At 73.5% G+C, this 54,172-nt stretch carries 50 protein-coding genes (1 of these 50 cut by a window edge); 22 read left to right on the forward strand and 28 right to left on the reverse strand.

Going from position 1 to position 54,172, the window contains the following annotated elements:
* The first annotated feature begins 291 nt into the window (after positions 1-291).
* Positions 292-1,170 carry a glycosyltransferase family 2 protein gene (locus tag ACGF0D_RS14525; RefSeq protein ID WP_392915992.1) on the forward strand — a complete coding sequence of 293 codons (879 nt, stop codon included), beginning with the start codon at positions 292-294 and terminating at the stop codon, positions 1,168-1,170.
* Between the two features lie 155 nt (positions 1,171-1,325).
* Here the strand turns inward: ACGF0D_RS14525 and ACGF0D_RS14530 are convergent, their stop codons facing one another.
* The 11 genes from ACGF0D_RS14530 to ACGF0D_RS14580 form a co-directional block, all read right to left on the reverse strand.
* Positions 1,326-2,057 (reverse strand): hypothetical protein, encoded by a 732-nt coding sequence (locus ACGF0D_RS14530; RefSeq protein WP_392869185.1) that lies wholly within the window; start codon positions 2,055-2,057, stop codon positions 1,326-1,328.
* Positions 2,058-2,078: 21 nt separating this feature from the next.
* The gene (locus ACGF0D_RS14535; protein ID WP_392915994.1) at positions 2,079-2,765 is read right to left on the reverse strand and encodes a pentapeptide repeat-containing protein; all 687 of its coding nucleotides are present in this window, start codon (positions 2,763-2,765) and stop codon (positions 2,079-2,081) included.
* Positions 2,766-2,857: 92 nt separating this feature from the next.
* Positions 2,858-3,091: a multiple cyclophane-containing RiPP AmcA gene (amcA, locus tag ACGF0D_RS14540; RefSeq protein ID WP_392869181.1), complete on the reverse strand. Its 234-nt coding sequence runs from the start codon at positions 3,089-3,091 to the stop codon at positions 2,858-2,860.
* Complete coding sequence (gene amcB, locus ACGF0D_RS14545) at positions 3,088-4,263, reverse strand: cyclophane-forming radical SAM peptide maturase AmcB (RefSeq protein WP_392915997.1); 1,176 nt, start codon at positions 4,261-4,263, stop codon at positions 3,088-3,090. Before amcB ends, amcA begins: the two co-directional genes overlap by 4 nt.
* Positions 4,264-4,375: 112 nt before the next feature.
* Positions 4,376-4,927 (reverse strand): hypothetical protein, encoded by a 552-nt coding sequence (locus ACGF0D_RS14550; RefSeq protein WP_392915999.1) that lies wholly within the window; start codon positions 4,925-4,927, stop codon positions 4,376-4,378.
* A gap of 13 nt (positions 4,928-4,940) precedes the next feature.
* Positions 4,941-5,375 carry an ATP-binding protein gene (locus ACGF0D_RS14555; protein WP_392916002.1) on the reverse strand — a complete coding sequence of 145 codons (435 nt, stop codon included), beginning with the start codon at positions 5,373-5,375 and terminating at the stop codon, positions 4,941-4,943.
* Positions 5,376-5,478: 103 nt separating this feature from the next.
* Complete coding sequence (locus tag ACGF0D_RS14560; protein ID WP_392916005.1) at positions 5,479-6,678, reverse strand: helix-turn-helix domain-containing protein; 1,200 nt, start codon at positions 6,676-6,678, stop codon at positions 5,479-5,481.
* A 45-nt stretch (positions 6,679-6,723) separates the two neighbouring features.
* Positions 6,724-7,446, reverse strand: coding sequence for an HAD family hydrolase (locus tag ACGF0D_RS14565; RefSeq protein WP_392916007.1), 723 nt, complete (start codon positions 7,444-7,446; stop codon positions 6,724-6,726).
* A 360-nt stretch (positions 7,447-7,806) separates the two neighbouring features.
* Positions 7,807-8,550 (reverse strand): alpha/beta hydrolase, encoded by a 744-nt coding sequence (locus ACGF0D_RS14570; RefSeq protein ID WP_392869170.1) that lies wholly within the window; start codon positions 8,548-8,550, stop codon positions 7,807-7,809.
* Between the two features lie 239 nt (positions 8,551-8,789).
* On the reverse strand, positions 8,790-11,300 hold the full coding sequence (gene hrpB / locus ACGF0D_RS14575; RefSeq protein WP_392916010.1) for an ATP-dependent helicase HrpB: 2,511 nt from the start codon (positions 11,298-11,300) through the stop codon (positions 8,790-8,792).
* Between the two features lie 8 nt (positions 11,301-11,308).
* Complete coding sequence (locus tag ACGF0D_RS14580; protein WP_392916012.1) at positions 11,309-12,187, reverse strand: class I SAM-dependent methyltransferase; 879 nt, start codon at positions 12,185-12,187, stop codon at positions 11,309-11,311.
* 413 nt (positions 12,188-12,600) lie between these two features.
* Here ACGF0D_RS14580 and rpsA point away from each other — a divergent pair, with 413 nt between their 5' ends.
* Together rpsA and ACGF0D_RS14590 are read left to right on the forward strand one after the other, a co-directional pair.
* Positions 12,601-14,091 carry a 30S ribosomal protein S1 gene (gene rpsA / locus ACGF0D_RS14585; protein ID WP_049653883.1) on the forward strand — a complete coding sequence of 497 codons (1,491 nt, stop codon included), beginning with the start codon at positions 12,601-12,603 and terminating at the stop codon, positions 14,089-14,091.
* Between the two features lie 209 nt (positions 14,092-14,300).
* Positions 14,301-16,556, forward strand: a complete 2,256-nt coding sequence (locus ACGF0D_RS14590) for an MMPL family transporter (protein ID WP_392916015.1) — start codon at positions 14,301-14,303, stop codon at positions 16,554-16,556.
* Here the strand turns inward: ACGF0D_RS14590 and ACGF0D_RS14595 are convergent.
* Entirely contained in the window at positions 16,539-16,982 is a 444-nt protein-coding gene (locus ACGF0D_RS14595) for a MarR family winged helix-turn-helix transcriptional regulator (protein ID WP_392916018.1), read from the reverse strand. The genes ACGF0D_RS14590 and ACGF0D_RS14595 overlap by 18 nt on opposite strands.
* Positions 16,983-17,044: 62 nt before the next feature.
* Here ACGF0D_RS14595 and ACGF0D_RS14600 point away from each other — a divergent pair, with 62 nt between their 5' ends.
* Together ACGF0D_RS14600 and coaE are read left to right on the forward strand one after the other, a co-directional pair.
* Positions 17,045-17,689 carry an MBL fold metallo-hydrolase gene (locus ACGF0D_RS14600; RefSeq protein WP_392916020.1) on the forward strand — a complete coding sequence of 215 codons (645 nt, stop codon included), beginning with the start codon at positions 17,045-17,047 and terminating at the stop codon, positions 17,687-17,689.
* A 59-nt stretch (positions 17,690-17,748) separates the two neighbouring features.
* Positions 17,749-18,348, forward strand: coding sequence for a dephospho-CoA kinase (coaE, locus tag ACGF0D_RS14605; RefSeq protein ID WP_392869158.1), 600 nt, complete (start codon positions 17,749-17,751; stop codon positions 18,346-18,348).
* Positions 18,349-18,445: 97 nt separating this feature from the next.
* Here the strand turns inward: coaE and ACGF0D_RS14610 are convergent, their stop codons facing one another.
* Positions 18,446-19,735 (reverse strand): sensor histidine kinase, encoded by a 1,290-nt coding sequence (locus ACGF0D_RS14610; protein ID WP_392916023.1) that lies wholly within the window; start codon positions 19,733-19,735, stop codon positions 18,446-18,448.
* Between the two features lie 102 nt (positions 19,736-19,837).
* Here ACGF0D_RS14610 and ACGF0D_RS14615 point away from each other — a divergent pair, with 102 nt between their 5' ends.
* A complete protein-coding gene (locus ACGF0D_RS14615) occupies positions 19,838-20,392 on the forward strand; it encodes a GNAT family N-acetyltransferase (RefSeq protein WP_392916026.1) in 555 nt (184 codons plus the stop codon).
* A gap of 70 nt (positions 20,393-20,462) precedes the next feature.
* Here the strand turns inward: ACGF0D_RS14615 and ACGF0D_RS14620 are convergent, their stop codons facing one another.
* Entirely contained in the window at positions 20,463-21,194 is a 732-nt protein-coding gene (locus tag ACGF0D_RS14620) for a hypothetical protein (protein ID WP_392916029.1), read from the reverse strand.
* A gap of 70 nt (positions 21,195-21,264) precedes the next feature.
* Here ACGF0D_RS14620 and ACGF0D_RS14625 point away from each other — a divergent pair, with 70 nt between their 5' ends.
* Positions 21,265-22,233 carry a LysR family transcriptional regulator gene (locus ACGF0D_RS14625; protein WP_392916032.1) on the forward strand — a complete coding sequence of 323 codons (969 nt, stop codon included), beginning with the start codon at positions 21,265-21,267 and terminating at the stop codon, positions 22,231-22,233.
* Positions 22,230-22,790, forward strand: coding sequence for a GNAT family N-acetyltransferase (locus ACGF0D_RS14630; protein ID WP_392916035.1), 561 nt, complete (start codon positions 22,230-22,232; stop codon positions 22,788-22,790). Before ACGF0D_RS14625 ends, ACGF0D_RS14630 begins: the two co-directional genes overlap by 4 nt.
* 225 nt (positions 22,791-23,015) lie before the next feature.
* Here the strand turns inward: ACGF0D_RS14630 and ACGF0D_RS14635 are convergent, their stop codons facing one another.
* The gene (locus tag ACGF0D_RS14635) at positions 23,016-23,783 is read right to left on the reverse strand and encodes a hypothetical protein (protein WP_392869146.1); all 768 of its coding nucleotides are present in this window, start codon (positions 23,781-23,783) and stop codon (positions 23,016-23,018) included.
* Positions 23,784-24,216: 433 nt separating this feature from the next.
* A complete protein-coding gene (locus ACGF0D_RS14640) occupies positions 24,217-24,600 on the reverse strand; it encodes a hypothetical protein (protein WP_392869144.1) in 384 nt (127 codons plus the stop codon).
* 99 nt (positions 24,601-24,699) lie between these two features.
* On the opposite strand from ACGF0D_RS14640, the gene ACGF0D_RS14645 reads away from it, so the two are divergent.
* Positions 24,700-25,191, forward strand: coding sequence for a MarR family transcriptional regulator (locus tag ACGF0D_RS14645; RefSeq protein ID WP_392916038.1), 492 nt, complete (start codon positions 24,700-24,702; stop codon positions 25,189-25,191).
* 152 nt (positions 25,192-25,343) lie between these two features.
* Here ACGF0D_RS14645 and ACGF0D_RS14650 read toward each other — a convergent pair whose 3' ends face one another.
* The gene (locus ACGF0D_RS14650; protein WP_392916040.1) at positions 25,344-26,129 is read right to left on the reverse strand and encodes a class I SAM-dependent methyltransferase; all 786 of its coding nucleotides are present in this window, start codon (positions 26,127-26,129) and stop codon (positions 25,344-25,346) included.
* Positions 26,130-26,513: 384 nt separating this feature from the next.
* Between ACGF0D_RS14650 and ACGF0D_RS14655 the strand changes: the two genes are divergently transcribed.
* The 4 genes from ACGF0D_RS14655 to ACGF0D_RS14670 all read left to right on the forward strand — a co-directional run bounded on the left by ACGF0D_RS14655 (position 26,514) and on the right by ACGF0D_RS14670 (position 28,891).
* Complete coding sequence (locus tag ACGF0D_RS14655; RefSeq protein WP_392869139.1) at positions 26,514-26,954, forward strand: hypothetical protein; 441 nt, start codon at positions 26,514-26,516, stop codon at positions 26,952-26,954.
* Between the two features lie 63 nt (positions 26,955-27,017).
* Positions 27,018-27,590, forward strand: a complete 573-nt coding sequence (locus ACGF0D_RS14660) for a GNAT family N-acetyltransferase (protein WP_392916043.1) — start codon at positions 27,018-27,020, stop codon at positions 27,588-27,590.
* Complete coding sequence (locus tag ACGF0D_RS14665; protein WP_392869135.1) at positions 27,587-28,207, forward strand: formylglycine-generating enzyme family protein; 621 nt, start codon at positions 27,587-27,589, stop codon at positions 28,205-28,207. The genes ACGF0D_RS14660 and ACGF0D_RS14665 overlap by 4 nt, the downstream gene beginning before the upstream one ends.
* A 150-nt stretch (positions 28,208-28,357) precedes the next feature.
* A complete protein-coding gene (locus ACGF0D_RS14670; protein WP_392916046.1) occupies positions 28,358-28,891 on the forward strand; it encodes a GNAT family N-acetyltransferase in 534 nt (177 codons plus the stop codon).
* Positions 28,892-29,134: 243 nt separating this feature from the next.
* Here the strand turns inward: ACGF0D_RS14670 and soxR are convergent, their stop codons facing one another.
* Complete coding sequence (gene soxR / locus ACGF0D_RS14675) at positions 29,135-29,692, reverse strand: redox-sensitive transcriptional activator SoxR (RefSeq protein WP_392869131.1); 558 nt, start codon at positions 29,690-29,692, stop codon at positions 29,135-29,137.
* Between the two features lie 57 nt (positions 29,693-29,749).
* Here soxR and ACGF0D_RS14680 point away from each other — a divergent pair, with 57 nt between their 5' ends.
* Together ACGF0D_RS14680 and ACGF0D_RS14685 are read left to right on the forward strand one after the other, a co-directional pair.
* Positions 29,750-30,463, forward strand: coding sequence for a thiamine pyrophosphate-dependent enzyme (locus tag ACGF0D_RS14680; protein WP_392916049.1), 714 nt, complete (start codon positions 29,750-29,752; stop codon positions 30,461-30,463).
* 65 nt (positions 30,464-30,528) lie between these two features.
* Positions 30,529-31,422 (forward strand): transketolase family protein, encoded by an 894-nt coding sequence (locus ACGF0D_RS14685; protein WP_392916052.1) that lies wholly within the window; start codon positions 30,529-30,531, stop codon positions 31,420-31,422.
* A 37-nt stretch (positions 31,423-31,459) separates the two neighbouring features.
* Here ACGF0D_RS14685 and treZ read toward each other — a convergent pair whose 3' ends face one another.
* The 3 genes from treZ to glgX all read right to left on the reverse strand — a co-directional run bounded on the left by treZ (position 31,460) and on the right by glgX (position 37,918).
* A complete protein-coding gene (treZ, locus tag ACGF0D_RS14690; protein WP_392916055.1) occupies positions 31,460-33,193 on the reverse strand; it encodes a malto-oligosyltrehalose trehalohydrolase in 1,734 nt (577 codons plus the stop codon).
* Positions 33,193-35,628 (reverse strand): malto-oligosyltrehalose synthase, encoded by a 2,436-nt coding sequence (gene treY / locus ACGF0D_RS14695; RefSeq protein WP_392916057.1) that lies wholly within the window; start codon positions 35,626-35,628, stop codon positions 33,193-33,195. Before treY ends, treZ begins: the two co-directional genes overlap by 1 nt.
* 166 nt (positions 35,629-35,794) lie before the next feature.
* Positions 35,795-37,918: a glycogen debranching protein GlgX gene (glgX, locus tag ACGF0D_RS14700; protein WP_392869121.1), complete on the reverse strand. Its 2,124-nt coding sequence runs from the start codon at positions 37,916-37,918 to the stop codon at positions 35,795-35,797.
* Positions 37,919-38,397: 479 nt separating this feature from the next.
* Here glgX and ACGF0D_RS14705 point away from each other — a divergent pair, with 479 nt between their 5' ends.
* The gene (locus ACGF0D_RS14705) at positions 38,398-39,588 is read left to right on the forward strand and encodes an SAV2148 family HEPN domain-containing protein (RefSeq protein WP_392916233.1); all 1,191 of its coding nucleotides are present in this window, start codon (positions 38,398-38,400) and stop codon (positions 39,586-39,588) included.
* A gap of 192 nt (positions 39,589-39,780) precedes the next feature.
* On the opposite strand, the gene ACGF0D_RS14710 is transcribed toward ACGF0D_RS14705, so the two are convergent.
* Both ACGF0D_RS14710 and ACGF0D_RS14715 read right to left on the reverse strand, forming a co-directional pair.
* Positions 39,781-40,203, reverse strand: coding sequence for a type II toxin-antitoxin system VapC family toxin (locus tag ACGF0D_RS14710; RefSeq protein ID WP_392916059.1), 423 nt, complete (start codon positions 40,201-40,203; stop codon positions 39,781-39,783).
* Positions 40,200-40,475, reverse strand: a complete 276-nt coding sequence (locus tag ACGF0D_RS14715; RefSeq protein ID WP_392916062.1) for a hypothetical protein — start codon at positions 40,473-40,475, stop codon at positions 40,200-40,202. Before ACGF0D_RS14715 ends, ACGF0D_RS14710 begins: the two co-directional genes overlap by 4 nt.
* 137 nt (positions 40,476-40,612) lie before the next feature.
* Between ACGF0D_RS14715 and ACGF0D_RS14720 the strand changes: the two genes are divergently transcribed.
* Complete coding sequence (locus ACGF0D_RS14720; protein WP_392869119.1) at positions 40,613-41,314, forward strand: exonuclease domain-containing protein; 702 nt, start codon at positions 40,613-40,615, stop codon at positions 41,312-41,314.
* 148 nt (positions 41,315-41,462) lie between these two features.
* On the opposite strand, the gene ACGF0D_RS14725 is transcribed toward ACGF0D_RS14720, so the two are convergent.
* From ACGF0D_RS14725 to ACGF0D_RS14740, 4 genes are all read right to left on the reverse strand, one after another.
* Positions 41,463-42,206, reverse strand: coding sequence for a DUF3592 domain-containing protein (locus ACGF0D_RS14725; protein ID WP_392916065.1), 744 nt, complete (start codon positions 42,204-42,206; stop codon positions 41,463-41,465).
* A 100-nt stretch (positions 42,207-42,306) separates the two neighbouring features.
* Positions 42,307-43,329 carry a polysaccharide deacetylase family protein gene (locus ACGF0D_RS14730; RefSeq protein ID WP_392916068.1) on the reverse strand — a complete coding sequence of 341 codons (1,023 nt, stop codon included), beginning with the start codon at positions 43,327-43,329 and terminating at the stop codon, positions 42,307-42,309.
* Positions 43,330-43,501: 172 nt separating this feature from the next.
* Positions 43,502-44,395, reverse strand: coding sequence for a phosphotransferase enzyme family protein (locus tag ACGF0D_RS14735; protein WP_392916070.1), 894 nt, complete (start codon positions 44,393-44,395; stop codon positions 43,502-43,504).
* Positions 44,396-44,513: 118 nt separating this feature from the next.
* Positions 44,514-46,754 (reverse strand): MMPL family transporter, encoded by a 2,241-nt coding sequence (locus ACGF0D_RS14740; protein ID WP_392916235.1) that lies wholly within the window; start codon positions 46,752-46,754, stop codon positions 44,514-44,516.
* A 572-nt stretch (positions 46,755-47,326) separates the two neighbouring features.
* Between ACGF0D_RS14740 and ACGF0D_RS14745 the strand changes: the two genes are divergently transcribed.
* From ACGF0D_RS14745 to ACGF0D_RS14765, 5 genes are all read left to right on the forward strand, one after another.
* Positions 47,327-49,522, forward strand: a complete 2,196-nt coding sequence (locus ACGF0D_RS14745) for an MMPL family transporter (RefSeq protein WP_392916072.1) — start codon at positions 47,327-47,329, stop codon at positions 49,520-49,522.
* A 297-nt stretch (positions 49,523-49,819) separates the two neighbouring features.
* A complete protein-coding gene (locus ACGF0D_RS14750) occupies positions 49,820-50,026 on the forward strand; it encodes a cold-shock protein (RefSeq protein WP_049657493.1) in 207 nt (68 codons plus the stop codon).
* 143 nt (positions 50,027-50,169) lie between these two features.
* Positions 50,170-51,870: a DEAD/DEAH box helicase gene (locus ACGF0D_RS14755; RefSeq protein WP_392916075.1), complete on the forward strand. Its 1,701-nt coding sequence runs from the start codon at positions 50,170-50,172 to the stop codon at positions 51,868-51,870.
* Positions 51,871-52,213: 343 nt separating this feature from the next.
* A complete protein-coding gene (locus ACGF0D_RS14760; protein WP_392916077.1) occupies positions 52,214-52,990 on the forward strand; it encodes a ricin-type beta-trefoil lectin domain protein in 777 nt (258 codons plus the stop codon).
* 108 nt (positions 52,991-53,098) lie between these two features.
* Positions 53,099-53,812 (forward strand): ricin-type beta-trefoil lectin domain protein, encoded by a 714-nt coding sequence (locus tag ACGF0D_RS14765; RefSeq protein WP_392916079.1) that lies wholly within the window; start codon positions 53,099-53,101, stop codon positions 53,810-53,812.
* Positions 53,813-53,832: 20 nt separating this feature from the next.
* On the opposite strand, the gene ACGF0D_RS14770 is transcribed toward ACGF0D_RS14765, so the two are convergent.
* Positions 53,833-54,172 carry the 3' portion of a DUF6463 family protein gene (locus ACGF0D_RS14770; protein ID WP_392869103.1) on the reverse strand. The gene runs 50 nt beyond the window's last position, so the window shows 340 of its 390 coding nt (coding positions 51-390); its start codon lies off the right edge, out of view; it ends in the stop codon at positions 53,833-53,835.

Below are 54,172 nucleotides of genomic sequence, written 5' to 3' on the forward strand. Positions count from 1 at the left end.
CGCAGCACAACCCACCCCGCAAACCGCCAACCCACCAAAACCGGAAGGAACTTACTGTCCCACACTCACCCCAACCGACTTCGCCAGCAGAGTCGAGGGGCCGACTTCCTGCGCGGTGGGGTTCAGGGGTGGGGGGACCTCCCTACAGGTGAACCGGGAGCCTTCGCCTGCCGGCAGGAGCGGACGGTGTGGGATGGCGGCCCGGGAGCCGGCCGGCCCGCGTATCGACGCGGGCCTGGGCCGCGTCGCAGGCAAGATCGTTATGGGTTCCTCACGTTGGGGTCGGGTGCGATGGGCGTCACGCTAGGCGTGGTGGTGCTGACGATGGGAGACCGGCCTGCGGAGCTGACGGCGCTGCTGGACTCGGTGCGGGCCCAGGACGGCAGCGGCAGCGGTGTGCGGACCGTGGTGCTCGGGCAGGGCGTGAAGCTGTCCGAGCTGCCGGACTGGGTGGACGCCGTGGAGCTTCCCGAGAACCTCGGTATCCCCGGCGGCCGCAACGCCGGCGTCGAGCGGCTGCGCGAGCTGGGTGGCACGGACGTGTTGGTCGTCCTGGACGATGACGGCCTGCTGCCGCGCACCGACACCTTCCGGCTGATCCGGGAAGTCTTCGGGCAGGAGCCGCGGTTGGGGATCGTGGCCTTCCGCATCGCGGACGAGACCGGGCACGCCCAGCGCCGACACGTCCCCCGCCTCGGAGCCGGCGACCCGATGCGGTCCGGGCCGGTCACCACGTTCCTTGGCGGCGGGCATGCCATCCGGATGCGCGTGATCGACCAGATCGGGCTGTTCCCCGCCGAGTTCTTCTACGCCCATGAGGAGACCGACTTCGCCTGGCGCGCCCTGGACACGGACTGGCGCATCGACTACCGCGCCGACATGGTGCTCCAACACCCCCGCACCGACCCGGCCCGGCACACCACCTACTACCGGCTGACGGCCCGCAACCGGGTCTGGCTGGCCAAGCGCCACCTGCCCGCGGCGCTGGTGCCGGTCTACCTCACCTCCTGGGCGCTGTACACGCTGCTCCGCCGGCCGCCGCTGTCCGGCCTCAAGGCGTGGTGGTCCGGCTTCTTCGAGGGCGTGTGCACGCCGTACCCGCCGAGGCGGCCGATGCGGTGGAGCACGGTGTGGCGGATGGCGAAGCTGGGCCGACCGCCGGTGTTCTGAGCGGTAAGGCTGTGGGGGTGCGCAGGAAGTCGGCGGGGCCGACTTCCTGTGTGTGGCAGCGCCCCGCGGTGCGGATGCAGGAAGCTTCGAGTGCTGCCACGCAGGCGCAAGGCGCTCGCTCTCCTGGACCGCACACGGCTGCCGCGTCCGGTCGGTCAGATCAGTGACGGGAACGCCCCGATCGGCCAGTGGTCGAGCCAGAACGCGGCGGTGGAGGGCTCGGGGAGGCCCATCGTGGAGCCGTCGTGGGGCAGTAGTTCGGTGGGGGCGAGGTATCCCTCGCCGGGGTCGAGCCACAGCCGCAGGCAGCGCAGCGGATGCCCGGCGTGGACGTAGGCTCGGATGTCGTCGGTGTGAGGGTGGTGCGTTGGATCGTCCCTGCCGAGGCGGCGACAGATGGTCAACGCGTCGGTGTCGCCGACGAGGAGGTAGCGGGAGCCAGGGCCCGCGTTGAAGCAGAGCCTGCGGCGGGACAGCCGGCGGTGGGCGTAGGGGAGCCGGTCCCAGTTGTCGAGGTGGATGCCGAGCCGTTTCCCGTTCGCGGGGTTCACCGTGGCGGTGAGATCGCCCGCGGGGGTGGTGGCGTGGTTGGCGTACCAGGTACGTGCTGAGGGGGCGAAGGGCGGATGGGCGGTCCACCAGGGGCCGTCCACGGCGTCCAGCGTGCGGAGGGTGGGGAAGGCGACGAGTTCGACGGCCTCGGCTTCCGGTGCGTGGTGCGGTGCGCGTAGGAGATTGGCCTCGGCCGGGCTGATGGGTGTCCACTGGCCGGTCGGGACCACCGTCCCGTCCTCGTGAGCTGGGTGGTCGTGGGCGACGGTCGTGCTGGTGATCTGGCAGCGGTCGCGGAGCTTGGCGTAGTCGGTGAAGACGATGAACGGCCGCACGTGGGCCCCTCCGGGTGACGGTCAGTGGTGCTGCGGCAGGTCCTCGCTGAAGGTGACGTTCAGTTCGGCGAGGAGGGCATCGGTGAGCTGGTACTGCTGGGTGCGGCTGATCACGGCCTCCCGTAGGTTGCCGACGCCACGGACGGTGGACAGGTCGCTGCCGCTGAGGTCGAGGTTCTTGTAGCTGCCGGCCTCGAATGCGGTGGCGCGTAGCGTGCAGTCGCGCATCACCACGCCGGTGAGGTCGCAGCCGGTGAAGGTGGCCTCGGTGAGCACGCACCGGTCGAAGACGAGGGGGCCGCTCGCGCGGACCTGGTCGAAGGTGGCGTAGTCGAGGCGGCAGTTCTCGAACAGGACGCTGTCCAGGACGGTGCCGGTGATGGCCGCACCCATGAGCCGGCAGTCTCGGATCAGGGTGCGGGAGGCCTTGGTGCCGGTCAGCTGGAGCGAGCCGAGGTCGCCGGTGGTGATCTGGACGGAGCTGAACCGGACGTTCTCGATGGTGGTCCGCCGGGCGGTGACGTTGTGCAGGATGCCGTTGCGCAGATCGGCCTCGGTGAGGTCGAGGTCCCGCAGGTCCTGGTCGGTGTAGCGGAACTCGGTGACCGTGCTGCCGGGCCTGGGCGGGGAGCTGATGACGCCCAGGTACGGGTCGTCGGCCAGGTCCGGGAGGGTGACGGTGGTGCGGCCGTAACGGCGGGTGGGCACGGGGTCCTCCGGTCGGTGGTCGGGTGCCGCCCGCTGCCCTGGGAGGCAGCGGGCGGCATGGGTTGGGGAGGGCCCATGGTGCTGCCGTGGTGTCAGCGGTTGGACCAGTCGGACCAGGACGGTCCGTTGTTCCAGTTGTCCCAAGGGGCACTCTGCCAGTTGTCCCAGGACGGGGCGTTGTTCCACGGGCCTCCGCCGCTGTTGTCCCAGGTCGGCTGGTTGCCCCACTCGATCGTGGGCGTCCCGTCCGACGGGGCCACGGCGGTGATCAGATCCGCGACGGCGGAAGCGTTGTCGGCGGCGGAGAGCTGTTCCAGAACGGTCACGTGGTTCGCTCCTTGCGTACGGTGTCGGCCAGTGCCAGGACCGGGGCCTGCTCGGTGACGCGGCAGTAGTCGGTCTCGGCGACGGCGAAGGTCTGGTGCTCGAAGTAGCGGTTTCCGGCCTGTGAGCCTCGGCAGTAGTCGAAGAACTCGCAGGTGGACTCGCACTCCTCCAGGCCGGTCAGGAACTCGCCCACGTAGCTCAGCCGGTGCGCCTCGCGCAGGATGGCGCTGATCGGCTGTTCGAGGACGTTCCCGGCCCGGAAGTCGTTGTAGGTGGGCGCGGTGATGCCCGCCAGTTCGGGAGACAGCAGGAACACGTCGCCGTTCCTGGCGATGGTCGGCAACGGGTCCACTCGGCTCAGGTGCGCGCGGTCCGCGCGCTGGGTGCGGCTCATCCTCAGGTACCGGCCGAGACGTTCCAGCTCCCGTACCGGGGCGGTGCCGCCCGGCTGGCGGCGCGACCAGGCAAGGACCTTGAGCCAGAACTCGATGGCCTGTTCTCGGGTAGGTGGGTGACGCTCGGTGTTGACGCCCTCCGACTCCTCGATGTTGAGGCCGATACTGACCGGTCGGAGCGCGGCAAGGAAGTCGAGGAGTCGGTCGGGGTGGGTGATGTTCTCCCGGCTGACGACGGCGATCAACGAGAACGGGACACCGCGGTGCTGCAGCCGCTCGACTCCCCTCATGATCCGGTCGAACGCCGGGCGGCCCCTGCGGTCGGTGCGTCGGAGGGTCAGATCCTTCGGGCCGTCGATGCTGACGCCGACCCGGAACCCGTACTCGGTCAGGAGGTCGCACCACTCGTCATCGATCAAGGTGGCGTTCGTCTGGACGGCGTGCTCCAGCAAGCCCTTGCGGCGCAGTTCCTCGAACGGCTGGAGCAGTTCCGTGAACCGTCGCCGTCCGAGTGCCAGCGGCTCTCCGGCGTGCCAGATCAGGCCGAGGGGCTTGCGGTGGTGGCCGCCCACCAGCTCGCTCGCCGACCGTGCGACGGCCTCGGCGACCGCTGTCGGCATGGGGGTCTTGTCGTCGCGGTCGGGCAGGTAGCAGTAAGTGCAGTCCAGATTGCAGAAGCCGGTCGGCTGGACCACCAGGTTTCGGGGAACGCGGTGGATCCGGTGCTGGTAGCGGCGCAGCAGGGCCGCCTGCTGATGGGGTGGCGCGGTGTTCACGGTCGGTCCTCTCCGTTCGGCGCGAGGAAGGTGTGGACGTGTGCGATTCCGGCCCTGGGTCGGCGCATCGGTTCTTACCGCGCGCAGGAAGTCGGCGGGGTCGACTTCTGGTTCAGGTGCGGGTGGCTTGGGTGCGGCAGTGGGTGAGGGCGTATTTGAGGCGGGGGTCGGGGTTGGGGGTGGTGGTGAGGAGTTCGCCGGCGGTGGTGAGGGTGGTCCAGTAGGTGGTGGGGTCGCCGGTGCGGGGGAGGGGGTGGGTGGCGGTGAGGGAGAGGTAGGCGGTGGTGAGGTTGCCGGTGGTGAACCAGCGCGTCAGGCCGTGGTGGTGGCCGGGGCGGATGCCGCCGATGGCGTCGATGGCGGTGAGGAAGAGGGCGACGATGGTGTGTTCGGTGGGGGTGAGGGGTTTGGGGATGTCGAAGACGCCGAGGGCTTCGAGGAGTTCGCCGGTGTCGGCTTCGGAGTTGGGGCGGGGGTCGGTGAGGAGGGCGTCGTGGCAGTCGGCCAGGCGGCGGGTGGTCTCGGCGTGGGGGATGTCGAGGGCGAGGCAGATGGCTCGGGCGACGGGCAGGGGGCGGTGGCCGAGACGGGCGAGAAGCGCGTAGGTGGCGGCGGGGGTGGCGCCGCGGGAGAGAGTGTGGCGGGCGAGGGTTGAGAGGTTCACGGGGAGCGGACTTTCAGACGGTGACGAGCGCGAGGGCCGGAACGGGGGCGATGTGGGCCCAGACGAACTTGCCGATGCCGCCCGGGTGGGAGGCGCTGCCCCAGCGTTCGGCGAGCTCGTTGACGAGGAACAGGCCGCGGCCGTGCTCGTCGTCCAGGGTCGGCACGTGGAGGGCGGGGTGCTCGGAGCTGGTGTCGTGGACTTCGATCCGCAGGCGGGAGTTGACCAGGGAGAAGCGGACTTCGATGTGCCGGTCGTCGGGCGCGTCGGAGTGTTGGACGGCGTTGGCGAAGAGTTCGCCGAGGAGCAGTTCGGCGGTGTCGCCGTAGCGCTGGCCCGAGGGGAGTCCGGAGAGGTACGCCCGGAGCAAATAGCGGGCCAGGGGCGTGGATTCGGTCCGCGAGTCGAGACGTGCGACGAACGTGCGGGGCCGGCTGGCAGTGAGCATGGTGCCTAGGCTGCCGACGAATCGGGAGCCCGTGAACGTGCGGCGCGTACCACTTTCGGAAGTCGTACCGGCCCCGGGTGATACGCCCCGTATCGGTGTGGTCTCAGTGCGTGAAGAGGCTGATGCCGAGAATGCTGCCGAGCTTGCGCACGCGCGTGGTGCTGGCGTGGCCGGCCCGTTGCATGATCGCTCCCGGTAGGGCCTGGTGTCGGGCCCAGTCGGGGTGTGCGCTGCATACCTGGAGCAAGGTGTCCAGAGCGGCGTCGTACTGGCGGGTGTCGGCTTGCGCGAGTGCGATGTCCAGAGCGAGCCGGTTGCGAGCGGCCTGTGGCAGCGGGGCCAGGTCCCCAAGGGAGCGGGCGAGCGTCAGGGCCTTTCCGGGTTCGCCGATGACGGTGTGCATGCCGACGGCCTGTGCGGTGACCGTGGTCGGCCCGTAGCTGGTGCCGTTGATCATCACGTCGTGGCCCATCCGGGCGGCGACCGCGTGCGCCTGGGAGAGTAGGTCGCGGGCCCGGTCGGCGTCGCCGTGGCGGGTCGCGACGACAGCGGCGAAGGTGACGTGCCATCCATAGGTGGCCAGCGTCTCAGGATCACGTTCTGTATAGCGGGGTTCGATGGACATGAACGCGTTCTCGGCGGTCGTGGTGGCTTGGTCGAGACGTGCGTCTCGCATGTAGATCCATGACCGGCCGCAGTCCACCATGGCTGCCCGTAGTGGGTCGGCGGCCTTGAGGACGTGGCGGCGTGCGTGTCCGATCGCCGCGTACGCGAGGTCTCGGGCGCCATGGAACTGGGCGGCGTAGGAGGCGAGCCGGTAGGCGTCGGCGAGGATGCCGTGGGCCGAGCACTGCTCGCCGTCCGGGGCAGAGCGCAGTAGGGCGGCGGCCTCCGTGATGGCGGGGGCGGCGAGGCCGCCGGCGCGGGTGTAGTCCCCGGCCCGGTAGTCCGCCCAGGCTCGTGCCAGATCGGCCCGCAGTGCTGCGGCGTCCGGTGGTTCGACATCGGTTCCGACCCCTGCGGCGGTGTCGTGCACGGTCCGGGACAAGCTGTGCAGCATCGCCCGGTCACCGATCAGTGACGCCCTGCGGGGTGCCTGTTGCCCGAGGATCACCGAGACGTCCGCGTGCAGCGCGGCGGACAGCTTGAGTAGCGACGGCAGCCCGATGCTGCCTCCTGCCTTCTCGGCCTTGCGGACAGTCGGCACGGACACCCCGGCAGCCTCGGCGAGTTCTTCCTGTGTCATGCCTGCTCGCAACATCTTGATGCGTTGGCCAGTGGAGTAGTCGGACCACTGCGTCATGGGTGCCTCCGAAGGTGAGCGGCCTCGAAGCGGACCGTACCTCCGTCACTTCGCGCCCGGTACCGGAACGGCTTGACTGTCATCCGTGTTGACGACGGCCCGGGTCGTGGCGGGGACGCCGAGCAGGGTTGTGATGCGGGCGGCAGTGCCGGGTGTGCCGTCGGCGAGGACGGTGGTGATGCCGAGCGCTTCGGCCGGGGGAAGGTTCCTCGGGTGGTCGTCCACGAACAGGCACGCCTTGCCGGGTAGTCCGAGCCGATCCAGGGTGAGCTGGTAGATCGCCGGATCGGGTTTGGCGATGCCCTCGCGCTCGGAGATTACCGCGACATCGAACAACTCCCACACGCCCAGGGCCTCGTACGGGTCGTACGGGTCGAGGCCGAAGGAGTTGGAGAGCAGCGCGACCGCCAGGCCGGCCTGACGTGCCGAGCGGGCGAGCGCGATCATGTCGTCGGCCGCACGGACGCCCGACCACGCCCGGCCCATCAGGTTCTCGTGTTGTGGCACGCCGAGGATGGGAGCCACCCGCCGGTTCCACTCCGCCTGGCTCAGGCGTCCGGCTTCGAGTTCGGTGTACAGCTGGCTTGCCTCCGGGTCATGGCCGAGCGTGTGTCGCCATGCCCCGGCATCGAGGCCCTGGGCGAGGCACCATGCGCGGTGAGCGGGTCCGGCGTTGGCTGTCAGTACGCCGACGAAGTCCAGGATCAGAGCCGCGAAGGGAAGTTCGGGTTCGCGGGGACGGGTCACGGTCGGGGCAGTCGGTGCCATGGCGGGTGTCGTCCTCCGGTGGAGTGGCTTCTCCAGGACCGTACCCGCTGGACTTCTGTCACTTCCGGCCGTCGCGTGCGGCAGTGAGTGAGGGCGTACTTGGGGCGGGGCGGGGCGGGGCGGGGTTGGGGGTGGTGGTGCGGGAGCTCGCCGGTGGTGACGAGGGTGGTCCAGTACTCACGGGGTGAACTCAGGCTGGTTGCCCGCCAGTCGGGCAGTGGGGCCTTCTGCGACTACTTCTGGGGGCTTCGGGTACCGCGGGCCCCTGCCAACGTGGCAGGGGCCCGCGGTGTAGGGAGCTGCGGCCCGTCCTCGATGAGCGGCGTCCTTACCGCCTACCGCCGGCCTGACGGCCCGGACTCACTTCAGGTGGCGGGCGAAGAAGCGGGCTCCGGCGTCGAGTTCGTGCTGCGGGACGCCGGTGTGCCCGCCCATGTTGGCGTGCAGGGTCTTCTCCTGGGAGCCGAAGGCGTCGAACAGGTCCAGGGCTGCCTGCCGGGGGTTCCCCTCGTCGTCCCACTGCAGCAGGACCTGCAGCGGGATGGTGACCTGCCGGGCCTCCTCGAAGATGGCGGCGGGCACGAGACTCCCGGCGAAGAGACCGGCGGCCGCGATGCGCGGCTCGACCACCGCCAGCCGGACGCCGATGGAGATGATTCCCCCCTCGTATCCGACCGGGCCGCCGATCTCGGGCAGCGCAAGGAGGTCGTCGAGCGCTGCCTGCCATTCCGGGACGGACTTCTCGACCAGCGGGAGGATCAGGGCGTCGATGATCTCGTCGCTGACCGGCTCCCCCGCCTCCATGACCCGGCGCAGGTCGGCGCGGGCCTGATCGGCGGCGGCCCAACGGGGACGGTCACCGCTTCCGGGGAGCTCGATGGTGGCCGAGGCGAAGCCGTACTCCGCCGCGTAGTACCGGGCCCGACCCGCCAGCCGGGGGTACATCTTGCCCAGTCCGAGCGGCGGGGGGCAGATCAGGATCAGCGGCACCGGTGCGGACACGGAGGCGGACGCGGGCGTCCACAGGATGCCGGGGATCTCGCCGAGGGTGAACTCGCGCTCGATGACGCCGTCGTCGAAACGCTGCTCAGAAGTGAAGTGCATGGTCGTGCCTTTCGGGAGTGCTCAGAGATGGCGCTCCCGGACGACGACCTATCGCCCGACCGTGACCCCGGAGGGGAGCACCCATGTCGATACTGCGTTCACGGGTACCACCTCCTCGTTCTCTCACACGGCCTCCGGAAAGGTAGCAGTGGTCGCCGTGGTCCGCCAAGCGGGTTGTTGCGAACGGGGATCCGGGCGGCGCGACTGACTCCGCTGCCGGGCGGCGTCAGTCGCGCAGGCTACTTCCGGGCGTTGGTGCGGCGGGTGGGCTCGGCCGTCGTCGGGTCTTCGGGCCAGGGGTGGCGGGGGTAGCGGCCCCGCAGATCGGCGCGGACGGCGCGGTAGCCGTCGCGCCAGAAGGACTCCAGATCACCGGTGACGGCGGCGGGGCGGCCGGCGGGGGAGAGCAGGTGGATGGTCAGCGGGACGCGTCCGCCGGCCAGGGCAGGAGCGGCCGTCCAGCCGAAGAGTTCCTGCAACTTGACGGCCAGCACGGGGCGTTCGGTGGTGTAGTCGACGCGGATCTTGGATCCTGACGGCACGGTGATGCGTTCGGGGGCGAGTTCGTCCAGGCGGCCCGCCTCGCCGGTGGTCCAGGGGAGGAGGCGCTGGAGGGCTGACGTCGTGTCGATCCTGGCGAGGTCGGATCGGCGGCGGGCGCGGGAGAGTTCGGGTTCCAGCCACTCGTCGGCGCGGTCCAACAGCCCCTCGTCGGAGACGTCGGGCCAGGGTTCACCGATGGCGGTGTGGAGGAAGGCCAGACGCTCGCGCAGGTTGGACGGGAACGTCAGCAGCGCGCTGACGCCTTCGCGAGCCAGGCCTTCGAGGAGGGCGGCGCGGACCAGTTGGGCGTCGGGGCGGTTGAGGGGCTTTTCGGCGAGTTCGATCGCGCCCAAGGATTCCACCCGGCGGGAGACGACCTCACTTCGCCGGCTGTCCCAGTGGACCTCCTCGCGGGCAGTCACCAGCGCCGCTCCGGCGGCCAGCGCGGTGTCCTCGTCCAGCGCCGCGGCGTGCAGCACCCGTGCCGAGTGCGAGCCGGCCGGGCGGTCGGCGACCGCGACGGCGAGCCAGGGCAGCGCGCCGAGTGCCGTGCCCGGGGCGAGTTCGGCGGCGGTCCCGCTCGCCATCAGGTACGGGCTGCGCTCGCCCGGCGCGGGCCGCTCGACCCGGGCGCGGGCGATCCGTTCCGGGAAGGCGAGGGCGACGACCAGCCCTGCGGCCGTCGAGTCGGGCAGGTCGGTGGCGGGTTCGTCGGAGGTGGCGCGCAGCAGGCGGCGGACTTCGTCGCGCCAGCGGCCCGCGTACGGGTCCCGGGAGGAGCGAACGGTCCGCCACACCGCGCCGAGGTCGTCCCCCAGGGCCCGCGGCGGTTCCTCCGACAGCAGCGCGACCACTTCGGCCGCCCGCCGAGCCCCGACCGCCGCCGCTCCGTCGACCAGGGCGCGGCCGAGCCGCGGGTGCAGCCCCGTGCGGGCGAGGCGCATGCCGCGCTTCGTCGCCCGCCCGTCGGAGGAGACCGCCCCCAGCGCCTGGAGGGTCTGCCGGGCGGCGGCCATCGCCCCCGCCGGTGGCGCGTCGGGCAGGGCGAGGCCGGTGGCGTCCGGGTCGCCCCAGCAGGCGGCCTGGAGGGCGAACGAGGTGAGGTCCGCGAGCGCGATCTCCGGGGTGGGGAAGCGTGCCGCGAGGGCGTCCTCGGCCTCGTTCCAGCAGCGGTAGACGGTGCCGGGCGCCTCGCGCCCGGCGCGGCCGGCCCGCTGGCGCGCGGCGGCGAGGGAGGCCCGGACGGTGACGAGCCCGGCGAGGCCGCGGGCGTGGTCGGTGCGCGGCTCGCGGGCGAGCCCGGCGTCCACGACGACCCGTACGCCGGGCACGGTGAGCGAGGACTCGGCGACGGCGGTGGCCAGCACGACCCGGCGGCCCTCCCCACGGGAGAGGGCCGCGTCCTGGACGGCCTGCGGGGCGCGGCCGTGGAGTTGCAGGACGTCGACGCCCACTGCGCCCAGCGCCCCGGCCACCCGGGCGATCTCGCCGACGCCGGGCAGGAAGCAGAGCACGTCCCCGTCCTGCTCGGCGAGGGCTCGCCGCACCACCGAGGCGACGTGGTCGAGCAGCGCCGGGTCGACCCGGGTGCCGTGGGCGGGCCGGACGGCGCGCGGCGGTGGCGCCCAGAGCACCTCGACCGGGTGGGAGACGCCGTGCGCCTCCACCACGGGCGCGCCGCCGAGGAGTTCGGCCCAGGCCTCGGTGTCGGAGGTGGCCGAGGCGCAGACCAGCCGGAGTTCGGGCCGCAGCGCCGCCCGGACGTCGAGCAGGAAGGCGAGCGCGGTGTCGGCGTCCAGGTGCCGTTCGTGGCACTCGTCGAGCACGACCACGTCCACACCGGGGAGCTCCTGGTCGCGCTGGAGGCGCTGCAGCAGCACTCCGGTGGTGACCACCTCGACGACCGTCTCCGGCCCGACCCGGCGCTCGCCGCGCACGGTGTACCCGACCCGGCCGCCGACGGCCTCGCCGAGCAGCCAGGCCATCCGCCGGGCGGCGGCCCGTACGGCGAGCCGGCGCGGTTCGGCGACCAGCACCCGCCGTACCGGGCCCTCGGAGGAGAGCAGCCCCGCCAGGGCGAGCGGCACCAGCGTCGTCTTGCCGGTGCCGGGTGGTGCGGCGAGGACGGCGGCGCCGTGCTCGTCCAGCGCGCTGTGCAGGGCGGGCAGGGCGGTGTGGACGGGCAGTTCGCGCCAGGCCGGGTTCATCGGGGCGCTCAGCCCCGCTCGGTGACGAAGATCGCGGTGCCGGGGATCAGCCGCCCCCGCAGCGGGGACCAGCCGCCCCACTCCTGCTCCAGGCCGGCCGGCCACTCGGGCTCGACCAGGTCCACCAGGCGGAAGCCGGCGGTGACGAGTTCGCGGACCCGGTCGCCGAGGGTGCGGTGGTGCTCGACGTAGGTGGCGCGGCCCTGCTCGTCCTGTTCGACGTACGGGGTGCGGTCGAAGTAGGAGGACATCGCGGTGAGGCCATCGACGCCCGGCTCGTCGGGGAAGGCCCAGCGGATCGGGTGGGTCACCGAGAACACCCAGCGCCCGCCGGGCCGCAGCACCCGGTGCACCTCGCGCATCAGGGCGACCGTGTCGGCGCTGAACGGGACGGCGCCGTAGGCGGAGCAGGCGAGGTCGAAGGACGCGTCGGCGAAGGGCAGCACGGCGGCGTCGGCCTGGACGACCGCGACGGGTACGGTGCCGCGGCCGAGGTCGATCCGGCGGGAGTGCTGGAGCTGGCGGTAGGAGATGTCCAGGGCGACCGGTCGGGCTCCCCGGGCGGCCAGCCAGCGGGAGCACTGGGCGGCGCCGGCGCCGATCTCCAGGACGTCCCGGCCGGCCACCTCGCCGAGCAGGTGGGCGTCGGCCTCGTCCAGGCCCTCGGGGCACCAGGTGAAGCGGTCGTCGCCGAGGAACTCGCCGTGCTCGTCCTGGTACTCGTCGGCGTTGCGGTCCCACCAGTGCCGGCTGGCCCGGCTGCTCTCCCCGGTGCCGGCCTCCCTGCGGGTGGCCTCGTCGCCGTCCTCCTCCTCGGCCCGCGCGGGGGAGGTGTCAAGATCGTGCAGGTCTGACTGGGGGGTGGTGGCCACGGTGACAATGCCCATCGCGTAGGGTATGTAAGTGCGGAAGCGCCGCTGCCGCGAACCGGCCCGTAAGGGTCCGGATCCTGGCGGTGGCATCCGGGGACAGGGCCCCTTCGGGCGCCGCCGCGAGGCGCGCATTCGGAGGATATGGCCTGATCCGTACCGGGCTCCACCGTCTTGCCGTCCTTCGGCATTGACCGTGCCTGGCCGTCCCCGTATGCTACAAGTTGCGCTGCGGGCCTGCGCGCCTCGGACGGAGCAGGTCGCGCTCGCATCTGTCGAAGACCCCACGGTCGCAAGACGGACGCCGGTTCTCGTTGTACGGGATCCTGGTGTGCCGTGTTCTTGGCTGTCCGGCTTTCGGTGGGAGCGATACAGGCCCTCCGCGTGGCATTACCTACGACTTTCATGTCCGTACCGGAGCCCTTTTCCTAATGACGAGCCCCACCGACTCCTCCCTCAGCACCACCCCGCAGGTCGCGGTCAACGACATCGGCGACGCGGAGGCGTTCCTCGCCGCGATCGACGAGACCATCAAGTACTTCAACGATGGCGACATCGTCGAGGGCGTCATCGTGAAGGTCGACCGTGACGAGGTCCTCCTCGACATCGGTTACAAGACCGAGGGCGTCATCCCGTCCCGCGAGCTCTCGATCAAGCACGACGTTGACCCGCACGAGGTCGTCGCCGTCGGTGACAACATCGAGGCCCTGGTTCTCCAGAAGGAGGACAAGGAGGGTCGTCTCATCCTGTCCAAGAAGCGCGCTCAGTACGAGCGTGCCTGGGGCACGATCGAGAAGATCAAGGAAGAGGACGGCATCGTCACCGGTACCGTCATCGAGGTCGTCAAGGGTGGTCTCATCCTCGACATCGGCCTCCGTGGCTTCCTCCCGGCCTCGCTCGTCGAGATGCGTCGTGTCCGCGACCTCCAGCCCTACGTGGGCAAGGAGCTCGAGGCCAAGATCATCGAGCTGGACAAGAACCGCAACAACGTGGTCCTGTCCCGCCGTGCCTGGCTGGAGCAGACCCAGAGCGAGGTCCGCCAGACCTTCCTCACCACCCTGCAGAAGGGCCAGGTGCGCTCCGGCGTCGTCTCCTCGATCGTCAACTTCGGTGCCTTCGTGGACCTGGGTGGCGTCGACGGCCTGGTTCACGTCTCCGAGCTGTCCTGGAAGCACATCGACCACCCGTCCGAGGTTGTCGAGGTCGGCCAGGAGGTCACCGTCGAGGTTCTCGACGTTGACATGGACCGCGAGCGCGTCTCCCTGTCGCTGAAGGCGACCCAGGAGGACCCGTGGCAGCAGTTCGCCCGTACCCACCAGATCGGCCAGGTCGTTCCGGGTAAGGTCACCAAGCTGGTTCCGTTCGGTGCGTTCGTCCGCGTGGACGAGGGCATCGAGGGTCTGGTCCACATCTCCGAGCTGGCCGAGCGCCACGTCGAGATCCCGGAGCAGGTCGTCCAGGTCGGCGACGAGATCTTCGTCAAGGTCATCGACATCGACCTCGAGCGTCGTCGCATCAGCCTGTCGCTGAAGCAGGCCAACGAGGCCCTGGGTGCCAACCCGGCCGAGGTCGAGTTCGACCCGACCCTGTACGGCATGGCCGCCTCGTACGACGACCAGGGCAACTACATCTACCCGGAGGGCTTCGACCCCGAGGCGAACGACTGGCTGCCCGGCTTCGAGAAGCAGCGCGAGGAGTGGGAGCGCCAGTACGCCGAGGCGCAGTCCCGCTTCGAGCAGCACCAGGCCCAGGTCATCAAGAGCCGCGAGGCCGACGCCCAGGCTGCCGAGGAGGGTGGCGACGCCGTCGCCGCTGCCGCCGGTGGCTCCTACTCGTCCAGCAGCGACGAGGGCTCGGGCGCCCTGGCCTCCGACGAGGCCCTGGCCGCCCTGCGCGAGAAGCTGGCCGGCGGCCAGAGCTGAGGCTCTCGCTTCCCGCTAGCCGATAGCTAGACGGTGGGCCCCACCCGGAATTTCCGGGTGGGGCCCATTTCGTTTTTCGCGATGATTTATACCGGCTTGACTTATGTGAAGCTGATGTGAAGAAAAGTGTGAGATGAGGCTCATTGCCCATCTATAGGCCTTGGTTCGGGTTCCACCTAGATTGAGGGGAGCTGCCCGAAAGGCTTCTCATGCGCAATACCTCCTCCGCCGCCCCCACCGCCGTGGTCGGCGGCCGGCTCGCGGCCATCGGCCGGTTCTGCTTCCGTCACCGTCGCTGGGTACTCGGCCTGTGGGCCGTCGTCCTGGTGGTCGGCGTCCTGATCGGGGGCCGGGTCTTCGAGGGCTCGGTGGCCGGGGCGTCCTCCGCCAGCGCCGAGGCCGACCGGGGGAGCGCGGTGGTGGCCGCGGCCGACCCGGCCAAGGGCACCGTCACCGCCGTGGTGGACGGTAAGCCGGTGGACGATCCGACGGTGAAGGCCGCCGTGGAGCGGGCCACCGCCGAGATCGCCGCCCTGCCCGGGGTCTCCTCCTCGCTCGACGCGTACGGCACCGGCCCGGAGGCGGCCGCGCTGAGCTCCGCCGACGGGACGGCGAGCCTGGTCACCGTTCGGATGGCCGACACCGCGAGCACCGCCCAGACCGACGCCGTCACCGCGCGGCTCGCCGCGCTGGACGGAGTGGGCGGCGCCCACGTCACGGTCGGCGGGGACCTGGTGCTCCAGCAGGAGGTCAAGCAGCAGACCGAGAAGGACACCCGGTTCGGTGAGCTGGTGACGCTGCCGCTCACGCTGATCGTCATGGTGCTGGTCTTCGGTGGGCTGGCGGCGGCCTCACTGCCGGTGATCGGGGCGGTCGCCTCGGTGGGCGGCGCGCTGCTGGCCATGTTCGGTTTCAGCCGGATCATGGACATCGACACCAGCGTGCTGCCGATCGCCACGGTGCTGGGGCTCGGGCTCTCGATCGACTACGCGCTGCTCATGGTGAATCGTTTCCGCGAGGAACGCGGCCTCGGCGCGGGCATCGCCGCCGCCGTGGAGCGGACCGCGGCGACCGCCGGCCGCACCGTCGCCTTCTCCGGGCTGACCGTGGCCGTCGCGCTCTCCGGCCTGTTCGTCTTCACCAGCCCGGTGCTCGGCGCGGTGGCGGCGGCCGGAGTGAGCGTGGTGGTGATCGCCGTCGCCGCGGCGCTCACCCTGATCCCCGCGCTGCTCGGCTTCGCCGGCGCGCGGATCAAGACGCCCACCGCGCCCGTCGCGGACGAGGGGTTCTTCAGCCGGACCGTGCGCCGGGTGCGCAAGCGGGCGGTCGCCGTCACGCTCGCCTCCGTCGCGCTGCTGATCGCGGCCGGGGTGCCGTTCCTCCACGCCGACATGCGCAACTCCGGTGCCGCGGTGCTGCCCGCCTCCTCGGCCGGGCGGCAGGTCGCCGAGACGATCGACCAGCGCTTCCCGCAGGTCTCGGCCGCGCCGATCACGGTGGTGGTCGAGGGCGGGGCGTCGGTGGCCCAGGCGTACGCGGACGACGTGATCGCCAAGCTGCCCGGGGTGAGCGGGGTGCGGGCGGTGTCGCCGGTGGGCGACACGGTCTCCACGATCGACGTGCTGGTGCACGGGGACCCGCAGGGCGCACAGGCCAAGCAGGTGGTGGAGGAGCTGCGGGCCGACCGCGGCGGGCTGACCACCTACGTCACCGGCGGCGCGGCCTCGGTGGTGGACTTCCAGGACGAGCTGCTCTCACGCGGGCCGTGGGCGCTGGGCCTGGTGGCGGTCGGCACCCTGGTGCTGCTGTTCCTGATGACCGGCTCGGTGGTGATGCCGGTCAAGGCGCTGCTGATGAACCTGCTCTCGCTGGGCGCCTCGCTCGGCGCGCTCACCCTGGTGTTCCAGGACGGCTGGTTCAGCGGGCTGCTCGGGTTCAGTCCGACCGGCGGGCTGGAGACCTTCATCCCGGTGCTGGTCTTCGCCTTCGCCTTCGGGCTGTCGATGGACTACGAGGTGTTCCTGCTCTCCCGGATCAGGGAGCTGACCCTGCGCGGGCACGACTGCGTCCGGGCGGTGGAGCTGGGCGTGCAGCGCAGCGGTCGGATCATCACCTCGGCGGCGCTGCTGATGGTGATCGTCTTCGCCGGGTTCGCGCTCGGGGACATGCTGATGGTCAAGCAGATGGGCATCGCGCTGGCCGTCGCCGTCGCGGTGGACGCCACCCTGGTGCGCTGCCTGCTGGTGCCCGCCGCGATGAGCCTGTTCGGCGAGTTCAACTGGTGGGCGCCCGCTCCGCTGCGGCGGCTGCACCGGCGGTTCGGGCTGAGCGAGCACGTCGACCTGCCGGAGGTCCGGCCGGCGGCGGTCCCGGTGCCGCGGCCGGTGGCGGAGCCAGTGGGAGAGGGCCCGGCGGGAGAAGCGCCGGCGGGCAAGGACCTGGTGGGCTCAGCCCAGTCGGCGTAGCAGGTCGACCGCCGCGCGCAGCCGGTGCTGCTCCTCGGGGGTGAGCCGGGCCTCGATGGCGGTGGCGATCCGGTGCTCGCGGCGGGCGCGCTGGTCGAGCAGGGCGCTGCGGCCGGCCTCGGTGGCGGTGACCAGCAGTTTGCGGCCGTCGGTGGGGTGGGGCTGCTGGGTGACCAGTCCGGCCTCGGTCATCAGCGCGACGGTGCGGGCCATCGACTGGTGGCGGACCCGCTGGAGCGCGGCGAGTTCGGCGACCGTGCAGGTGCGCCCGTCGCGGACCAGCAGGCCGAGGACGCCGGCCTGGTTCTGCGGCAGCTCGTCGCCGTCGCGCAGGGAGCGGACCAGGCCCCCGAGGGCGGCGCGCAGGTCGGCGGCGAGTTCCAGGGTGTCCGGGTGCGGGTGCGGGTGCGGGGCTTCGCTGCTCATGGGATGAGTCTACCGGGAAGATCTACAGCATCGCTGTACAGTCTTGCTGTATGGTTCCCGGCATGCGAATCACCAAGTTCGGACATGCCTGCGTACGCGTCGAGCACGGCGACACCACCGTCGTCGTCGATCCCGGGGCGTTCACCGACTCCGCCGCCGCGCTGGCCGGCGCGGACGCCGTCCTGATCACCCACGAGCACATGGACCACTTCGAGGAGTCCGGGCTGCGCGCCGCGCTGGAGGCCGACCCGGCGCTGCGGGTGTGGACCAACCGGGCCGTCGCCGCACAGCTGGACGGCGTGGCGCGGCGGGTCACCGTGGTCGGCGAGGGCGACGCCTTCGAGGTCGGCGGGCTCGGGGTCTCGGTGCACGGCGAGTGGCACGCGGTGATCCACCCGGACATCCCGCGGGTGCACAACATCGGCTTCCTCTTCGACGGTCGGCTGTTCCACCCCGGCGACGCGTTCACCGTGCCGCCGCACGCCGTGGAGACACTGCTGCTGCCGCTCGCGGCGCCGTGGAGCAAGGCCTCCGAGGTGATCGACTACGTCCGGGAGGCCGGTCCGCGCCGGGCGGTGCCGGTGCACGAGGCGGTGCTCAGCCCGATCGGGTTCGCCGTGCAGACCCGGCTGGTCGGGCCGCAGGGGCCGGGGACGGGGGCGGAGCTGACGGTGCTGGGGGAGGGCGAGAGCCTGGAGCTGGACTGAGCGGGCTCCGGGGGTGGCCCGTACTGACGGGCCCGGTGCCGCGCCGGTAGCCTGACGCCATGCTGAAGATCGGACTGACGGGTGGCATCGGCGCGGGCAAGAGCGAGGTGTCCCGGCTGTTCGCCGCGCGCGGCGCGGTGATCGTGGACTCCGACGTGATCGCCCGCGAGGTGGTCGCCCCCGGGACGGACGGTCTGGCGGCCGTGGTCGCCGAGTTCGGACCGCAGGTGCTGCGCGAGGACGGCACGCTGGACCGTCCCGCGCTCGGGGCGGTCGTGTTCGCCGACCCGGAGCGGCTGAAGGCGCTCAACGCGATCGTCCACCCGCTGGTGCGGGACCGCGCCGCCGAGCTGGAGGCGGCGGCCGCGCCGGACGCGGTCGTGGTGCACGATGTGCCGCTGCTGGCCGAGAACGGCCTGGCGCCGCTGTACGACCTGGTCGCGGTGGTGGACGCGGCCGACGAGGTGCGGGTGGACCGGCTGGTGCGGCTGCGCGGGATGGCCGAGGAGGAGGCCCGGGCCCGGATGGCCGCACAGGCCTCCCGGGAGGACCGGCTGGCGATCGCCGACCTGGTGATCGACAACAGCGCCGGCCTGGCGGAGCTGGAGGCGCGGGTGGACGAGGTCTGGGCGGAGCTGGCGCGGCGCGCGGCGGCCTGAGCCCGGGCTTCGGCTGAGGGCCGGGGCCGCGGATACACGCTGCGGATACGGCCCGCGGATACGGCCGGGGTTCGGTGCCGGGGTTCGGTGCCGGGGTTCAGGCGGCGCCGAGCGGCAGCCGGGCCCGGACGGCGAAGCCGCCCTCCGGGGTCGGCCCGGCGTGCAGGGTGCCGCCGAGGTCCCCGGCCCGGGTGCGCATGCCGCGCAGGCCGTGGCCGCCGGAGGGCAGTTCGGGGCGCTCGGCCCGCCCGTCGGCGGCTCCGGCGCCGTCTATTTCGGGAGCGCGGGCGGCGGGGGAGTTGACCACCGCCAGGCTCAGCGCGTCCGGTGCGACCTCGACGGTGACGGCCACCTCGGCGGCCGGGGCGTGCTTGTGGGCGTTGGTCAGCGCCTCCTGGACGATCCGGTACGCCGCGTACTGCACGGCGGGCCCCGGGTCGGGCAGGCCCTCGGCCGGGCCGCTGACGGTCAGCCCGACCGCCAACCCGGCCTGCCGGGACTCCTCGACCAGGGCGGGCAGCCCGCGCAGCGAGGGCGGCACCTGCGCGGTTGGGGTGGTCAACACGCCGAGCAGGGCGCGCAGTTCGGTGAGCGCCTGGAGGCCGAGGGTGCGGATCAGGCCGAGCGTCTCCCGGACGGCGGCCGGGTCCTCGGCCAGGGCGACCTGCCCGGCGCCCGCGTGCAGGGCGATCAGTGAGACCCGGTTGGACACCACGTCGTGCATCTCCCGGGCGAGCCGGGCGCGTTCGGCGGCCACCGCGCGCTCCTCGGCGTGCCGGCGGGCCTCCTCCAGCAGCCGGTTGCGCTCGCCGAGCAGCCGGTTGCGTTCGGCCAGCACGCTGACGGTGCGGGCGCGCTGGTGCGCGGTCAGCCCGAGGGCGAGCGGCACGGCGCCGAAGACCAGAGGGTCCTCGACCAGGTTGGCGAGTCCGGACGGGTTGCCGACGTCCCCGAGATCGAACGGCACGAACAGCCGCAGCAGGGCCAGTGCCGCCAGGACGGACACCGGCACGGTGCCGCCGCGCCGCGCGGCCAGCCCGTAGAGCGCGACGGCCAGCGGGAGTTGGCCGCTCACCAGGGTGACCACGGTGACCGCGGCCGGGTGGCGGCGGCGCAGGGCCAGGGCGAGCGCGCCGATCGCGACCAGGCCCGTGTTGGTCGCCGGTGAGGCGGTCGGGCCGAAGTCCGGGTCGCCGGCGGCGAGCGGGACGAGGAGCAGCAGCACCAGGGCGGTCGGCGCGAGCGCCCGGACCGGGCGTGGCAGGTGCAGCGGTGGGCCGGGCAGCGGTGCGGCGAGGTCCTCGGCCGACGGACCGGCTGACCGTCCGGCGCCTGACGGCCCGGTGGCCGACTCGCCGGTGGCCGACCGGTCGGTGGGCTGCTGCATGAGGGGCATGCTTCCACACCGGCGCGGCGCCGGGACGGTCGTCGGATCGAGTGGCCGGGAAGGGACTGGTGAAAGGCCCGGGCGGGAGGGGAGCATGGCGGGATGGATGATCGTTTCTCGCCCGAGCCGGCCCTCGCCGGGGCGCCGGTGGTCGAACGGCTCGCGCGGTACGGCCGCGCCGAGCAGGAGGAGGTCCTCGGCCCGGGGGAGGACCCGTACGGCGTCGCGTACACCGGGCTGACCTTCCGGCCCAAGGAGATCCACTTCGGCATCCGGGCCGCGGACGGCCGGCTCGTCGCCCACACCGGGCTGGTGCCGCTGCCGCTCACCGCGGGCGGCACCGACCTGACGGTGATGGGCGTCGGCGGGGTCTGTGTCGCCCCCGACCGGCGGCACGGCGGCCTCGCGCAGGCCGTGGTCGGGGCCGGCCTCGACCACGCGCGCACGCTCGGCCACCGGTACGCGCTGCTGTTCTGCCGCCCGCCGCTGGCCGCGTTCTACCGGGGGCTCGGGTTCCGGGAGGTGGTGCGGGGGGTGACGGTGGAACAGCCGGAGGGGCGGCTGGCGGAGATGCCGCTGCGCACCATGTGGGCGCCGCTGGCCGCCGGGGCAGGGTGGCCGGAGGGCCCGGTACGGCTGCGCTCGCTGCCGATGTGAGGTGTGCCCGGGCCGCCCCGGGCCTGGCTCGGGCCGTCGCGGCGAGGAGGCCGGCCGTTCCGGGCCGGGGTCAGGCCGTCGTGGCCGGGGTGCCCGCGTCCGCGTGCGCCACGGCGGCGCCGGCCAGGGCGCGGATCATGGGGTGCGCCCGGGTGCCGTCGCCGGACAGCTCCGGCTGGAACAGCGAGGCCAGGAAGAACGGGTGGCCGGGCAGCTCCAGGATGCGCGCCTCGCCCGACCCGTCCGCGCCGCTGAACCGCAGGCCGTGCGCGGACAGCCGGTCCAGGTAGGCGCCGTCGAGGCCGTACGCGCAGTGGTAGCGCTCCAGGGTGCGGGTGGCGCCGAGGACCCGCTCGGCGAGGCTCCCGGGGGTGACCGTGACGGGCCCCTCGTGGCCGACCAGCGAGCAGGCCAGCGGCGCGATCACCTGCTGCTCCGCGTCCGGGTGCGCCTCGCCGTGGACGGCGTCCGTCAGGCCGCAGACGTTCCGGGCGTACTCCAGCACCGCGTGCTGGAACCCGGCGCAGGTGCCGAGGAAGGGGATGCCGCGCTCGCGGGCGGCCCGGACGGCGGCCAGCGCGCCCGCCTCGCTGCGGTACGGACTGCCGGGCAGCAGCCAGACCGCGTCGAAACCGGCCAGGGCGTCGGGCGCGGCGGCGTCCCCGGTCGGGATCCAGTAGGCGTCCAGGACGAGGTGGTCGTGCTCGGCGAGGGCGTCCAGCAGGCCCGGGATCCGGGCGTGCGAGCGGACGGCGGGGGAGCGGTCGCCGACCAGGGCGATCCGCGGGGTCAGGTAGGTCATGGGGCTATCCTGACCCCGCACCCGAGATCAGTGCCAACGATGATTCCTTAAGCTTCGATCAGATCGGTTGATGGTCGCCGTGGACCCTCAGCAGCTGCGCACCTTCGTCACCGTCGCCCGCCTGGCCTCCTTCTCGGAGGCCGCGCGGGAGCTCGGCTACACCCAGTCCGCGGTCTCCCAGCAGATCGCCGCGCTGGAGGCGGACCTCGGGGCGGCGCTGCTGGTCCGCCGTCCGGTCGGGCCGACCGGCGCCGGGCGGCGGCTGCTGGAGCACGCCGCGCCGCTGCTGGTCCGGCTGGAGGCGGCGCGTGCCGACGTCGCGCGCCTGGCGGGCGCACCGAGCGCCCGGCTGGTGCTCGGTGCCACCCCGCTGGCGGTCGGGGCGACCCTGGGGCGCGCGCTCGGCGAGGTGCGCCGGATCTACCCCGGGGTGGAGCCGGTGGTCCGGGTGCTCGCCCAGGACGTGCTGCCCGCCCAGGTCGCCACCGGAGAGGTCGACCTCGCGCTGATCGACGGACTGGCCGCGCCCAGCGACCCGCTGGCGCTGCCCGACGTCGGCCCGCTGCGCACCGTCGCGGTGGCCGAGCGGCCGGTCGCCGTCGCCCTGCCCGTCGGCCACCCGCTGGCCGGCCACCGCGGCCTCGCGCTCGCCGACCTCTCCGCCGCCCGCTGGCTGGACGCGCCCGACCTCACCCCGACGGCGGCCCGGCTGCGTGCCGCCGCGGGCGTCGACGGCTTCCGGCCCGCCGTCCGCTACCAGGGCACCGACCTGCACGGACTGCTCGCGCTGGTGGCGGCCGGGCACGGGCTCACCCTGCTGCCCGAGCCGGTGCTCGCGCGGGCGCCCGGGGTCGGGTCCGCGCCGATCGCGGTGCCCCGGCTGGCACACCGCACCGAACTCGTCCACGGCAGCCTGCCGGAGGGCCCGGCGGCGCTGCTGGTGCGGCTGTTGGAGGGATCCCGGGGCGATCGGGATCGGTCGGCGGCGCCGAATTCGGTTGCACGGGGCGTTGGCCCCGATGAAATGATCACGCGATGAGTACCGGAATCATCATCAGACGGGTGCGGGCCGAGGAGTGGCAGTCGCTCAGGGACCTCCGCCTGGAGGCGCTGCAGGACCCGGTCGCGGCCGTGGCCTTCCTGGAGACGTACGAGCTGGCCGTCACCAAGCCCGACGAGTTCTGGCAGGACCGCGTGACCCGGGCCGCGACCAGCCCGGACGTGGCGCAGCTCGTCGCGCAGACCCAGGACGGGCGCCTGCTCGGCTCCATGACCGGGGTGGTCGAGCGGTCCGGCGGGGAGGGGGCGCTGGGAGGCGACGTCATCGAGGTCGACCAGGTGCACGTGGTCGGGGTGTACGTCCGGCCGGAGGCGCGGGGCACCGGGCTGGCGCTCGACCTGATCCGGGCCGTCCAGGACTGGGCGTGGGCGCTCACCGAGCCCAGGATCGAGCGGGTGCGGCTGTTCGTCCACGAGCACAACCCGCGGGCCGAGGCGATGTACCGCAAGGCCGGCTTCGAGCACTCCGGGGTGGCGCTGCCGGTGCCCGGTGGCGGGGCCGGCCGGGAGATCGAACTCGCGGTGCTCCGGAGCTGACCCGGGGGGCGGTCGGTTGTGGAGCCCGGGCACCAGGCGTTCACGCCCCCGGGCCTGACGGTGGTCGGCCGCGAGGTGCTGCCATGAGCACAGTCGCCCGGCTCCCCGGGAGCGGGCGTGAAGGGGCCGCCCGGCCCGTCCGGTCCCCTGGGGGCGTGAACGGGCCGGGCGGCCTTCCGTGCGGTGCGGTTCCTCCGTGCCGTGCGGGCGGGTGCCCGCCGGGGGTCAGTGCCCGTCGCAGCCCGGGAGGGCCTCGCACATCGGCGCGGTCATGCCGGTGCCGACGTACTTGTCCTCGGGCGCCTTCCAGGCGTCCTTCGGCTGGGCGCCGGCCTTGGTGGTGGCCCAGACGGTCAGCTCGCTGACCACGCCGCCGTCGCTGACCACGTACTCGTGCAGGGTGACGGTGCCGCCGTCGGCCTGCGGGACGGTCAGGACGGCCGCGAAGTAGGGCGCCTCCGGGGCGCTGTCGACCTTCACGGTGGCGCCGGGCACGGTCTTGGCGCAGGACTTGACGGCCTCCGTCAGGCGGGCCTGGGCCAGGTTGGTGGACTGCTTGGCGCCGCTGCTGTGGGTCGGGTCACCGTGGAACAGCAGGGTCTGCTGGGCCGCCCAGCGGTCCCCGCCGAAGCCGACCTCGGACTTCGCGGCGGCGGCGCCGGTGAACAGCGCCTCGTCGTCCTTGGCGACCGCGGCGCGGCACAGCTCCATGCCCTTGAACTGGGTGACGCCGGAGACCGGCTTGGCGTTGGCCGCCAGCGGCGTGTAGTGGTAACTCTCGTCCATCGGGATGCTCTTGGTGTCCATCCAGGCCTTGTCCGGGATGCCCTTGTCGCTTCCGGTGGGCTTGGTGGGGTTGGTGGCGGGGGTGGTGGCCCCGGCCGGGGCGGCGATCGTGCCGCCGTCCTGACCGTTGTCCGGCCCGCAGGCGCTGAGCGCGCCCAGGCAGACGAGGGCTGCGGCGGTGGCGGTGACGACTCTGGTGGTGCGCAACTGACGGTTCCTCGGATGTCCGGTGGCATGGGTCGGGGTCGGGCGCGCGCCGGCCGTGGGCCGCTGGTGCGCGGCGCCGTCCGTCCGTCCTCGCCGCCCGGTCGACCCGTGGTCACGGGCGTGCGGCATGGCGGCTCCTCCCCCTGTGCTTGGGGCCGCCTGGCTCCTCGCCCCGCCCGCCGCCCCGGGATTGAGGGGTGGTCAGGGCCGATGCGCATCGACGGCGATCGAAAACCTATGTCAACGGACCGTCGGTCGCAAAGCCGGGTTCCGGGCCGGACGCCCGGATTCCCTTTTGTGGCCGATGGTGCTGATTGGGCCTGTGTGGTGGATGTGATCGGATGCGGCGGGGGCCGTGGACGGGGTTCGGGATGGCCCCCGGGGCGCGTGATCGCCCCCGCGCGGGCCCCGGCCGGGGATGCGTCCGGCCTGGTCAGGCGACCAGGCCGCCGATGCCGGAGCGGCCCGCCGGAACGCCGTCGAGGGTGACCACGGTCTGTCGGCCGACGGCCTCGCCGAACACGGCGGCGATCGCCCCGGCCGCCGCCGCGACCAGCCGGGCGGGCGCGTCCGGGAACTGCGGCAGGTGGTACGCCGCCTCCCGCATGCTCAGCGTGACCACGGGGGCGGCCTCGTCGGTCGGCACCCCGCCGATGCCCCGGCGGCGCTGCGGGACCCCGATCAGCTCGACCGCGACCAGGGGGCGGAACTGCTCGCCGAAGACCGAGGTGACGGCGTCGGTGAGGCCGGCGATGAGCGTCGGCTCGACGGCGGGGGTGAGGGACTCCTCGCGGATGTGCAGGCTCAGGTGCGGCATGGTGGAGCTCCGTTCGGCTCGGTTCGTACCATGGGCTGACGGGTTTGCTTTGCACGTAAAACAGCTTTGATTTCAAAGATAGTTGGGGAGAGGTGGGCGATGTCAACGCCCGAGGGAGAACCGCGGAACGCGGGAGCGGCGGGCGGGGAGGGGCTCGACGACGCCGTGCGGTCGATGCTGCTGCTGATGCCCCGGCTGGTCGGGCGGGCCAAACGGATCCCCGTCCCCGAAGCGCTGCGCGGCCTCGCGCTGGCGCCCCGGCACCTGTCCCTGCTGGCCTGCCTGCTGCTGGACGGGCCGATGGGCGTCAACGAGCTCGCCGCCCGGCTGGAGGTCGCCCCCACCACGGTCAGCCTGATGGTCGGGGACCTCAGCCGGCAGGGCGTCCTCGAACGGCGGGAGGACGAGGTCGACCGGCGGCGGCGCATCGTCGCGATCACCCCCGACCGGCTGCCCGCCATCGAGGCCTGGCTCGCCCCCGGGGCCGCCGCCTGGCGCACGGCCCTCGGACCGCTCGGCGCGGCGCAGCGGCGCCTGGTGGTGGACACGTTGCTGGCGTACGAGGCGGCGGTGGGGCGGGAGCGGGACTGACCGCGGGGGCGACGCGGAGCCGGTGGCCGGTGGCCGGGGCGCGGGAAGCTGTCCGCGGGCGCCGGGGACGCCGAGCTGCCGGGCGAGCCGGGGAAGGGCCCGGGCGAAGCAGCCGGACACGCCCAGGAACCGGGGGTGGTGGCGAGCGCGGTCTACGGATGAGCGGCCGGTCGGAGGCTGACGGTTCGCTGGAAGAGCGCGGTGAGGAGGAAGGGGACGCCGAACAGCGCCGAGTCGGGGTCCTGGGCGGCCATCGGGCGGATCTCCAGCGGGGTGAACCCGCGGAACAGCGAGCGGAGTTCGTCCGGCGAGTAGGCCAGGCCGCCCTCCAGCGCGCCGAGCCGGTAGAGCTCCTCGTCGGGCCGCTCGGACCCCGTCGCGCCGGCCGCGAAGGCGGTGACGGCGAAGTGCCCGCCCGGCGCCAGGACCCGGTCCAGCAGGGCCAGGTAGCTGACCCGGCGGTGCGGCGGGAGGTGGTGCAGGCAGCCGGAGTCGTAGACCAGGTCGTAGCGGGTGTGCGGGAGTTCGGCCTCGAAGATGCTCGCCCGGTGGAACCTCGGGCCGGTGCCGGTGCCGGTGCCGGTGCCGGTGCCGGTGCCCGTGCCCGTGCCCGTGTCGAGGCCGAGGCCCGCCTCGCGGGCGCGCTCCTCGGCCCAGGCGATGGCGGTGGCGGAGAGGTCGACGGCGTCCACCTCGAAGCCGAGGGAGGCCAGGTGGATCGCGTTGCGGCCGTTGCCGCAGCCGAGGTCGAGCGCCCGGCCGGGGGCGAGCAGGCCGCGGTCGAGGTAGTGGGCCAGGTTCTCGTCCGGCTTGGGAGCGAAGAACGGGCGCCCGGCGGACCGGTCCGCGTAGAACCGGTCCCAGAACGGTTCGGCCGGCGGGAAGAGGCCGTCGAGGAGGGTGAGGACGTCTTCGGTGGTGCGGATCGTACGGTTCATGCGGCCGAGCCTAGGCGGCTCGCCGGGCGGGCTCGCGGGGCGCAATAACCGCTGTACGGAGGCCTGTTGGGTCTGTCGAAGGCCAGGTCGGGGCGAGGGTCCAGGTCCGGGGCCGACGGGCGGCGGCGCCCCCGCCGGGAGCCGGGAAAGGCCGTTTCCGCGGGGCGGGGAGAGGCGCCCGGGGGAGCGTTCCGGAAATTCCTCCGGGGACTTCCGGGTGAAGGGCCGAAGGGTGCGCGGAACCGGTCGAAACGGCGTGCCGGGGCCGGACCTGACGGCGATGAGAACCCGCTGGGACCGTGACGGCCCGCGCCGCCCGTGTGCTAGGTTCGCGCGCATTCGAACGGTCCGGTGTGCACGGGGGGAAGCATGGTGGCGGTGCCGATGAGTGCCCGGTGGCTGACCGGGCTGGGGATCGTGGCGTTCCTGCTGCCGATGCTCGCCATGGCGGCGAGTCGCAGGATGTCGGCGCCGGCGTTCTACCTGCCCGCGCTGTTGTGCGTCGCGGTCTGTGCCGTGCCGTCGTTCTTCCGCCGCCGGGACCGTTTCCGGATCGCCTGCGCGGCCGCCGGGATGACGGTGGCGGCGGTGTCGGCTCCGCCGGGGGTCCTCGGCCTCCTGTTCGCGGTGTTCGCGCCGGGCTGGGGCTGGCTGCTCTACCTCGCCTTCCTCGCCCTGCCGGTCACCGCGATCGCCGCACTGATCGCCGGCTTCCAGCGGGCCAAGGGCCGCGACAGCGGCCGGCGGGCGGTCGCGGTCGCCTGGGCGGCCACGGCGATCACGGTGACCGGCTGGGGGTACATCGGCGGCCTCGCGACGGCCTGAGCGACGGACCCCGAGAGATCAATCGGATTGCCGCCCCACGGCCCGGTCGGATAGGAAACTCGCATGCTCAGGGGAAGCAAGGTCGGGCTCAGGGCCCGGCACGAGGAAGACATCCCGGTCCTGCGGACCGAACTCTTCGACGACGTGGTCACCTCCGCGCGGTCCGAGGGCGCCCCGTGGCGGCCGATCCCGCCCGGCTCGAAGGACCGCCGGCTCGTGGTGGACGACACCGTACCGACCCACGTGCCCTTCTCCGTCGTGGAGTTGGACGGCGGCGCGCTGGTCGGCACCGCGACGCTGTGGGGCATCGACACCCACCACCGGTCCGCGCACATCGGCCTCGGAATGCTGCCCTCCTGCCGCGGCAAGGGCTACGGCACCGACGTGGTCGCGGTGCTCTGCCACTACGGCTTCGTCGTGCGCGGCCTGCACCGGCTGCAGATCGAGACGCTGGCGGACAACGCCGGGATGCTGCGCTCCGCCGAGCGCAACGGCTTCGTCCGCGAGGGCGTGCTGCGCTCCGCGGTCTGGGTGATGGGCGAGTTCGTGGACCAGGTGGTGCTCGGGCTGCTGGACCGGGACTGGAAGCCGGACGGGAACCACCCCCGCCCGGAACGGCCCGGGACCGGCCGATGATCACCGTTCCGGCCGGCCGGGTCACCCTCTCCGACCGCCGCACCCAACGCAGTTGGACCGTCGACGTGGCCTCGTACCGGCTGGCGGCCTGCCCGGTGACCCGCGAGCAGTACGAGGGCGCGAGCGGCGACCACCGCCCCGCGCACAGCGTCTCCTGGCTCGACGCCGTCCGCCACTGCAACGAACTCTCCCGCCGCGAAGGCCTCGTACCCGCCTACGCGGTGGACGGCGAGGAGGTCTCCTGGGACCGCGCCGCCGACGGCTACCGGCTGCCCACCGAGGCCGAGTGGGAGCACGCCTGCCGCGCCGGCACGGACGGCCCGCGCTACGGCCCGCTGGACGAGATCGCCTGGCACCGCGGAAACTCGGGTGAGCGGCCGCACGAGGTGGGCGGGCTGCGCCCGAACGCCTACGGGCTGTACGACCTGCTCGGCAACGTCTGGGAGTGGTGCTGGGACCACTACGACCCCGAGGTGTACGGCAGTTACCGCGTGCTGCGCGGCGGCGGCTGGTTCGACGAGCACTGGAGCTGCCGCGCCTCCGTCCGCCGCCGCAGCCATCCGACCCTGCGGATCGACGACGTGGGATTCCGGCTCGCGCGCTCGATCGCCGGGTGAAGGCGGGCGCGGTGAAGGCGGGCGCGGTGAAGGACGGGCCGGGTGCGGTGGAAGCCCTCCGGTGCGGTGAATCGCGGGCTCCCGGACATCCGTCCGGAATTTCTCGCGGAATCGAGGAACCGTCACGAACGGGCCGGCGTTGGCGCCTGCATGAGTGACGAGAGATCCGATGAGCCGGTGTCCCTGCGCCCGATCGCCGAGGCCGACCTGGCCGTGATCGAGGAGATGGTGAACGACCCGGAAGCCCTGGGTGAGTTCCAGTGGTACGGCTGGCGGGACCCGCAGCGGTTCCGCCGCCAGTGGGTGGAGGGCGGGCTGCTGGACGACCGGCAGTGGATGCTGGCGGTCGTCGTCGGGGGCGGGTTCGGCGGCTTCGTCGCCGCCAACCGCAGCGGGGTGCGGCCGTCCGCCCCGTACTGGAGCATCGGCGTGCAGCTGCGGCCCCAGGTGCGCGGGCGCGGGATCGGTACCCGGGCCCAACGGCTGCTGGTGGACTACCTGTTCGCGCACTCGCCGGTGATGCGGCTGGAGGCGGACACGGAGGCCGGCAACCTGGCCGAGCAGCGCGTCCTGGAGAAGCTCGGCTTCACCCGGGAGGGCGTGCAGCGCGCGGTGACCTTCCGCGGCGGCGAGTGGCGCGACGTCGTCCGGTACAGCCTGCTGCGCACCGACCCGCGGCCCTGACCGGCCCTGACTCGACCGCCGGCGGACCTGGACGCCGAACCACTCCTCGGCGAGGGCGTCCAGCGTCCGCGCCGAGGGCCTCAACTCCCGCAGGTGCCACGGCAGGTTGCCGTACACGTGGAGCAGGGTGCACGCCATCGGCAGGCGGGGCTCGACGCGGCGCCCGTGGGCGTCCGGCAGGTGTCCGAGCGGGTGCGGGTCGGTCCGGGTGGTGAACGCGGCGCCGTTGCGCGGCGTCGGTTCTCAGTCCCCGTCCCGGCGGCTGCCGCAGGCGTCGGCGTCCGTGGCGACCGGCTCCGGGGTGGACGGGTCGCGGGTGAGCAGGTAGCGGGCGCCGGGACCGGCCTCGCCCGCGCGGTCGGCGGCGTTGTAGAGGGCGCAGCGCGACAGCGAGAGGCACCCGCAGCCGATGCAGCCGGAGAGTTTCTCCTTGAGTCGCCGCAGTTCGGCGATCTGTTCGTCGATCCGGCTCTGCCAGGACTCGGCCACCCGGTCCCACTCGGTGCGGCTGGGGGCCGGGCGGTCGGGGAGGCGGTCGAGGGCGACCTTCGCCTCGTCCAGCGAGAGGCCGACCCGCTGGGCGGCGCGGACGAAGGCGATCCGGCGCAGCGTGCCGCGGGTGTAGCGGCGCTGGCCGCCGGTGGTGCGGGTGGCGTGGATCAGGCCGAGGCTCTCGTAGTAGCGCAGCGCGGAGGGGGCGAGGCCGCTGCGCCGGGCGAGTTGGCCGATGGTGAGCAGGTCGCCGTGGTGCGGGCCGGGGGCGTGGCGGGCTTCGGGGCGGGCTTCGTGGCGGGCGGTCACGGGGACCCACTCTAGCCGTTTGACCTCAAGTCGGCTTTAAGTTGCACGATCGGGGGCATGACGACGAACCCGACGGCCGAGGCCGGGACCGGCACCCGTTTCGAGGACCTGCCCGCCCTGATGAGCCTGATGACCGGCGACGAGAAGCACGGCCCCGCCGCCACCTCCACCCTGGACGCGCTCTGGGTGCTCTACGACCGGGTGCTGCGGGTGGCCCCGGAGACCGCCGACGCGCAGGACCGCGACCGCTTCCTGCTCTCCAAGGGCCACGGCCCGATGGCGTACTACGCCGTGCTGGCGGCCAGGGGCTTCCTCGACCCACAGGTGCTGCCGAGCTTCGGCGGCTACGACTCGCCGCTCGGCCACCACCCGGACCGCACGCTGGTCCCCGGCGTGGAGATCGCCTCCGGGTCGCTCGGCCACGGCCTGCCGCTGGCCGTCGGCAGCGCGCTCGGGCTGCGGGCCCAGGGCCTGACCGACCCCGCGGTCTGGGTGCTGGTCGGCGACGCGGAGTTCGACGAGGGCTCCAACGCCGAGGCGGTGGCCTTCGCCGGGGCCTACGGGCTGGAGCGGCTGCACGTGGTGGTGATCGACAACTCCTCCGCCACCCACGGCTGGCAGGGCGGCATCGCCCAGCGGTTCGCGGCCGAGGGCTGGTCGACCGCGACGGTGGACGGCCGCGACCACGAGGCGCTGTACCGCGCCTACACCGCCGAGCACCCGGGCCGCCCGCACGTGGTGGTCGCCCGGGTCGAGCCCAAGTACTCCTGAGCACCCACGTACTCCTGAACACGCCGAGCACCGCCGACCTCCCGGCGACGAAAGGACCTTCACCGATGGACACCATGCGCGACCGCTTCGTGGCCGTGACCACCCGCCTGCTGGACGAGGACCCCCGGCTGGCCCTGATGCTCGCCGACATCACCGCGGCAGCCTTCGCCCCGGCCCAGGAACTCCACCCCGACCGGGTGGTCAACGTGGGCATCCGCGAACAGCTGCTGGTGAGCGCGGCCGGCGGCCTGGCGCTCACCGGGATGCGCCCGATCGCCCACACCTTCGCCAGCTTCCTGATCGAGCGGCCCTTCGAACAGGTCAAGCTGGACCTCGTCCACCAGGGCGTCGGCGCCGTGCTGGTGAGCGCGGCGGGCTCGTACGACTGGCCGGCCGGCGGCCGCACCCACATGTCCCCGGGGGACGTCGCCCTGCTGGACACCCTGCCGGGCTGGACGGTCCACGTCCCCGGCCACCCGGACGAGGCCGAGCAACTGCTGCGCCACGCCTACGCGGACGGCGACCGCAACGTGTACGTCCGGCTGTCGGTGCAGCAGAACGCGGCCCCGCTGCCGGTCGAACCGGGCCGCTTCACCACCGTCCGGACGGGCTCGCGCGGCGCGGTGCTCGCCGTCGGGCCGATGCTGGACGCGGTGCTCGCGGCCACCGAGGGCCTGGACGTCTCCGTGCTGTACGCGGCGACGGTGCGCCCCTTCGACGCCGCCGGACTGCGGGCGGCGCTCGGCGACCGGGCCGATGTGGTGCTGGTCGAGCCGTACCTGGCGGGCACCTCCGCCGGTGAGGCGCACGCGGCGCTCGCCGACCGCCCGCACCGGGTGCTGGGCCTGGGCGTGCCGCGCGAGGAGCACCGGCACTACGGCTCGATCGAGGAGTACCTGGCCGCCTACGGCCTGGACGCCCCGTCGCTGCGGGAGCGGATCGGCACCTTCCTCTGGTAGGCGACTCCCACGGCGGGTTCCTGCCGGAGGCGGACGCTCAGACGGCGACGATCGCCACCGCGTCCGCCGCCAGCCGCACCGCCGACCCCTCCAGCGCCGCCGCCCCGAAGGCCGCCACCACCTCGCGCCCGGTCGCCCCCAGTGCCGGCGCGGCCTCGCCCGGCCCGAGGTTGACGGCGATCCGGTACGGCCCCCGGTGCACCACCAGCAGGCCCGCCGCCTCGTCGTGCGTCACCCGCACCGCGCCGAGGTCCGGGTCGGACAGTTCCGGGCGCTCGCGCCGCAGCCGGATCAACTGCCGGTACCAGGCAAGCAGTTCGGTGTGCGGGGCGCGCCGGAGCTCGGTCCAGTCGAGAACCGAGCGCAGTACGGTGGCGGGTTCCTGCGGGTCGGGGACGGCCTCGGCGGCCCAGCCGTGCTCGGCGAACTCCCGCCGCCGGCCTTGCCGGACGGCCTCGGCGAGGTCCGGGTCGGTGTGGTCGGTGAAGTACTGCCAGGGGGTGGCGGCTCCCCACTCCTCGCCCATGAAGAGCATCGGGGTGAACGGCGAGGTGAGCACCAGTGCCGCGCCGCAGGCGAGCCGGCCGGGGGAGAGGCTGGTGGAGACGCGGTCCCCGAGCGCCCGGTTGCCGACCTGGTCGTGGGTCTGGAGGTAGCCGAGCAGCCGGTGTCCGTCGCCGAGCGGGGCGAACGGGCGCCCGTGGGTGCGGCCGCGGAAGGAGGACCAGGTGCCGTCGTGGAAGAACCCCCGGGTGAGCGCCTTGGCGAGGGCGGCGAGCGGCGCGCGCGCGAAGTCCCGGTAGTAGCCCTGGGATTCGCCGGTGAGCGCGCAGTGCAGGGCGTGGTGGAAGTCGTCGCTCCACTGGGCGGTGAGGCCCTGCCCGCCGGCCTCGGGCGGGGCGGTGGTGGCCGGGGTGTTGCGGTCGGACTCGGCGACCAGGAACAGCGGCCGATTGGTCTCGACGGCCAACTTCCGCACCTCGCCGGAGAGTTCCTCCAGAAAGTGGACCGCCCTGTGGTCCACGAGGGCGTGCACGGCATCCAGCCGCAGCCCGTCGATCCGGTAGTCGCGCAGCCAGGCCAGCGCGCTGCCGATCAGGTAGGCGCGCACCTCGTCCGAGCCGGGCGCGTCCAGGTTGACCGCCGAGCCCCACGGGGTGTGGTGCCGGTCGGTGAAGTACGGGCCGTACGCGGGCAGGTGGTTGCCGGAGGGGCCGAGGTGGTTGTGGACGACGTCCAGCACCACCCCGAGGCCCCTGCGGTGGGCGGCGTCCACGAAGCGCTTGAGTCCGTCGGGGCCGCCGTAGGGCTCGTGGACGGCCCAGGGCGAGACCCCGTCGTAGCCCCAGCCGTGCTTGCCGGGGAACGGGCAGACCGGCATCAGCTCGACGAAGTCCACGCCCAACTCGACCAGGTGGTCCAGACGTTCGGCTGCGGCGTCGAAGGTGCCGCGGGCGGTGAAGGTGCCCACGTGCAGTTCGTACAGCACCGCGCCGGGCAGCGGCCGGCCGCGCCGGCCCTCCTGCGACCAGCGGAACGCGGCGTGGTCCACCGCGCGGCTCGGCCCGTCCGGCCCGTGCGGCTGCCGGGCCGAGCGCGGGTCGGGCAGCGGCGGGCCGTCGTCGAGCCGGAAGGCGTAGTCGCCCGCCGGGGCCTCGCCGGACCACCAGCCGTCCCGGTCCGGGCAGCGGGCCAACTCGTAGGCGAAACCGTTGACTTCGACCCGCACGCGGTCGGCCGCGTTGGGCGCCCACACCTCGTAGGCCGGCATCATCCCCTCCTCGTCAGCAGCGCCACCGGCAGGGCCGCCAGCAGCTCGGACACCGGCACCGCGCCCGCCGGGAAGCTCCGCCCGGTCAACTCGTCCGTCCACGGCCCGCCCGCCGGCAGCTCCAGCACGGTGTCGCGCCAGCCGCCCGCCCGCTCCAGCCCGTACGGCAGCCGGGTGACGGCGGTGACCACGTCCTCGCCCCGGGCGAAGGCCAGCAGGTGGTCACCGGAGAGGTCCACGGCGTGCAGCGGCCGGTACGGGCCGAGCGGGCGGGCGCGGCGCAGGTGCAGCGCGGTGGCGGTGAGGTGCAGCTTCTCCCGGGCGAGGTCGCCGGGGCGCGGCGCGGCCGCGTCGGTCAGCCGCACGGCGAGCGCCCCGAAGTCCACCACGCCCCGGTTGTCCGGGTCTACCAGGGTGTACAGCGGCTCCTCGCTGCCCTGGTAGAGGTCCGGCACGCCCGGCACGGTGAGGTGCAGCAGCGCGGCGGCGAGGGTGTTGGCGCGGGCGTACGGGGCGAGGGCGTGCACGGCGCCCTCGATCCTGGGGAGCAGCCCGGGGTTGCCGTGGACGGAGCGGGCGCGCTGCTCCAGGGCCCGCTCGTAGCCGGGGTCGGGGCTGGTCCAGGAGGTGCGCAGCTTGGCCTCCCGGGCGGCCTTGAGCAGGGCGGCGACCAGCCGGTCCGGGTCGATCGGCCAGGCGGCGACCAGGGTGTGCCAGAGCAGCCAGTCGGCGTCCCGGTCGAAGCCGGGGCCCGCGGCGGTGGACCACGCGGCGGCCTCGGCGGCCCAGGCGTCCGGCCGCTCGGCGAGCACGGCGAGGCGGGTCCGGGCGTCGGCGCTGCGCTTGGTGTCGTGGGTGGAGAGCACCGTCATGCTGTGCGGCCAGGTGCGCTCCAGGTAGCGGCACCAGTCGTGGAACTCCGCCGGGCGCAGCCCGGGCCGGGCGGGCTCGCCGCCGACCTCGTTGAGGCCCGGCAGGGCGTTCCAGCGGTAGAAGGCGGTGTCCTCGACGCCCTTGGCGGCCACCGCGGCGGCGGTCTGGGCGAAGCGCGCGCAGAACTCGTCCTTGTCGGCGCCGCGGCCCAGCTCGCCGAGCGCGAGCGCGGCCACCAGCCGGTCGGTCGGGTCGGCGGAGCCGTCCAGGGCCGCCCGCAGCTGCTCCACCGACGCCGTCGACGGCGCCTCGCCGGGCCGGGCGTACGGCCGGTACGCCGGGTAGCCGGTGAGCAGCCGGCCGAGCGCCGCGCGCAGCTGCCCGGGCGCGTGGTCGGCGTGCGCGGGCTCGGCCGCGCCGATCCGCAGCGCGATCCGCACCAGCCGCTCGACCTCGGCGGCGAGCTCGCCGTCCGGCCCGGCCATGTCGGCGCGCCCGCGCCGGGCCTCGGCGATCGCGGGGTGCGGGTCGACACAGAGGTCCCGGACCGGCCCGCCGTGCAGGAAGGACTCGTACGCCCCGGCGAGGCGGCAGGCACCCGCGTGGTCGGTGAGCACGCCGTCGATCCGGCGCAGCGCGTCGTAGCCGGTGGTGCCGGCCACCGGCCAGTCCGCGGGGAGCCGCTCCTCGCCGGTGAGGATCTTCTCGACCACGACGTACGCCCCGCCGGTGGCCGCCGCCAGGCGCTCCAGGTAGCCGCGCGGGTCGGCGAGCCCGTCCGGGTGGTCGATCCGGAAGCCGTCCAGGACGCCGTCGGCGTGCAGCCGCAGGAGGACGGCGTGGGTGGCGGCGAACACCTCCGGGTCCTCGGCGCGCAGTGCGATCAGCTCGTTGACGGTGAAGAAGCGCCGGTAGTTGAGCTCGGTGCGGGCCAGCCGCCACCAGGCCAGCCGGTACCACTGGCGGGCGAGCAGCTCCGGCAGCGGCAGCTCCTCGGTGCCGGGGCGCAGCGGCAGCTCGTGCCGGTGGTAGCGCAGCACCCCGGCGTCCACGGTGAGCTGGTCCAGCACCGCGCCGAGCCGGTCGCCGAGCAGCGGCAGCAGCACCCGACCGCGCCCGGGGGCGTCGACGGGGCCCGCCTGGGCCGTCCAGTCGATGTCGAACCAGCGCGCGTACGGCGAGTCGGGCCCGTCGCGCAGCACCTGCCACAGCGGCCGGTTGAGCCGCTCGGGGGCGGGCACGGCCATGTGGTTGGGTACCACGTCGGCGATCAGTCGCAGGCCGTGGCGGTGCGCGGCGGCGGCCAGCTCGCGCAGCGCCGGCTCCCCGCCGAGCTGCTCGCTGATCCGGGTGTGGTCGACGGTGTCGTACCCGTGGGTGGAGCCGGGGACGGCCTCCAGCAGCGGGGAGAGGTGCAGGTGGGAGACGCCGAGGGCGGCCAGGTAGGGGACGGCGGCGCCGGCGTCGCGGAGGGTGAAGCCGGGCTGGAGCTGGAGGCGGTACGACGACGAGGGGACGGCGGCGGCCGGGCGGGGCTGCGCGGGCTCGGCGGCGGGGGTCATAGCTCCATAGGTACCCGGGGGAGGGCGCCGCCAAGACCCGCTGCTGACCCGAACAGGTGACCTGTCCGACCGTCCGAAGGGCCGCGCCGCTCCCGGGGAGCGGCCGGGCACCGCCTTCGAGGACCCGCTTCGAGGACCGCCTTCGGGCACCGCCCGCGCGCGCCGGCTACGCGGGCCGTTGCAGCACCATCAGCGAGCGGTCGGTCAGCCACAGGCTGTCCCCGGCCTTGACCCGCGCGCCGGTGCCCGGGGCGGGCAGTCGGGGCCGGGCGGTGTCGACCACGACCTGCCACTCCTGCCCGTGGTCGGCGGGCACGGTGAACTCCAGCGGCTCGAAGTGGGCGTTGAACATCAGCAGGAAGGAGTCGTCGACGATCCGCCCGCCGCGCCGGTCCGGCTCGGAGATCGCGTAGCCGTTGAGGAAGACGGTCAGCGACTTGGCGTGGCTGGCGCCCCAGTTGCGCTTGGTCATCTCCTCCCCGGTCGGGGTGAACCAGGCGATGTCGGTGAGGTCGTCGAAGCCGCCGGAGGCGGACACCGGCCGGCCGTGGAAGAACCGCCGCCGCCGGAACACCGGGTGGTCGCGGCGCAGCCAGATCATCCCCTGGGTGAACTCCAGCAGCCGCGCCTGCGGCCCGTCGCCCTCGGGCCAGTGCACCCAGGTGAGCTCGTTGTCCTGGCAGTAGGCGTTGTTGTTGCCCAGCTGGGTGCGGCCGAGCTCGTCGCCGTGCGAGAGCATCGGCACGCCCTGGGAGAGCATCAGGGTGGCGATGAAGTTCCGCTGCTGGCGCTCCCGCAGCTCCTCGACGGCCGGGTCGGCGCCGGGGCCCTCGACGCCGCAGTTCCAGGAGCGGTTGAAGGACTCGCCGTCCCGGTTGTCCTCGCCGTTGGCCTGGTTGTGCTTCTCGTTGTACGAGACCAGGTCGCGCAGGGTGAAACCGTCGTGGCAGGTCACGAAGTTGATCGAGGCGATCGGGCGGCGGCCGTCGTCCTGGTACAGGTCGGAGGAGCCGGTGAGCCGGGAGCCGAACTCGGCGAGGGTCGCGTTCTCGCCGCGCCACAGGTCCCGCACGGTGTCCCGGTACATGCCGTTCCACTCCGTCCACAGCGGCGGGAAGTTGCCCACCTGGTAGCCGCCCTCGCCGAGGTCCCAGGGCTCGGCGATCAGCTTGGCCTGGGACACCACCGGGTCCTGCTGGACCAGGTCGAAGAAGGAGGACAGCCGGTCCACCTCGTGGAACTGCCGGGCGAGGGTGGCGGCGAGGTCGAAGCGGAAGCCGTCCACGTGCATCTCGGTCACCCAGTAGCGCAGCGAGTCCATGATCAGCTGGAGCACGTGCGGGCTGCGCATCAGCAGGCTGTTGCCGGTGCCGGTGGTGTCCTCGTAGAAGCGCTGGTCCCGGGCGAGGCGGTAGTAGGAGACGTTGTCCAGGCCGCGCAGCGACAGCGTCGGCCCCAGGTGGTTGCCCTCGGCGGTGTGGTTGTAGACGACGTCCAGGATCACCTCGATCCCGGCCGCGTGCAGCGCCTTGACCATGGACTTGAACTCCTGCACCTGCTGGCCGCGGTCGCCGGTGGAGGAGTAGGAGGAGTGCGGGGCGAAGAAGCCGACGGTGTTGTAGCCCCAGTAGTTGGCCAGGCCGAGGTCCCGCAGCCGGTGGTCACGGACGAACTGGTGCACCGGCATCAGCTCGATCGCGGTGACGCCGAGCTTGGCCAGGTGCTCGATCACCGCCGGGTGGGCCAGGCCCGCGTACGTCCCGCGGATCTCCTCGGGGATGCCCGGGTGCAGCCGGGTGAGGCCCTTGACGTGGGCCTCGTAGATGACGGTGCGGTGGTAGTCGGTGCGCGGCGGGCGGTCGGTGCCCCAGTCGAAGTACGGGTTGATGACCACCGAGTGCATCGTGTGCGGGGCGGAGTCCAGGTCGTTGCGGCGCTCGGGGGCGCCGAAGTGGTAGCCGTAGACCGACTCGTCCCAGTCGACGTGCCCGCTCATCGCCTTGGCGTACGGGTCCAGGAGCAGCTTGGCGCTGTTGTGCCGCTGGCCCAGGCCCGGGTTGTACGGACCGTGCACGCGGAAGCCGTAGCGCTGGCCGGGCTGGACGCCCGGGAGGTAGGCGTGCCGCACGAAGGCGTCCGTCTCGCGCAGTTCGACGGCCGTCTCGGAGCCGTCCTCGGCGATCAGGCACAGCTCGATCCGGTCGGCGCTCTCGGAGAACACCGCGAAGTTGGTGCCGGCCCCGTCGTAGGTGGCGCCGAGCGGGTAGGGCGTACCGGGCCAGACCTGCATGACTCCTCAACTTCCTTCCTGGCGACGGAAACTGGCACGTGATCCGAGGGTGATCCGGATCGCCTGCCCGGACCGGACGCTCTCTTCCCGGCCGGGCGGCCGGGCATGTGCGCGACCGGGCGCCGTGACGCACGGCACAGCGGCCGCGACGGGCGGCACAGCGCATACTCCCCGAGCCCGTCCCCGGCGGCCGGGACATCCGGCCCGGGTTGGGCCGAACGAGCGCCCACCGGGCATTCGTGTGAAGAGTGCGACCGGTGGTGCGGGGGAGCCCCCGGGCATCCGGCTGCGAACGGCTCGCGACGGGCAGTACCCTTGATCGTCCGGCCGCGTGGGCGGGCCTCCAGGAAGTCACAGGGAGTCAGCGGCCCCCGCGCCCGCGGGGGTCGGCCGCAGCAGACCAGACGAGGTGGCGCATGGTGTTCCCCGCCGACGGCCCCGGCCGGGGCGCGGCCCGCAGCGAGGCGCCCACGGTCGTCATGCGCCCCACCCTGACCGGCCGGGCCCTGGTGCCCGCCCAGGGCGGCCCGATCGAGGTGCCCGCCCTGGCCTGGTCGGCCGGCGAATGGGAGGACGCCTACCAGCGGGTCCGGCTGTCCGGCCGCGCCTACGTCTGGCTCAACCTCGTCGAACAGCGGCTGCGCGCCCTGGTCGACGAGGTGCTGCACCCGATCTACGCCCCCGCCCACGGCGAGGACTGGGTCACCGCCGCCGCCGGGCCGGCCGGCGAGGAATGGGCGCACCGGGCCGGAGCCGTCCGCGAGGTCAGCCGCCGCAAGGGCTACCTCCTCGACCCGGCCGACGACGACCCGCTGGTCTTCCTCACCCTGCCCCAGCTGCGCGAACTGATGGTGCAGCACTGGCCCTGCTTCGAGCCGTACCTGGCCGACCGGCGCGAGATCGAACTGGCGCTGGACGAGCTGGAGGTGGCCCGGCACGTGGTCTCCCGCAACCGGGTGCTCACCCAGACCGTGCTCGCCCAGACCGAACGGGCCGCCGCCCGGCTGCTGGCCGTGCTGGACGGCGGCGCCGGCGGGGTGCCCGCCGACGTGGTCGAGTCCCTGGTGGCCGGCCGGTACGCCGACGTCGTCGCCGTGCACGCCGACCGGGTCCGGCTCCAGCGCGACCTGCCCGTCGAGGACCTGCTGGACGGCGCCCGGCGCCTGGACGCGCTCGGCATCGGCCTCGGCATGCTCTGCCAGAACTACACCGGCAAGCGCCTGGTGCGCCTGGCCGGCGAGGGCTGCCGGGTGCGGCTGCTCTTCCTCAACCCGGCGAGCAGCGCGGTGCGCCGCCGCGAACGCGAACTCGGTCTCGGGCGCAGCGAGTTGTCCCGCTCCATCGAGATGAACATCATGCACGTGCGGCGGGTGCGGGCCCGGCTGCGGGACCAGGGCGGCTTCGAGATCCGGGTCTTCGACGAGACCCCGCGCTTCACCGCCTACCTCGTCGAGGGCCCCCGCACCGCCGGCCAGGCCGGCGGCCGACGGCAGGGCCGCGACCTCGGCGTCGTCCAGCCCTACCTGCGCCGCGCCCGCGGCATGGAGTCCCCGGCCCTGGTGCTGCGCGGCGGCGCCGGCCAGCAGCCTGGCGGCACCGAACCCGGACTGCTGGAGGTCTACCGCGAGGAGTTCGAGGGCGTCTGGGCCGACTCCCGGCCCGTCTCCTGAGCCGCGCGCCCTCGAAAAGGCGCTGGTCGGGGCGGTCGCGCCGCTGCCAGACTGCGGCCGTGAACAGCGAACCAGACTGGAGCCTGCGCCCCGCCACACCCGAGGACCTCGAACCCGTCGCCGAACTGCGGGCCCGGGTCATGCGCGCCGACCTCGAACGCCTCGGCCGCTACGACGAGCCGGAAGGGACTCTCAGTACTCCCACGGATTCAGGACGGCCGCCCCGGTCCGCGCCAGGTGCTTGACGTTACGACTGACGAGCGTCCACCCGTTCGCGATGGCCGTGGCCGCGATCAGCGCATCGGGCGGGTCGATGCTCGTCCCCGCGCTCTTGAGCCGGCGGTGGACGGCGAGGTACGCGGCGGCCTCCCGTTCGCCGATGTCGGCGATCCGGCCCTGATACTCGGCTCGCACGCCGTCGAGGACCCGCTCAAGCACGGCCCGGCGCAGTGGATCGGGCGTGGCATCGACGCCTGCCTGGACCTCCGCGACGGTGATGACGCTGAGACGGTGTGAGGTGGCCGGGACGGAACGCGCCCAGTCGGTGACAGCGGGCGCCGGCTTGGGTCGCGTGGTGAGCTCGGCGACCACGTTGGTGTCCAGCAGGTAGATCACTCGGAGCCCGCCGGGTCGTCGTAGGAGCGCGCCCCGAACTCCACCCCTTCGAAGGGCGTCGACAGGAGCCAGTCGACGAAACCGTCGGTCCCCAGTGTCGCCCAGCGGTGCAGTATCGCCGGCAGCGCGTCGATGTCGGTGTCGGCGAGCTCGGCATCGAAGTGCTTGACCTGGTCCGCGGGCAGCGATCCACGGATCTCCCTGATCGTCCGCAGCGGGTGGACGCTGTCAGCTCGGCGCGGGGGTACGGGCAGGTTCGGGGCGGTGCTCATGGTCGGCTCCTTCGCTCAGGTCCGAGGAACAGCGTAGGGCGGACGGGTCCATGATCGGGCTCCCCGTGGGTCGGGCTGTCGGTGGGGCGGGTGATGATAGGGGCTGTTTCGAGAGGCAGGACGGAAGGACACACCTGATGAGCTGGTGGCAGCAGCCACTGGTCGGCTTCGACCTGGAGACCACGGGCACCGACCCGGCCGTGGACCGCATCGTCACGGCCGCGCTCGTGGACACCGTCGGGGCCGCCCTGGTGGGCGCCGCGCACTGGCTGCTCGACCCCGGGGTGCCGATACCCGCCGAGGCGGAGGCGATCCACGGGATCGGGGACGAGGTGGCGCGGAGCAAGGGCAGACCGGCGAAGGAGGCGGTGGAGGAGATAGCCGCCGCGCTGTGCGAGCGGATCGCCGACGGGCGGCCGGTGGTGGCGTTCAACGCGCCGTTCGACCTGTCGCTGCTCGACGCCGAGCTGCGCCGGCACGGGCTGGCGACGCTCGCCGAGCGCCTGGGCCGCCCCGTCGGGCCGGTGCTGGACGCGCTGGTGATCGACCGCGCCGTGGACAAGTACCGCAAGGGCTCGCGCACCCTGCAGCGGGTCTGCGAGCTGTACGGGGTGGAGCTGACGGACGCCCACGAGGCGGGCAGCGACGCGCTGGCCGCCGTCCGGGTCGCCGTCGCGCTGGCCGGCCGCTACCCGAACGAGGTCGGCGCGCTGGACCCGGCCGAGCTGCACCGGAGGCAGATCGACTGGTACCGGCAGTGGGCCGAGGGCCTCCAGGCCTGGCTGCGCCGCGGCAAGGACCCGCAGGCGGTGGTCGACCCGCGCTGGCCCGCCCGGTGACGGACGTCCGCGCGGTACGCCCCGCCCGCCCCGCGGACCTGCCCGGCTTCCTCGCGCTCGCCGCCGAGGTCGAGCACCGGTCCGGCCCGATGGTCGCCGAGCCGGGCTTCCACCGCGCCGGGCCCGGGCCCCGGGCCCGCCTGCGGCGTCAGACCCCCTCGGGCGGGGCCACGATGGCGGCCTCGGCGGTGTCCGGCGCCAGCGGGTCGTAGCGGACGGTCATCAACTGCCCGACCCGGGGCGCGAGGTAGGCCTGGACGCGGACCACGCAGACCAGGCTGCGGGCGACGCCGTCGGGGGCCGCGTAGCCGACGGTGAGCCGGAACTGCGGCTGGGCGAAGCCCGTCGGCTCACCGGGCTGGACGGCGGTGACGGTGCCGGTGGTGCTCACCCCGTGCGCGGCGAGCCGGTCGGCGGTCGTCCGGGCGGCCCGGTACGTGCGGTACTGCGCCCGGAGCCGGGACTCGGACAGGGTGACCAGGATCAGGGTGAGCGCCGCCAGGAGCCCGACGGCGGGCAGCGCGGCCCGGTACGGCCCGCCGGGCCCGTAGACCGCGCCGAGCGCCCCGGCCAGGATGGCGAGGAGCAGGACCCCGCCGGCGGGCAGCCGGTTCGGGGCGCCGGCGCCGGGGGAGCGGCCCACCATCGCCGCGCCGACCATGCCCGTCAGCCAGCACAGCGCGGCGCCGGCCCAGTACGCCTGGGTGTAGGGCGAGCCGAGGCAGAGCGGCGAGCAGGTCTCCGGGTCGCGGTAGGCGACCACCCCGGCCGCGAACAGCCGGCCGGCCATCGCGCACAGCGCCAGCAGGAGCAGCGCCGCGAGCGCCCGTCCGAAGCCCAGGCGCCGTTCGAGGTAAGGGAGTCGGGAGCTCGACGGAGCGCCGGCAGTCATGCCGGGAGGCTAGTGCGGCGGCCGGGGCGGGCGGTGTGGGGGCCGCCGTCCGGCCGGTGAACGAGGGGGAAACATCCCGCGGTGGCGGGCCCCGGCGGCCCTACGCGGCCGGGAAGTCGAAGGTGTAGCCCTGGGCGACCAGCCAGGGCAGCAGCTGCTTGAGCGCGGCCACGGTCTGGCCGCGGTCGCCGCCCCCGTCGTGCATCAGGATGACGCCGCCGGGCTTGAGCTGCTTCTGCACGGCCGAGACGATCGCCGGCGTCCCCGGCCGCGCCCAGTCGCGCGGGTCGACGGACCAGCCGAGCGAGGACATCCCCAGGCTCGCGGTGATCTGCTCGTTGTCGGTGTTGAAGCCGCCGCCCGGGGCGCGGAACCAGCCGACCTCGGTGCCGGGGCCGCCCGCCTGGACGATCATGTCCCGGGCGGCGGTGATCTCGTGCACGGCCTTGTCGTGCGGGAGCTTCGCGAACGGCTGCGGGTGGTGGACGCTGTGGTCGCAGAGCCGGTGCCCGGCGGCCAGGACGCGCTTGACCATGGCCGGGTTGGCGGCGGCGTTCTGGCCGATCTCGCAGAAGGTGGCCTTGACGTGGTACTGGGCCAGCAGGTCGAGGATCTGGCCGGTGGCCGGGCCGGGGCCGTCGTCGAAGGTGAGCGCCACGGTGCGGCCGCCGGAGGCGGTGGAGCCGATCACGGTGCCCGCCCCGGTGTGCGGGGGCGGCGCGGCGGGCGAGGACGGGTCGGCGGCCGGTGCGGTCGGGGTGGCGGCCGGCGTGGCGGGCGCGGTGGACACCGGGGAGCCCGTGGCCGCGGGCGGGTTCGGCTTCGCCGGCGCCGACGGGGCGGCGGCGGGCGCGGAGGGGGCCGCGGGGGAGACCGGCGGCGCGGCGTCCGAGCCGGGTGCCGGCGCGATGGTGGTCGCCGCCGTCCCGCTCGGCCGGGCGGCGTCCGGGGACGGCGTCCCGGCCGCGGCCGCGCTCGGCGCCGCCTGGGGCGCCCTGCCGGCCGTCCCGCACGCGGCCAGCCCCAGGGCGGCGGCCACCACCACACAGCCCGCCAGCAGCCGGCGCCGGGAGCGGGACGGTCGGGTCGGGGCGAAGGGGCGGCGGCGGGCGGTCCGGTGCATGGCGGCGGCTCCTGAGGTGCGAGTACGGTGCCGATCTCTCGGGTCAGGACGACTGTCCGATAGGACGCCGATCGTACGTTCCTCGGTTGCTGACCGGACCGAACCGCCGTAAGAGTCTTCTCACACCCGCCCCGCTGGCAGAGCCGCCCCGCCACGGGTAACGGGAGGGCCGTCAGAACGGGTACCAGCGCACCTCCGTGGCCCCGTCCCGCAGCGAGTCCACCCGGCGCCGGAACTCCTTCAGCGCGGCCGGGTTGCTGGCCGCCTGCTGCGCCACCCAGGAGGCGCTGGCGGTCTCCCGGGCGCCGCGCAGCACCGTGAAGCCGGGCCACTCGCGCACGTCCCAGCCGTACGCCTCGGTGAACGCCCGGTACTCCTCGGCGGGCACGCCGTACCGGTCCTGGCTGAGCGCGAGGACCACCAGGTCGTGCTCGCGCAGGTCGTTCGCCATGAACTCCAGGTCGAGCAGCACCGGGCCTTCGGGGCCGATGTGGACGTTGCGCGGCAGCGCGTCGCCGTGGATCACCCCGGGGTGCAGCTGCGGGACGAGGTCCGGCAGGGCGGCCTCGAAGGCGTCCCGGCGGTGGCGCAGGAAGGCGACGTCCGCCGGGTCGACGTGGCCCTCGGCGGAGGCCAGCCAGCGTTCGACCGGGGCCAGCAGGTCGCGCCGGCCGAGCGTGAAGGGCGGCAGCGGCAGCCGGTGCAGGACGCGCAGCAGCGGGGCGAGGTCGACCGGGCGGGCGGGCCGGACGGCGGGCGCGAGCCGGTGCCAGAAGGTGACCGGGTGGCCGTCGGCGAGCTGCGGCTCGGGCGCCACCGCGTCGTACGGGCGGACCACCGGCACGTCCTGCCCGGCCAGCCAGTGGGCGAGGGCCAGCTCGCGGTGCGCCCGGTCGTACAGCTCGGGGCCGCGGCCGACCTTGGCGACCACGGCCGGGACGCCGAGGTCGAAGACGGCGTTCTCGCCGAGGGCGAGCAGCGTGGCCCCGTCGGGGGCGGCCAGTCCGGCCGACTCGCAGGCCTGGGCGAGCAGCAGCCGGGCGCGGCCCTCGTCGAAGGGGATCATGACTGGTTCCGTTCCGCCGACGTTCGTCCGGAGGATCCCGGACGGTGATCATCATGACGCACGGACGCCGGGCCCCGCGCGTTGCGGGACCCGGCGTCGGGGCGTTCCGGCGGGGGGCTCAGACCCCGGCCCGGCGGTGGCGCGCCCCCTCCGTCGCCGCGGCGGCCGGCCGGGCGGGCGGCGCGGCCCCGTCGGCGCCGAGCGGCGGGACGGACTCGCCGTGCGAGAGGTCCGGCAGCCAGTGCAGCCAGCGCGGCAGGTACCAGTTGCGCTCGCCCAGCAGCGTCATCACCGAGGGCAGCAGCACCGCGCGGATCACCGTGGCGTCGATCAGCACCGCGACCGCCAGGCCCACGCCCATCTGCTTCATCACCTGCATGGACAGTGAGCCGAAGACCGAGAACACCCCCACCATGATCACCGCGGCGCTGGTGACCACCCCGGCCGTGGAGCGGATGCCGTGGGCGACGGCGGCCCGGGTCGGCAGGCCGCGGTCACGGCCCTCCTTGATCCGGGAGACCACGAACACGTGGTAGTCCATCGAGAGCCCGAAGAGGATCACGAAGAGGAACAGCGGCACCCAGGACTCCACCGCGCCGACCCCGGCGGTGCCCAGCAGCGAGGCGCCCATGCCGTGCTGGAAGACCAGCGTCAGCACGCCGTACGCGGCGCCCACCGAGAGCAGGTTGAGCACCACGGCGGTGGCCGCGACGACTGGGGAGCGGAACGAGGTGAGCATCAGCAGGAAGGCGAAGGCGACGACGAAGGCGAAGACCAGCGGCATCGAGCCGGTCATCTTCCGGTTGAAGTCGTACGAGGCGGCGGTCTGGCCGGTGACCGGCGCCTCGCTGCCGGGCACCTTGAGCACGGTGGCGGGCAGCAGGTCCTCGCGCAGGCTCTTCAGGGCGTCGTTGCTGGTGGCGTCGTTGCCGCTGCCGTTGAGCGGGATGGTGACGACGGCCACGTTCCGGTCGGCGTGCACGGCGACCTCCACCGGGCCGTGCATCCGCCCGCCGGCCAGCGCCCTGGCCTGGAGCTCGGCGATCGCGGCGGTCATCGCGGGGGAGTCGATGTCGGCGGCCCTGATCACCACGGTGGCGGGGGCGGGGCTGCCGGGGAAGGCGGCCTCGATCTTCTGCGAGGCGGCGACCAGGGCGTTGCCCCTGGGCAGCTGCTGCTGGAAGGTCAGCTTGGCGGTGTGCATGGTGAGCAGCGGTGCGGCCAGGGCCAGCAGGAAGGCGCAGGCGAGCACGGTGGCGGCCAGCGGGCGGCGCAGCACCGGGGTCAGCACCGCGTTCCAGAACCGTCCGCCGTCCTGTCCGGTGTCCGGGCGGCGCAGCTTGGCGAGGAACGGGATCCGGCCCTTCTCGACCCGGTCGCCGAGCAGCGACAGCAGCGCGGGCAGCACGGTGAGCGAGCCGAGCACGGCGGTGATCACGACCACGATGGTGGCGAAGGCCATCGCCTTGAAGGTGGAGATCCCGGTGAGGAACATGCCGGCCATGGCGACGACCACGGTGATGCCGGAGACCAGCACCGCCCGGCCGCTGGTGGCGGCGGCCACGGCCAGCGCGGTGGCGGCGTCGCGCCCGGCGGCCCGCTCCTCGCGTTCGCGGCGCAGGTAGAACAGGCAGTAGTCGACGCCGACGGCGAGGCCGACCAGCAGCATCACCGAGCTGGCGTCGCCGCTGGTGTGCAGGAACCCGCTGCCGAGCGCGACCAGCCCGGCGGCGGCGACGAAGGCGGTGAGTGCCAGCACCACCGGCAGCACGGCGGCGACCAGCGCGCCGAAGGCGACCAGCAGGATGCCGAGGGCGAGCGGCACGGCCGTCCACTCGGCGCGGGCGAAGTCGTTGGTGAGCTGGTCCTGCACCCACTTGCCGGAGCTGGCGTCGCCGAGCTGGACCACGGTCAGGTCGGGGTTCCGCTTCTGCACGCCGGCCACCGCGTCCAGTACCGGCTGGACGTGGTCCACGGCCTCGGTGGCGTCGCCCTTGAGGGTCAGCGTCACCAGCGCGGAGTGGCCGTCGGCGGAGACCGCCTTGGTGTCGTACGGCGAGTGGACCTCGGCGGCCTCGCCGGTGCCGTTGACGGCGGCGACCACCTGGGCGACGGCGGCGCGGAACTCCGGGTCGTCGGCGCTGCGGGTGGCACTCTGGACCAGCACGGTCTCGCCGGCCGGGCTCTTCAGGCCGGCCTCGTCGAGGATCCGCGCGGCCCGGGAGACCTGCCCGGGGACCTGCTCGGCTTCGGTGATCCTGGTGCTGCCGTGCAGGCCGCCGAGGACGGCGGTCAGGACGACGAACAGCAGCCAGCCGAACACGGCCGTCCTGCGGTGCCGGGCGCTCCAGGCGCCCATCGCCGCCGCCAGGCCGAGTCTGGGCTTCACGGGCTTCACGGTGGTTCTTCCCCCCTGGGAGATTCGGCGGTCGTCGCCGGACGGGAGCGGCGGCGGCCCCGGGTCGCGGGAGCCGCCGATCGCGGTGCGCCGACTGCGGTCCGGCGTCCCGATCGACAGTAGGGAAGCGGGGGTTGACGGTTAATCCGGCTGGCGGGTGGCCTCTTCCTGGTGCTCTCCTCGGGGGCCGGGTGGGGTTTTCCCTACCCCCCGACCCCGAGATCTCCTCCTGGGGGGTAGGGGATCCACCTCCACCCTGAGGGGGAGAAGTCTCCACCCGCAGTACGAGGTCAACGGGCCCGCGCCCGGGAGAAACTGGGCCGGGGCCGCTTCGTGGCGGCCCGACGGGGGTTGAAACACGCGGGGGCTCCTTGCCGGGCGGCAAGCAAGTGCTCGTAGGATGATGCCCCAGATCCACTTACCTGCCGACCGGCAAGTGAGCGCCCGCGGGCGTTCCCGAGCCGGCCTTGCCGTCGCCCCGAAACCCGTCCCCCGAGGGCTGCGGTGAACCATGCCCAGGAGGCATCACGAGCATGTTCCACCGACTAGGACAATTCGTCGTTCGCCGTGCGTGGTGGGTGATCGCCGCATGGGTCGTCGCGATGCTCGCCATCGTCATGACGGCGCCGAAGGTCACCTCGCAGACGGACGAGTCCGCGTTCCTGCCCAAGCACTACGAGTCCATCCAGGCGGCGCAGCTCCAAGGAGAGGCCTTCCCGTCGAGCTTCACCCCGGCCGCGCTGCTGCTCTTCGAGCGCAACGACGGCCAGGCGCTGAACGGCGCCGACCAGGCCACGATGGACAAGGTCGTCAAGGGCCTCACCGACGCGCACATCCCCGCCGTCGAGACGGTCGTGCCCGTCGACCCCAAGACCTCGATGTCCAAGGACGGCAAGTACGCGCTGTCCATGGTCGCCATCGACAAGACCAAGATGCAGAGCGAGGAGTACACCGAAGCCGCGAAGAAGCTGCGCAGCGAGGGCACCAAGCTCGCCGACGGCTCCGGCCTGAAGTTCCAGGTCGGCGGCGGGGCCGCGAGCGCCCTGGACCAGCAGGACGCCTCCGGCGCCACCGACGCCATCGTCATGTTCGGCAGCCTGCTGCTGGTCATCCTGATCGTCGGCATCATCTTCCGCAGCATCCTGGCCGGCATCCTGCCGGTCATACTCTCGCTGGCCATCGCGATGCCGGTGGCCAACGGCCTGATCGCCGACGCGATCAAGATGTTCGACCTCAAGTCCTCCCCGATGACCTCGGCGATCCTGATCATCGTGGTCCTCGGCGTCGGCACCGACTACTTCCTCTTCCTGGCGTTCCGCTACCGCGAGCGGCTGCGCCTGGGCGAGGACCGCAAGACGGCCGTCGCCAACGCCGTCGGCCGGGTCGGCGAGGCGATCGCCTCCGCCGCCGGTGCCGTCGCCGTCGCCTTCGCCGTCCTGGTCCTCTCCAGCCTGGGCATGTTCACCGCGCTCGGCCCGGCACTGGCCATCGCCGTCATCGCGACCGCCCTGGTCTCGCTGACCCTGGCCCCCGCCGTGCTCGCCGTCATCCCGTCCAAGGGCGTGTTCTGGCCCGGCAAGAAGTGGATGCAGGAGCCGTCGAACGCCCGCTTCGCCGCGCTGGGCCGGATGACCGGCAAGAAGCCCGGCCTGGTCGCCCTGGTCTCCGGCGGCGTCCTGCTGGTGCTTGCCCTGGCCGGCGTGAACTACAACGGCACCTACGACCTGGCCGGCAGCTCGATGCCCAAGGGCAAGGAGTCGATCGTCGTCGAGGAGAAGCTGATGTCGGCCTTCTCGGCCGGCGCCGCCGACCCCAGCCACGTCTTCCTGACCAGCAGCGGCGGAGCCAAGCTCGGCGACGCGGCGATCAAGGACTTCGCCGACAAGCTCCAGGGCGTCCCCGGGGTGGCCAGCGTGGTCGCGCCGAGCGCCGAGGCCAAGACGATCAGCGCCGACGGTGCCACCGGTGACTTCACCGTCCTGCTCAAGGACGTGCCGGCCTCCAACAAGGCCATCGACACCATCGAGAAGGTCAGGGACACCGCCCACGCGTCGGCCCCGTCCGGCAGCAAGGCGCTGGTCGGCGGCGTCACCGCGGTGTACAAGGACATCAACACCGCGATGGTGCACGACTACACGCTGGTCTTCCCGATCGCGGCCGTGCTCATCATGCTCATCCTGGGCCTCCAGCTGCGCAGCGTGGTCGCCCCCTGGTACCTGATGGCCTCCGTCGGCCTCGGCTTCGGTGCGACCCTCGGCGCCACCACCCTGCTGTTCCAGAACGTCAAGGGCGAGCCCGGCCTGATGTTCATGCTGCCGATCTTCATCTACCTCTTCGTGGTGGCGATCGGCACGGACTACAACATCCTGATCATCGCCCGCCTCCGCGAGGAGGCCCGTGAGGGCCGCAACCCGCGCGACGCGGCCCGCGAGGCCGTCAAGCACGGCGGCCCGACCGTCGCGGCGGCCGGCTTCATCCTGGCGGCGTCCTTCGCGACCTTCATGTTCGCGGGCAACGTGCTCTTCATGGAGCTCGGCTTCTCGCTGGCCTTCGGCATCGTGCTGGCGGCCTTCGTGATGGCGATGTTCTTCACACCTGCGCTCACCGCGCTGCTCGGTCACCGCGCCTGGTGGCCCGGCCGCGCGGACAGCCCGGGCCACGGCCACGGCCACGGCCCGACCCCGCTGGCCGACGCCCACGGCGTGCCGGAGCCGGCCGGCCGGAGCTGACCCGGACGGATCGGTAAGGGGCAGGCGGCGTCCCGCTTCGGCGGGGCGCCGCCTGCCCCCTTCCCGGGGCCGCCAAACGTGATCTCCCGGGCAGAAAATCCCCGGTCAACCCCGGTTCCACCGTGCTACAGTCGAAGCAGTTGCAGTTTTGGTTCCCATGAACGTGGTGTGCGCCTGCTGGTTCCAACCGACAGGCGCATTTGTTTTGTCCGGTGTTTCAGTCTCCGGATGGGGATCGCGGCTACTTGGGGATCCACGAGGTGTGGGTCCCTGATGCCCCAGTTAGAGGAGACGGTTATGGCTACCGGCACCGTGAAGTGGTTCAACAGCGAAAAGGGCTTCGGCTTCATCGAGCAGGATGGTGGCGGCGCCGACGTGTTCGCCCACTACTCGAACATCGTGGCTCAGGGCTTCCGTGAGCTGTTCGAGGGCCAGAAGGTCGAGTTCGACGTCACCCAGGGCCAGAAGGGCCCGCAGGCCGAGAACATCCAGATCATCGGCTGACGTCAGCTCCACGCTGACTCGCGATCATCGCGAAGCGGGGCCCGCACCCATGGTGCGGGCCCCCGCTCATGCCGCCGTACGGCCGGGGCGGCGCACTCTCCCTTCCGACGGCCGACCCAGCCCGCGAACCGGGCTGTAGACCGATGGATGGAGATCCCGTGACCACCCCTGCCCGCCCGCCGCGCGACCGCGGCCCCCGCAAGTCCGACCAGGCCCGCCGCACCGCCGGCACCGCCTCCGGCGACGGTCGGCGCAAGCCGCGCAGCCGCGCCGGCGCCCCCCGGCAGAACCGCCCCGCCGCCGCCCCCGAGGCCACCGACTTCACCGTGGTCCAGGGAACCCCGGCCCGGCCCCCGGCGGCGTCCTTCGCCGAGCTGGAACTGCCCAAGGCGCTCCTCTCCGCGCTCACCCGCCAGGGCGTCACCGAGCCCTTCCCGATCCAGGCCGCCACGCTGCCCGACTCGATCGCCGGGCGCGACGTGCTCGGCCGCGGCCGCACCGGCTCCGGCAAGACCCTGGCCTTCGGCCTGCCGCTGCTCGCCCGTACCGCCGGGCGCCGCGCCGACTCCCGGCACCCGCTGGCGCTCGTCCTGGTGCCCACCCGCGAGCTGGCCCAGCAGGTCACCGAGGCGCTCACCCCGTACGCCACCGCCGTCAACCTGCGGATCACCACCGTCGTCGGCGGCATGTCGATCGGGCGGCAGTCCAACGCGGTGCGCCGCGGCACCGAGGTGCTGGTGGCCACCCCCGGCCGGCTGGACGACCTGATCGGGCGCGGTGACGTCAAGCTCTCCGACGTCGCGATCACGGTCCTCGACGAGGCCGACCAGATGGCCGACATGGGCTTCCTGCCGCAGGTCAGCAAGCTGCTGGAGCAGGTCGCCGAGGGCGGGCAGCGGATGCTGTTCTCCGCCACCCTGGACCGCAACGTCGACCGGCTGGTCAAGCGCTTCCTGACCGACCCGGTCACCCACTCCGTCGACCCCTCGGCCGGCGCGGTCACCACCATGGACCACCACGTGCTCCAGCTGGAGCCCGCCGACAAGGCCTCCGCCACCGCGCACATCGCCTCCCGCGACGGCCGCGTCATCATGTTCGTGCACACCAAGCACGGCGCCGACCGGCTGGCCAAGCAGCTGCTCGCCAACGGCGTGAAGGCCGCCGCCCTGCACGGCGGCAAGTCCCAGCCGCAGCGCAACCGGGTCCTCGACCAGTTCCGGGACAGCCACGTCACCGCGCTGATCGCCACCAACGTCGCCGCCCGCGGCATCCACATCGACGGCCTGGACCTGGTCGTCAACGTCGACCCGCCGGTCGACCACAAGGACTACCTGCACCGCGGCGGCCGCACCGCCCGCGCCGGCGAGTCCGGGACGGTCGTCACCCTGGTGCTGCCCGAGCAGCGCCGCGAGGTCAACCGGCTGATGACGGTGGCCGGCATCCGCCCGACCGTCACCAAGATCCGCCCGGGCGACGCCGACCTGGCCCGGATCACCGGCGCCCGCACGCCCAGCGGCGTCCCGGTGACGCTGGCCGTGCCGGTCCCCGCGGACCAGGCCGCCTCCGGCGCCGCGGCCCAGGCCGGCGCCGACAAGCCCGCCGGGGCCAAGTCCGGCTCCCCGCGCCGCCGCTCCGGCAAGCGCTCCGGGCTGCCCACCGACGTCGACATGAACGGCAACCCGCGCCGCCCCCGCCCCAAGCAGCGCATGGGCGGCGCCGCCCAGGGCGAGCGCCCGCAGGCGGCCGGCTTCATCGGCCGCTCCTCGGGCCGGGCCAAGCCCGGCAGCGGCTCCAAGTCCGGCTCCAACTACGGCACCGGCCGCCAGCGCCGCAAGGCCGACTGACGGCCGTCCGACCCGCACCGAACGGGCCCCGCACCTCCCCACGACAGGGGGGCGTGCGGGGCCCGTCCGGCTTTCCGGGCCTGTTTCGGTTCTGCGGGCCCGTCCGGCTCTCCGGGCCTGTTCGGTTGTCCGGCGGCGGGGAGTCGAACAGGCCCGGCGAAACTGCCGCTCGGAGCGACGGCCCTGATCAGGGCGCCCACGCCCGGCAGCTGCCGGTGACCTGCCGGTTGACGGCCGACCGCGCACCCCCGAGTCTTTCACGCGGCCCACACATCCGACGCACCGTCACCACGGTCGCGCCGACGGTGGGTCGACGTGATCCCACGACCCGGAAGGACCTTCCATGCGCCGTATCGCAGCCGTGTTCGCCACCGCCCTGCTGGCCGGAGCCGCCGCACTCACCGCGCCGGCCGCCAACGCCGCCGAGCAGGCCACCCAGGGCTCCCAGATCTCCCAGAGTTCTCAGACCGCGGCGGGCGCCAACGCCCTGGCCGCCGCGAGCTGTTCCGTCGGCAGAGGCGGCAACGGCTTCGTCGGCACCTGCTCGGGCCTGGACCCGAACCAGACCTGGCGCGTCGCCGGCAGCTGCCAGAGCATCGGCGCCAACGGGTTCCCCGTCTTCTCGGCGGCGTACGGTGCCTGGGCCACCGGCAACGGCACCGCCACCGCGGTGTGCATGTGGCCGGCGATGCCGACCTCCGGCTGGATCGTCTCCGGGCCCGCCGTCCCGGCGGGCCCGACCGGCCAGATCTCCGGCTACGCGAGCAAGTGCGTGGACGTGCGCGGCGGCATCAACTCCAACGGCACCCCCGTCCAGATCTGGGACTGCCTCGGCAACGCCAACCAGCAGTGGAAGATCGGCACCGACGGCACCATCCGTGCCTTCGGCAAGTGCCTGGACGTCTCCGGTGGCAACACCGGCAACGCCACCCTGGTGCAGATCTACGACTGCAACGGCACCGGCGCCCAGCAGTGGCAGGCCCGCGGTGACGGCTCGCTGCTGAACCCGCAGTCCGGCCGCTGCCTGGACGACCTCGGCTTCTCCACCACCAACGGCAACCAGCTGGGCATCTGGGACTGCAACGGCGCCGACAACCAGAAGTGGAACCTCCCGGTCTGACGGCCGCCCCGGCCCGACCTCGCGCCAGCGATCCGACGGATCGTCACCATGACGCCCTGGAAGACGAGTTGGCGTTCCCACCCCTCGATCCGGAAGGACGACTTTCCCATGCGCCGCACCTCCGCCCTGCTGACCACCGCCCTGCTCGCCGGGGCCGCCTCCCTGGCCGCACCGGCCACCGCCGCCCAGGCCGCCCCCGCCTGCTCCGCCTGGGCCTCCGCCTGGAACGCCGTCGGCAGCTGCAGCGGCCTCGACCCGATGCAGACCTGGTCCGTCACCGCCAACTGCCTCTACTGGAACTCCACCCACACCGTGCAGTTCTCCCGCCCCGCCATCGGCGGCCTGGCGATCGGCGACGGCAGCGCCTCCGCCGCCTGCGGCATCGGCGACGCCGTCCAGTTCCCGCGCATTATCCTCGGCGCCACCCCGCCGGCCGGCCCGACCGGCCAGATCTCCGGCTACGCGAGCAAGTGCGTCGACGTGAAGGGCGCCAACATCGGCAACGGCACCCCCGTCCAGATCTACGACTGCAACGGCACGGTCGCGCAGAAGTGGCGGATCGGCGTCGACGGCACCATCCGCGCGCTCGGCAAGTGCCTGGACGTCTCCGGTGGCAACACCGGGAACGGCACCAAGGTGCAGATCTACGACTGCAACGGCACCGGCGCCCAGCAGTGGCAGGCCCGCGGTGACGGCTCGCTGCTGAACCCGCAGTCCGGCCGCTGCCTGGACGACCTCGGCTTCTCCACCGCCAACGGCAACCAGCTGGGCATCTGGGACTGCAACGGCGCCGACAACCAGAAGTGGAACCTGCCGGTCTGACGACCCCGGTAGGCCCGCACTCAGTGGCGGCCCGGTTTCCGGGCCGCCACCAGGGCCAGCACACCGATCACCAGCAGCATCCAGCCGCCGTTGCCGGGAAAGCAGACGACGCACACCGGCAGGCCGACCGCGATCAGCGACCAGCCGATCAGGGCGGGCAGTTCACCGGTGGCCCGGAGGCTGCGGCGGGCCAGCAGGCCGAGCACCACCACGGCCGCCCCGCCCAGCGTGAACCCGACCGCGGCAGCGGGGGACGCGCGCCCGGCCGCACCCGGCTCGACCACCGCGGCCAGCACCCCGTCCCGCACGATCGCCCCCCAGGCGTAGGGCCGCCACAGCCCGAACACCAGGTGCAGCACC

This window comes from Kitasatospora sp. NPDC048298, assembly GCF_043201465.1.
Taxonomy (GTDB): Bacteria; Actinomycetota; Actinomycetes; order Streptomycetales; family Streptomycetaceae; genus Kitasatospora.

What these genes read in the sequence shown, in the direction of transcription:
- ACGF0D_RS14720 (WP_392869119.1), top strand. Translation starts at nt 40,613, where the DNA reads ATGAGCTGGTGGCAGCAGCCACTGGTCGGCTTCGACCTGGAGACCACG.
- ACGF0D_RS14595 (WP_392916018.1), bottom strand. Translation starts at nt 16,982, where the DNA reads ATGAGCAGCGAAGCCCCGCACCCGCACCCGCACCCGGACACCCTGGAA.
- ACGF0D_RS14625 (WP_392916032.1), top strand. Translation starts at nt 21,265, where the DNA reads ATGGTCGCCGTGGACCCTCAGCAGCTGCGCACCTTCGTCACCGTCGCC.
- ACGF0D_RS14725 (WP_392916065.1), bottom strand. Translation starts at nt 42,206, where the DNA reads ATGACTGCCGGCGCTCCGTCGAGCTCCCGACTCCCTTACCTCGAACGG.
- ACGF0D_RS14760 (WP_392916077.1), top strand. Translation starts at nt 52,214, where the DNA reads ATGCGCCGTATCGCAGCCGTGTTCGCCACCGCCCTGCTGGCCGGAGCC.
- ACGF0D_RS14670 (WP_392916046.1), top strand. Translation starts at nt 28,358, where the DNA reads ATGAGTGACGAGAGATCCGATGAGCCGGTGTCCCTGCGCCCGATCGCC.
- ACGF0D_RS14560 (WP_392916005.1), bottom strand. Translation starts at nt 6,678, where the DNA reads ATGACGCAGTGGTCCGACTACTCCACTGGCCAACGCATCAAGATGTTG.
- ACGF0D_RS14680 (WP_392916049.1), top strand. Translation starts at nt 29,750, where the DNA reads ATGACGACGAACCCGACGGCCGAGGCCGGGACCGGCACCCGTTTCGAG.
- ACGF0D_RS14645 (WP_392916038.1), top strand. Translation starts at nt 24,700, where the DNA reads ATGTCAACGCCCGAGGGAGAACCGCGGAACGCGGGAGCGGCGGGCGGG.
- ACGF0D_RS14750 (WP_049657493.1), top strand. Translation starts at nt 49,820, where the DNA reads ATGGCTACCGGCACCGTGAAGTGGTTCAACAGCGAAAAGGGCTTCGGC.
- ACGF0D_RS14580 (WP_392916012.1), bottom strand. Translation starts at nt 12,187, where the DNA reads ATGGGCATTGTCACCGTGGCCACCACCCCCCAGTCAGACCTGCACGAT.
- ACGF0D_RS14600 (WP_392916020.1), top strand. Translation starts at nt 17,045, where the DNA reads ATGCGAATCACCAAGTTCGGACATGCCTGCGTACGCGTCGAGCACGGC.
- ACGF0D_RS14610 (WP_392916023.1), bottom strand. Translation starts at nt 19,735, where the DNA reads ATGCAGCAGCCCACCGACCGGTCGGCCACCGGCGAGTCGGCCACCGGG.
- ACGF0D_RS14730 (WP_392916068.1), bottom strand. Translation starts at nt 43,329, where the DNA reads ATGCACCGGACCGCCCGCCGCCGCCCCTTCGCCCCGACCCGACCGTCC.
- treZ (WP_392916055.1), bottom strand. Translation starts at nt 33,193, where the DNA reads ATGCCGGCCTACGAGGTGTGGGCGCCCAACGCGGCCGACCGCGTGCGG.
- ACGF0D_RS14745 (WP_392916072.1), top strand. Translation starts at nt 47,327, where the DNA reads ATGTTCCACCGACTAGGACAATTCGTCGTTCGCCGTGCGTGGTGGGTG.
- ACGF0D_RS14525 (WP_392915992.1), top strand. Translation starts at nt 292, where the DNA reads ATGGGCGTCACGCTAGGCGTGGTGGTGCTGACGATGGGAGACCGGCCT.
- ACGF0D_RS14660 (WP_392916043.1), top strand. Translation starts at nt 27,018, where the DNA reads ATGCTCAGGGGAAGCAAGGTCGGGCTCAGGGCCCGGCACGAGGAAGAC.
- rpsA (WP_049653883.1), top strand. Translation starts at nt 12,601, where the DNA reads ATGACGAGCCCCACCGACTCCTCCCTCAGCACCACCCCGCAGGTCGCG.
- ACGF0D_RS14715 (WP_392916062.1), bottom strand. Translation starts at nt 40,475, where the DNA reads ATGAGCACCGCCCCGAACCTGCCCGTACCCCCGCGCCGAGCTGACAGC.
- ACGF0D_RS14755 (WP_392916075.1), top strand. Translation starts at nt 50,170, where the DNA reads ATGGATGGAGATCCCGTGACCACCCCTGCCCGCCCGCCGCGCGACCGC.
- coaE (WP_392869158.1), top strand. Translation starts at nt 17,749, where the DNA reads ATGCTGAAGATCGGACTGACGGGTGGCATCGGCGCGGGCAAGAGCGAG.
- ACGF0D_RS14735 (WP_392916070.1), bottom strand. Translation starts at nt 44,395, where the DNA reads ATGATCCCCTTCGACGAGGGCCGCGCCCGGCTGCTGCTCGCCCAGGCC.
- ACGF0D_RS14570 (WP_392869170.1), bottom strand. Translation starts at nt 8,550, where the DNA reads ATGCACTTCACTTCTGAGCAGCGTTTCGACGACGGCGTCATCGAGCGC.
- ACGF0D_RS14630 (WP_392916035.1), top strand. Translation starts at nt 22,230, where the DNA reads ATGAGTACCGGAATCATCATCAGACGGGTGCGGGCCGAGGAGTGGCAG.
- treY (WP_392916057.1), bottom strand. Translation starts at nt 35,628, where the DNA reads ATGACCCCCGCCGCCGAGCCCGCGCAGCCCCGCCCGGCCGCCGCCGTC.
- ACGF0D_RS14565 (WP_392916007.1), bottom strand. Translation starts at nt 7,446, where the DNA reads ATGGCACCGACTGCCCCGACCGTGACCCGTCCCCGCGAACCCGAACTT.
- hrpB (WP_392916010.1), bottom strand. Translation starts at nt 11,300, where the DNA reads ATGAACCCGGCCTGGCGCGAACTGCCCGTCCACACCGCCCTGCCCGCC.
- ACGF0D_RS14685 (WP_392916052.1), top strand. Translation starts at nt 30,529, where the DNA reads ATGGACACCATGCGCGACCGCTTCGTGGCCGTGACCACCCGCCTGCTG.
- ACGF0D_RS14655 (WP_392869139.1), top strand. Translation starts at nt 26,514, where the DNA reads ATGAGTGCCCGGTGGCTGACCGGGCTGGGGATCGTGGCGTTCCTGCTG.
- ACGF0D_RS14765 (WP_392916079.1), top strand. Translation starts at nt 53,099, where the DNA reads ATGCGCCGCACCTCCGCCCTGCTGACCACCGCCCTGCTCGCCGGGGCC.
- ACGF0D_RS14555 (WP_392916002.1), bottom strand. Translation starts at nt 5,375, where the DNA reads ATGCTCACTGCCAGCCGGCCCCGCACGTTCGTCGCACGTCTCGACTCG.
- ACGF0D_RS14665 (WP_392869135.1), top strand. Translation starts at nt 27,587, where the DNA reads ATGATCACCGTTCCGGCCGGCCGGGTCACCCTCTCCGACCGCCGCACC.
- ACGF0D_RS14650 (WP_392916040.1), bottom strand. Translation starts at nt 26,129, where the DNA reads ATGAACCGTACGATCCGCACCACCGAAGACGTCCTCACCCTCCTCGAC.
- ACGF0D_RS14740 (WP_392916235.1), bottom strand. Translation starts at nt 46,754, where the DNA reads ATGGGCGCCTGGAGCGCCCGGCACCGCAGGACGGCCGTGTTCGGCTGG.
- ACGF0D_RS14615 (WP_392916026.1), top strand. Translation starts at nt 19,838, where the DNA reads ATGGATGATCGTTTCTCGCCCGAGCCGGCCCTCGCCGGGGCGCCGGTG.
- ACGF0D_RS14620 (WP_392916029.1), bottom strand. Translation starts at nt 21,194, where the DNA reads ATGACCTACCTGACCCCGCGGATCGCCCTGGTCGGCGACCGCTCCCCC.
- ACGF0D_RS14590 (WP_392916015.1), top strand. Translation starts at nt 14,301, where the DNA reads ATGCGCAATACCTCCTCCGCCGCCCCCACCGCCGTGGTCGGCGGCCGG.
- ACGF0D_RS14640 (WP_392869144.1), bottom strand. Translation starts at nt 24,600, where the DNA reads ATGCCGCACCTGAGCCTGCACATCCGCGAGGAGTCCCTCACCCCCGCC.
- glgX (WP_392869121.1), bottom strand. Translation starts at nt 37,918, where the DNA reads ATGCAGGTCTGGCCCGGTACGCCCTACCCGCTCGGCGCCACCTACGAC.
- ACGF0D_RS14705 (WP_392916233.1), top strand. Translation starts at nt 38,398, where the DNA reads ATGCGCCCCACCCTGACCGGCCGGGCCCTGGTGCCCGCCCAGGGCGGC.